The organism is Bartonella sp. MF74HXZ (assembly GCF_042194445.1).
GTDB classification, from domain to species: Bacteria; Pseudomonadota; Alphaproteobacteria; order Rhizobiales; family Rhizobiaceae; genus Bartonella; species Bartonella grahamii.
In genome coordinates this window covers 288357-338438 of the sequence record NZ_JBHIMW010000002.1, presented here as the reverse complement: position 1 = coordinate 338438, position 50082 = coordinate 288357, and the positions used below count along the sequence as shown (strand labels likewise).

The 50082-nt window shown below is 38.7% G+C and carries 44 protein-coding genes and 1 pseudogene (1 of these 45 cut by a window edge); 19 read left to right on the top strand and 26 right to left on the bottom strand.

Annotated elements, in window-relative coordinates; all coding sequences use genetic code 11:
- The 6 genes and pseudogenes from ACFIJ8_RS02760 to ACFIJ8_RS08545 all read left to right on the top strand — a co-directional run.
- Window positions 1-103, top strand: a 103-nt coding sequence (locus tag ACFIJ8_RS02760) for a TrwH protein (RefSeq protein ID WP_375638957.1), incomplete at its 5' end; no start/stop codon positions are given.
- Window positions 100-801 carry a virB8 family protein gene (locus tag ACFIJ8_RS02755; protein ID WP_273787619.1) on the top strand — a complete coding sequence of 234 codons (702 nt, stop codon included), beginning with the start codon at window positions 100-102 and terminating at the stop codon, window positions 799-801. The genes ACFIJ8_RS02760 and ACFIJ8_RS02755, both read left to right, overlap by 4 nt.
- Window positions 802-814: 13 nt before the next feature.
- Entirely contained in the window at window positions 815-1621 is an 807-nt protein-coding gene (gene virB9 / locus ACFIJ8_RS02750) for a P-type conjugative transfer protein VirB9 (protein WP_026500187.1), read from the top strand.
- Entirely contained in the window at window positions 1621-2778 is a 1158-nt protein-coding gene (gene virB10 / locus ACFIJ8_RS02745; protein ID WP_375638956.1) for a type IV secretion system protein VirB10, read from the top strand. Before virB9 ends, virB10 begins: the two co-directional genes overlap by 1 nt.
- Window positions 2753-3814 carry a P-type DNA transfer ATPase VirB11 gene (gene virB11 / locus ACFIJ8_RS02740; protein ID WP_375628127.1) on the top strand — a complete coding sequence of 354 codons (1062 nt, stop codon included), beginning with the start codon at window positions 2753-2755 and terminating at the stop codon, window positions 3812-3814. The genes virB10 and virB11 overlap by 26 nt, the downstream gene beginning before the upstream one ends.
- A 934-nt stretch (window positions 3815-4748) precedes the next feature.
- Window positions 4749-5737, top strand: a pseudogene (locus ACFIJ8_RS08545) (integrase).
- A 1359-nt stretch (window positions 5738-7096) separates the two neighbouring features.
- Here the strand turns inward: ACFIJ8_RS08545 and ACFIJ8_RS02735 are convergent.
- The 7 genes from ACFIJ8_RS02735 to rimM all read right to left on the bottom strand — a co-directional run bounded on the left by ACFIJ8_RS02735 (window position 7097) and on the right by rimM (window position 13214).
- Window positions 7097-7876 carry a succinate dehydrogenase iron-sulfur subunit gene (locus ACFIJ8_RS02735; protein ID WP_273787617.1) on the bottom strand — a complete coding sequence of 260 codons (780 nt, stop codon included), beginning with the start codon at window positions 7874-7876 and terminating at the stop codon, window positions 7097-7099.
- Window positions 7877-7891: 15 nt separating this feature from the next.
- Complete coding sequence (gene sdhA / locus ACFIJ8_RS02730) at window positions 7892-9736, bottom strand: succinate dehydrogenase flavoprotein subunit (RefSeq protein WP_026500184.1); 1845 nt, start codon at window positions 9734-9736, stop codon at window positions 7892-7894.
- Window positions 9737-9742: 6 nt separating this feature from the next.
- A complete protein-coding gene (gene sdhD, locus ACFIJ8_RS02725) occupies window positions 9743-10129 on the bottom strand; it encodes a succinate dehydrogenase, hydrophobic membrane anchor protein (RefSeq protein ID WP_015857036.1) in 387 nt (128 codons plus the stop codon).
- 18 nt (window positions 10130-10147) lie between these two features.
- The gene (gene sdhC, locus ACFIJ8_RS02720; RefSeq protein WP_015857037.1) at window positions 10148-10549 is read right to left on the bottom strand and encodes a succinate dehydrogenase, cytochrome b556 subunit; all 402 of its coding nucleotides are present in this window, start codon (window positions 10547-10549) and stop codon (window positions 10148-10150) included.
- Between the two features lie 474 nt (window positions 10550-11023).
- A complete protein-coding gene (rplS, locus tag ACFIJ8_RS02715) occupies window positions 11024-11464 on the bottom strand; it encodes a 50S ribosomal protein L19 (RefSeq protein ID WP_015857038.1) in 441 nt (146 codons plus the stop codon).
- A 209-nt stretch (window positions 11465-11673) separates the two neighbouring features.
- Window positions 11674-12372 carry a tRNA (guanosine(37)-N1)-methyltransferase TrmD gene (gene trmD / locus ACFIJ8_RS02710; RefSeq protein ID WP_375638951.1) on the bottom strand — a complete coding sequence of 233 codons (699 nt, stop codon included), beginning with the start codon at window positions 12370-12372 and terminating at the stop codon, window positions 11674-11676.
- Window positions 12373-12656: 284 nt separating this feature from the next.
- Entirely contained in the window at window positions 12657-13214 is a 558-nt protein-coding gene (rimM, locus tag ACFIJ8_RS02705; protein ID WP_375638950.1) for a ribosome maturation factor RimM, read from the bottom strand.
- A gap of 132 nt (window positions 13215-13346) precedes the next feature.
- On the opposite strand from rimM, the gene ACFIJ8_RS02700 reads away from it, so the two are divergent.
- Together ACFIJ8_RS02700 and ACFIJ8_RS02695 are read left to right on the top strand one after the other, a co-directional pair.
- The gene (locus ACFIJ8_RS02700; RefSeq protein WP_015857041.1) at window positions 13347-14168 is read left to right on the top strand and encodes a SapC family protein; all 822 of its coding nucleotides are present in this window, start codon (window positions 13347-13349) and stop codon (window positions 14166-14168) included.
- A 3-nt stretch (window positions 14169-14171) separates the two neighbouring features.
- On the top strand, window positions 14172-15140 hold the full coding sequence (locus ACFIJ8_RS02695) for a tyrosine recombinase XerC (RefSeq protein ID WP_375638949.1): 969 nt from the start codon (window positions 14172-14174) through the stop codon (window positions 15138-15140).
- A 20-nt stretch (window positions 15141-15160) separates the two neighbouring features.
- Here ACFIJ8_RS02695 and ACFIJ8_RS02690 read toward each other — a convergent pair whose 3' ends face one another.
- Window positions 15161-15433 carry a BolA family transcriptional regulator gene (locus tag ACFIJ8_RS02690; RefSeq protein WP_015857043.1) on the bottom strand — a complete coding sequence of 91 codons (273 nt, stop codon included), beginning with the start codon at window positions 15431-15433 and terminating at the stop codon, window positions 15161-15163.
- 125 nt (window positions 15434-15558) lie between these two features.
- Between ACFIJ8_RS02690 and ACFIJ8_RS02685 the strand changes: the two genes are divergently transcribed.
- The 3 genes from ACFIJ8_RS02685 (at window position 15559) to cobT (ending at window position 19271) form a co-directional block, all read left to right on the top strand.
- Window positions 15559-16179: a J domain-containing protein gene (locus ACFIJ8_RS02685; protein WP_375638948.1), complete on the top strand. Its 621-nt coding sequence runs from the start codon at window positions 15559-15561 to the stop codon at window positions 16177-16179.
- Between the two features lie 201 nt (window positions 16180-16380).
- Window positions 16381-17361, top strand: a complete 981-nt coding sequence (gene cobS, locus ACFIJ8_RS02680) for a cobaltochelatase subunit CobS (protein ID WP_273787614.1) — start codon at window positions 16381-16383, stop codon at window positions 17359-17361.
- 14 nt (window positions 17362-17375) lie between these two features.
- A complete protein-coding gene (gene cobT, locus ACFIJ8_RS02675) occupies window positions 17376-19271 on the top strand; it encodes a cobaltochelatase subunit CobT (protein WP_375638947.1) in 1896 nt (631 codons plus the stop codon).
- Window positions 19272-19322: 51 nt separating this feature from the next.
- On the opposite strand, the gene ACFIJ8_RS02670 is transcribed toward cobT, so the two are convergent.
- From ACFIJ8_RS02670 to rpmB, 7 genes are all read right to left on the bottom strand, one after another.
- Window positions 19323-19859 carry a HaeIII family restriction endonuclease gene (locus ACFIJ8_RS02670; RefSeq protein WP_375628116.1) on the bottom strand — a complete coding sequence of 179 codons (537 nt, stop codon included), beginning with the start codon at window positions 19857-19859 and terminating at the stop codon, window positions 19323-19325.
- Window positions 19828-20220: a HaeIII family restriction endonuclease gene (locus tag ACFIJ8_RS02665; RefSeq protein WP_375638946.1), complete on the bottom strand. Its 393-nt coding sequence runs from the start codon at window positions 20218-20220 to the stop codon at window positions 19828-19830. Before ACFIJ8_RS02665 ends, ACFIJ8_RS02670 begins: the two co-directional genes overlap by 32 nt.
- 8 nt (window positions 20221-20228) lie before the next feature.
- Window positions 20229-20606 (bottom strand): DNA adenine methylase, encoded by a 378-nt coding sequence (locus ACFIJ8_RS02660; protein ID WP_375628112.1) that lies wholly within the window; start codon window positions 20604-20606, stop codon window positions 20229-20231.
- A 201-nt stretch (window positions 20607-20807) separates the two neighbouring features.
- Window positions 20808-20987, bottom strand: a complete 180-nt coding sequence (locus ACFIJ8_RS02655) for a DNA adenine methylase (RefSeq protein ID WP_375638945.1) — start codon at window positions 20985-20987, stop codon at window positions 20808-20810.
- 133 nt (window positions 20988-21120) lie between these two features.
- On the bottom strand, window positions 21121-21288 hold the full coding sequence (locus tag ACFIJ8_RS02650) for a transposase (protein WP_372440006.1): 168 nt from the start codon (window positions 21286-21288) through the stop codon (window positions 21121-21123).
- A gap of 349 nt (window positions 21289-21637) precedes the next feature.
- Entirely contained in the window at window positions 21638-22321 is a 684-nt protein-coding gene (locus ACFIJ8_RS02645; protein WP_375638944.1) for a VUT family protein, read from the bottom strand.
- Between the two features lie 119 nt (window positions 22322-22440).
- A complete protein-coding gene (rpmB, locus tag ACFIJ8_RS02640) occupies window positions 22441-22758 on the bottom strand; it encodes a 50S ribosomal protein L28 (protein ID WP_273787609.1) in 318 nt (105 codons plus the stop codon).
- A 297-nt stretch (window positions 22759-23055) separates the two neighbouring features.
- Between rpmB and ACFIJ8_RS02635 the strand changes: the two genes are divergently transcribed.
- From ACFIJ8_RS02635 to ACFIJ8_RS02625, 3 genes are all read left to right on the top strand, one after another.
- Window positions 23056-23838: an SURF1 family protein gene (locus ACFIJ8_RS02635; protein WP_273787608.1), complete on the top strand. Its 783-nt coding sequence runs from the start codon at window positions 23056-23058 to the stop codon at window positions 23836-23838.
- A 720-nt stretch (window positions 23839-24558) separates the two neighbouring features.
- Window positions 24559-26178, top strand: a complete 1620-nt coding sequence (purH, locus tag ACFIJ8_RS02630) for a bifunctional phosphoribosylaminoimidazolecarboxamide formyltransferase/IMP cyclohydrolase (RefSeq protein ID WP_375638943.1) — start codon at window positions 24559-24561, stop codon at window positions 26176-26178.
- A 349-nt stretch (window positions 26179-26527) separates the two neighbouring features.
- On the top strand, window positions 26528-26680 hold the full coding sequence (locus ACFIJ8_RS02625) for a DUF1127 domain-containing protein (RefSeq protein WP_273787606.1): 153 nt from the start codon (window positions 26528-26530) through the stop codon (window positions 26678-26680).
- A gap of 916 nt (window positions 26681-27596) precedes the next feature.
- On the opposite strand, the gene ACFIJ8_RS02620 is transcribed toward ACFIJ8_RS02625, so the two are convergent.
- The 3 genes from ACFIJ8_RS02620 to htpX form a co-directional block, all read right to left on the bottom strand.
- A complete protein-coding gene (locus ACFIJ8_RS02620) occupies window positions 27597-29342 on the bottom strand; it encodes a heparinase II/III family protein (protein ID WP_273787605.1) in 1746 nt (581 codons plus the stop codon).
- A gap of 64 nt (window positions 29343-29406) precedes the next feature.
- Window positions 29407-30771 (bottom strand): RsmB/NOP family class I SAM-dependent RNA methyltransferase, encoded by a 1365-nt coding sequence (locus ACFIJ8_RS02615; protein WP_273787604.1) that lies wholly within the window; start codon window positions 30769-30771, stop codon window positions 29407-29409.
- Window positions 30772-30818: 47 nt separating this feature from the next.
- Window positions 30819-31865, bottom strand: coding sequence for a zinc metalloprotease HtpX (htpX, locus tag ACFIJ8_RS02610; RefSeq protein WP_273787603.1), 1047 nt, complete (start codon window positions 31863-31865; stop codon window positions 30819-30821).
- Between the two features lie 83 nt (window positions 31866-31948).
- Here htpX and ACFIJ8_RS02605 point away from each other — a divergent pair, with 83 nt between their 5' ends.
- A complete protein-coding gene (locus ACFIJ8_RS02605; RefSeq protein WP_375638942.1) occupies window positions 31949-32164 on the top strand; it encodes a DUF1674 domain-containing protein in 216 nt (71 codons plus the stop codon).
- A gap of 136 nt (window positions 32165-32300) precedes the next feature.
- On the opposite strand, the gene rpsP is transcribed toward ACFIJ8_RS02605, so the two are convergent.
- The 4 genes from rpsP to ACFIJ8_RS02585 form a co-directional block, all read right to left on the bottom strand.
- The gene (gene rpsP, locus ACFIJ8_RS02600; RefSeq protein WP_273787601.1) at window positions 32301-32675 is read right to left on the bottom strand and encodes a 30S ribosomal protein S16; all 375 of its coding nucleotides are present in this window, start codon (window positions 32673-32675) and stop codon (window positions 32301-32303) included.
- A gap of 16 nt (window positions 32676-32691) precedes the next feature.
- The gene (locus ACFIJ8_RS02595) at window positions 32692-33021 is read right to left on the bottom strand and encodes a chorismate mutase (protein ID WP_375638955.1); all 330 of its coding nucleotides are present in this window, start codon (window positions 33019-33021) and stop codon (window positions 32692-32694) included.
- A gap of 24 nt (window positions 33022-33045) precedes the next feature.
- A complete protein-coding gene (gene ffh / locus ACFIJ8_RS02590; RefSeq protein ID WP_375638954.1) occupies window positions 33046-34614 on the bottom strand; it encodes a signal recognition particle protein in 1569 nt (522 codons plus the stop codon).
- A gap of 230 nt (window positions 34615-34844) precedes the next feature.
- Window positions 34845-35501: a carbonic anhydrase gene (locus tag ACFIJ8_RS02585; protein ID WP_375638941.1), complete on the bottom strand. Its 657-nt coding sequence runs from the start codon at window positions 35499-35501 to the stop codon at window positions 34845-34847.
- Between the two features lie 269 nt (window positions 35502-35770).
- Here ACFIJ8_RS02585 and ACFIJ8_RS02580 point away from each other — a divergent pair, with 269 nt between their 5' ends.
- Window positions 35771-40480, top strand: coding sequence for an NAD-glutamate dehydrogenase (locus ACFIJ8_RS02580; protein ID WP_273787599.1), 4710 nt, complete (start codon window positions 35771-35773; stop codon window positions 40478-40480).
- Between the two features lie 1104 nt (window positions 40481-41584).
- On the opposite strand, the gene ACFIJ8_RS02575 is transcribed toward ACFIJ8_RS02580, so the two are convergent.
- From ACFIJ8_RS02575 to ACFIJ8_RS02560, 4 genes are all read right to left on the bottom strand, one after another.
- On the bottom strand, window positions 41585-42640 hold the full coding sequence (locus ACFIJ8_RS02575) for a DUF2125 domain-containing protein (protein WP_273787739.1): 1056 nt from the start codon (window positions 42638-42640) through the stop codon (window positions 41585-41587).
- A 422-nt stretch (window positions 42641-43062) separates the two neighbouring features.
- Window positions 43063-43809 carry a glutamine amidotransferase gene (locus ACFIJ8_RS02570; protein ID WP_375638940.1) on the bottom strand — a complete coding sequence of 249 codons (747 nt, stop codon included), beginning with the start codon at window positions 43807-43809 and terminating at the stop codon, window positions 43063-43065.
- Between the two features lie 145 nt (window positions 43810-43954).
- Window positions 43955-45514: a heme biosynthesis protein HemY gene (locus ACFIJ8_RS02565; protein WP_375638939.1), complete on the bottom strand. Its 1560-nt coding sequence runs from the start codon at window positions 45512-45514 to the stop codon at window positions 43955-43957.
- A gap of 11 nt (window positions 45515-45525) precedes the next feature.
- Window positions 45526-46710: a COG4223 family protein gene (locus ACFIJ8_RS02560; protein ID WP_273787596.1), complete on the bottom strand. Its 1185-nt coding sequence runs from the start codon at window positions 46708-46710 to the stop codon at window positions 45526-45528.
- Between the two features lie 385 nt (window positions 46711-47095).
- On the opposite strand from ACFIJ8_RS02560, the gene tsaD reads away from it, so the two are divergent.
- The 3 genes from tsaD to ACFIJ8_RS02545 form a co-directional block, all read left to right on the top strand.
- The gene (tsaD, locus tag ACFIJ8_RS02555) at window positions 47096-48190 is read left to right on the top strand and encodes a tRNA (adenosine(37)-N6)-threonylcarbamoyltransferase complex transferase subunit TsaD (RefSeq protein WP_015857065.1); all 1095 of its coding nucleotides are present in this window, start codon (window positions 47096-47098) and stop codon (window positions 48188-48190) included.
- A gap of 613 nt (window positions 48191-48803) precedes the next feature.
- Entirely contained in the window at window positions 48804-49238 is a 435-nt protein-coding gene (locus tag ACFIJ8_RS02550; protein WP_375638938.1) for an EVE domain-containing protein, read from the top strand.
- Between the two features lie 791 nt (window positions 49239-50029).
- Window positions 50030-50082 carry the 5' end (the start) of a response regulator transcription factor gene (locus ACFIJ8_RS02545; protein ID WP_375628095.1) on the top strand. Its footprint extends 628 nt past the window's final position, so 53 of the gene's 681 nt are visible here — the first part of the coding sequence; its start codon is at window positions 50030-50032; the stop codon falls past the right edge of the window.

Sequence of the window (50082 nt, the reverse complement as noted above, 5' to 3'; positions counted from 1 at the left end):
ATCAGCTTGTGCGTTAGCACCAAAGCTAAAACAGCCCAATGATAGGAACCGTGTACCTATTAATAAAACAATCCCTGCCGAAATCAAGCGAGGAGACAGATGAAAACAAAACAAGTAAAACCAGTGAAAGCCGAACAACTTAGCAGTTATTATGAAGAAAGCCGTGGCTTAGAACGTGATCTTATCAATGAATTTATAAAGTCGCGCAGAACGGCATGGCGTGTAGCAAGTACTGTTGGTCTTTTTGGCTTATTCGGTATGATATGTGGAGTCGTTGGATTTTCTCAACCAGCTCCAACTCCCTTAGTATTGCGCGTTGATAACACAACGGGTGCAGTTGATGTTATCTCAATCATGCGTGAACACGAAGAAAGCTATGGTGAAGTTGTAGATAGATATTGGCTAAACCAATATGTGCTTAACCGCGAAAATTACGACTACGATACCATTCAACTGAACTATGACACAACAGCACTTTTAAGTGCGGCATCTGTTCAACAAGAATATTATAAAATCTATGATGGAGAAAATGCACGGGACAAAGTGCTTTCCAATAAAGCACGTATCACAGTCAAAGTACGATCAATCCAGCTTAATGGACTCGGTCAAGCAACTGTACGTTTTACGACTCAGCAACTTGACAGCAGCGGTGCTACTACCGGACCAAAACAGCACCAGATTGCAACAATTGGTTACACCTATGTCGGTGCACCCATGAAATCATCTGATCGATTGCTTAACCCCCTTGGTTTTCAAATAACAAGTTACCGTTCTGACCCAGAAATACTGTTAAATGATTAAGGAATTGATTGTTATGAAAAAACTTGCGTTCGTTGTTCTATTGTCTTCGTTTTCTTCTCTTTATACGGTACCTGTGCAGGCGCTCAAAAGCCCATCAAATTCACAATATGATCACCGCATTCGCTATATAACATATAACGAAGCCGATGTGGTTCAAATTGAAACAGTTCTTGGTGTAGCAACACATATTATTCTTGAAGAAGGTGAACAGTATATCACTCATGCCTTTGGCGATTCAGAAGCCTATGCCTTTGCTCATAAAGGGCGGCATATTTTTATTAAACCAAAAGCAGAACTTGCCAATACCAATCTCATCGTTGTAACGGACAAACGGAGTTACAAATTCCGACTACAATTTCGAAATGACCGTGCAGGATCAACATATGAATTAGCTTTCCATTATCCCGATTCAAATGATGAAAAGTCAGAAGAAAACAACCGACGCCTTGCGATTGAACATGGTTTTCACCAAAGCGTCAAAGGCTATAATCTCAGTTATACTATGAGCGGTCACCAAGATATTGCTCCGATAAATGCTTGGGACAATGGGCGTATTACTTACTTCAAATTTCCCGCTAACATGGATATGCCATCGATTTATGTCGTAGATGCTGAAGGCAATGAAAGCTTAATACCACGCACCGTTATCGGCAGTTCTAATGATATTATCGCCGTTCATAAGGTCAATCCTAAATGGCTCATACGGCTTGGTAAACGCGCTCTAGCTGTTTTTAATGAAGCCTATGACCCCAATGGCGTACCAAACACAACAGGGACAGTATCTTCGGTGGTTTATCGTATCAATAAAGGAGGAAAATGATGTTTGACAATAAGGAAGGAGAGGGAAAAGGTACAAAACTGGACAACGTCGAGCAAAAACATATTGAAGGTACTTATGGAGGGTCGGAACTAGGTTCTGAACGTCGTCCGACAATTCCAGGTACCCGTGCATTGTTAGTGGTAGGACTTATTGTCATAGTAACGATACCGATTGCCTTGACTTGGAAAGCTTTTAAAATGCGTAATACCGTGGAAGTTGAGGAAGAAAAACCACAACAAATAGTACAGCAAATTATACCAAACTATGTCCCTCGGATTATAGAAGAGCCAAAGACTGTAGAAGAAGCAGAAAAATCAACGCAAATAGAAGATTCAAACCTAGATATTCCACCGGCCTTGAGTAAGCTTCTTCAAACAGCCATTCCTCCACATATGCTCCAAGATTCTGAAGAATTAGCACGCAAACGTATGCTCAGTTCTAGCCTTAACAACGGTGGTAGCGAAGGATCTACAGATACAAATAATAAAGCATCGAATAAAGATAGAGGTAGTGGCGTATTATTTGATAACCTTCAGCCCGTGCGTTTAGGTCAATCACATGCGATGCAACTTCGTAACCGTGACTTTTTGATTACGCAAGGAACGCAAATAGATTGCACGCTAGAAACAAAGATCATTACATCACAACCCGGAATGACGACATGTCATTTAACACGCGATATTTATTCCACAAGTGGTCGTGTTGTTTTGCTTGACCGTGGTTCTAGAGTCGTTGGTTTTTACCAAAGTGGCATACAACAAGGACAAACGCGTGTGTTTGTGCAATGGTCACGCATCGAAACGCCTTCTGGTGTTGTTGTCAATCTTGACTCACCTGGCACAGGTCCTCTGGGTGAAGCGGGTATTGGTGGCTGGGTTGACAGACGCTTTTGGGAGAGATTTGGTAGTGCAATTATGGTAAGCATTATCGGTGATTTAGGAGAATGGGTAAAAGGAAAAGTTAGTAAAATCAGTAAAGAAAATAAAGAGAACTCACAAAATAAAGGTGCTCAGAATCCTGAATCTATAGCAATCGATGTTCTTCAAAATTCCATCAATATCACACCAACACTTTACAAAAACCAAGGCGAACGAGTAAATATTTTTGTTGCTCGTGATCTGGATTTCAGCGATGTCTACAGTCTTGTCACACGTTAACCCGATACAGAAAGATCAAGCAGTTTTTCAACTTCTGCAACCGCTTGATTGTTTCTTAGAAGATCCCTCGATCACTGAATTATCGATTTGCCGCCCCTGCGAAGTATGGACGAAAAGCTTTAAGGGTTGGCAAGTACATAGCGTACCAGAATTAACAACCACTTTTTTGCAAACGCTCATTACAGCTATTATCGTTTATAACGGTATGGCTCCCAAAAGTATTAATTATGTGCTATTGCCTGGTGGACAACGTGGTACAATTATACAAACACCAGCTGTCGTTGATGGTGCTCTTTCCTTTGTAATTCGTAAACATTCTCTTATAGTTAAGACGTTAGAAGAACTCAAAGAAGAAGGTGCATTTGATGATTTCTCCGACGTAAGTTTTAACAAACCTTCGGAAAAAGAAGCAAATAACTTGTTATCGAAGCAGGACTTCACACGGTTGGAGCCATTTGAAGTTCAACTTTTGCAACATAAACGTGATGGGAAAATTCTTGAATTTTTACAAGAATGTGTCTCTCACAAACGCAACATTATTATTGCAGGCAAGACAGGATCTGGTAAAACAACATTTGCTCGCTCTTTAATTGAAAAGGTCCCTGTAGAAGAGCGTATCATCACAATTGAAGATGTTCATGAGCTTTTTCTACCCAATCATCCCAATCATGTACATATGATTTATGGTAACAATGTAGGCCGTGTTTCAGCTGAAGAATGCCTAGATGCGTGTATGCGTCAGTCGCCCGACCGAATTTTTCTCGCTGAATTGCGAGGTAATGAAGCATGGGAATATCTCAATTCACTCAACACTGGTCATCCCGGATCGATTACAACAACGCATGCCAACAGCGCTTTGCAGACATTTGAACGATGTGCCACCTTGATTAAAAGATCAGAAGTTGGCCGGCAACTCGAGTTAGAAATGATAAAAATCGTCCTCTATACAACAGTTGACGTAGTGTTGTTCTTTAGAGATAGAAAACTCTCTGAAGTCTTTTACGACCCGATTTTTGCCAAATCAAAAATCGCTTAAGGGGAACTTCCTCTCTCGGTAATATGATGCAAACAAAAATAGCCGTCACTAATTATTACGGCTATTTTTTAACTTTTCCTATTCTCTTTACTTCTCCAATGCATTTTCTACACTCTTCATGAATAAAAGAAGAAAAAAGTTAATAGACAAAAACTTTACGAGAAAACCAAATTATACATAAGGCTCTCTCTATTTTCTTACCTTTAATCATTTTTTCCATTTATCTTTTGATAAAGGTATGTTTGATGCAAAAAAAATAGCTATAAAATAAATATTTCAACAAAAGAAAAGAATAAATTTTGAATCGCCTATCAATGAAAGCTTTGTAAAATAGATACTTTCGATCATCACAAACAATTATCGTCATCAAGACCAAAACTTATCGTTTAAAAATTCTAAGTGCTATTTTCAAGTGATTAATAAATGTGTTTTTTAATCAAACAATCTCCAGATACGGAAAACCTCATACGAAATAAACTATCGCATCTATAAACCACTTTCTATTTGGTAATAAAAAGTATAGTGGCATATCAACGTCTTCTTCGGACGAAGAAAGATTCTTAACCTCCGGCTGTTCGTAAACAACCAAATTTCTCTTAAGCAAGCTTTGCTAACCATATTACGTGGCTTATGTCCCTATCCTAAAGACGATATCCATAGATTACACAAGGTAAGCTCTACTCTGAATATTCCTGCTCTCTTCTCTGCACCTCAAAAAACGAAAATTCCTAAAAGCACAGATTTAAAATCCCTCTTCTTAAGATACATCACATTGATTTATAAAGAGTATTCATTATTCTGCATGTTGAATAAAAGATCTTAGTACCGTAGGATTCTCTCATTACATGTCTCTTGCACATTCCAAATAAATAAAACCGTGTAGAATGAAACTGTATAAAAAAGCACTAAAAATGCCTCTTATAAACCGTCCCAAATGCCAAAAACTGTCGCAACATTGGGAGTTGGCAAAGTGTATAATGGCGCCCAGCTTGCTCTTTTATGAAGTGTAAAGATAGAAATGCTCTACAAATTTTATATTGTTCATCGGGACTTTACCCTTATACCCTCCACAAGCCCTGTCGCGAAATGAGCTTGGGAACTTTAAAGAGAGGGTTCTTTAAAACAAGCACGTAAATTGACAAGCCAAATGTATTTGGTTTGGGACGTTCTGTTTTGCATAAGGGTTGTGATCTTTTTAAAGAACGAGAGAAACAAAAGCGTGAAGCAATGCGTAATCTCTATTATTTAAAAGGCATTACTCTAGACGCTTTTGAAAGTCATAAAACTGAACTAAAAATGACAACCAAAATGCAAACTGGTTTGCACCTTTACAGCTTCATATTCCCCAAAAATTAGGAAGCTGTATACCGGTTTCAGAGATTACGCCAACAGAGAGATACGTAATACTCTTAACTCCCATCTGATAGGTAAAAGCTACAACAGCAAAAGCTCTTTTAGAGAAACAACGCCATAAAGTCATTAATAAACCGACAATGAATTGGAGAAATGTTCTAGATTTTTATCAAACACTCTGCAAAGCAACAATAATGATACAACTGGCTTTGCGTCTGCTTATTCTTACAGGTGCTCGTACCCATCTCCTGCATCAATTCGTGAAGATCAGATTGAAGGGGATATATGGACAATTCTTGGCTCGAAAATATGAACGGTCTGCGTGATACTACAGGAGATTTTCGCGTGCCCTTATGATCAGAAGCATTAAAAATTTTAAAACAAGCACGCTTGTTTTTTCGCAATGATTTCTTTTTTCTGTAACCGGTCGTGGTCCTTATTAATGTGAATTTCCTATCACAATATATAAGAGAGATTAGACTAAAAACCTGTCCACGTAGATTTCGCTCTCATTTACGTAATTGGCTAACAGACTCCACCCATCACACCTCAAAGGACGAAACCTCTTAACACGCAAACTAATCTGCAAACAATCCGCCCCCTCGCCTAGAAGATTTCAGACCACTTTAATTACCACATCCTAAATACGATAGTGTTTTATAGCACAACAGAATAAATACCAAAACAATGACTGATTATACCGTTAATACTTGGAAACCTCTTTTTCATGTTAAGAAATATCTTTTATGCTGAAAAATAAAAAACACTTTTACTGCTTAAACAACTTTCTTAAGCATACATACAAGAACAATGAAATACCCTAACATAATAAATAAGATCTAAACCTAGAAATCTCTATTTTTGATAGATAAAAACATATAACATCAAAACCTCCGAAACTCGTCAAAATACAACATATTTTCTTTGATGATTGAATTTATTCAACTCAAACGAACCTACAAACACCGCTTATTCCACATTCGCAACATGTGTTCTTAGAATTCTTACTATCGTTTTCTAAATTTTTAGAGAAACCTATAAATTTGCTATTTTTTCAAACGTCTTATCTGCTCTTTAATGAATTTAAATCTATGACGTTACAATAATTTTAAATTACTTCCCCCTTAACTGTATGATCTATCTCTACAATAAATAGGAATTTTAAGTTCTCCATTTTTTAAGAACTATAAATTTTGTTTTTTAATGCTATTAACAATCCAATCTTTAAAATAAAAAATATGACCTTTAAATATATAAATGATGTTATCAAAAATTCCTAATCCCTGAATATTCGCAATGTTTTCGATATTATAATAAACGTATCGTAAAATGACAAACTGTCATAATGATCACTTCTTTGTATTTCATATGAATAATTTACATGCGTTATAATATTTGCATCAGCATTTATTTTTTGTGCTCTATTTATACAGAGTTATCTTTTTATAAAAAATGATTAATTGAATCTGCATTAAAATGAAAATTTTGATACGAATTTAATAAAAATAAAAACACATGGCATATTGATTTTATTGTTTTTACACAGAACACTATTTAAAGTATAGTTTACCCGAAAGACTAATGCCTTTTTAAAGGCAATAATAACTATGGTAACCACCTCATAAAAGCCAATAAATTTTTAGAGATTAAACCTCAAGAAGCGCAAAAAACACGCACAATTTTCTGTTTTTCTTTTTACTGTTCGTTAATCGGTCAATTTTCAAAGTAATATCCAACTATGAGTTTTCTGCTCAGCCATTGCAAGGATTGCTTCTACAAGGATTGCTTAATTTTTAGAGATTACTTCGCTTTTAGAATGATTATAGCTACTGCACCCTCATAAGCAGCCGATCTTCTTTTAGAGATTTAATTGCTAAAAGGAGATACAATTTTTTACCTTGCGCTTCATTTTCATCAAGCAATAAATTTTCAAAGGCGGCGTTCAACCATGAGTTTTTTAATTTCAGCAATCGCTTTCGCTGGATTTAATCCCTTTGGACAAGTTTGCGCACAATTCATAATCGTATGGCAACGATAAAGACGGAAAGGATCTTCTAAATTATCAAGACGTTCACCACACATCTCATCACGTGAATCCGCAATCCAGCGATAAGCTTGAAGCAAAACAGCGGGGCCCAAATAACGATCACCGTTCCACCAATAACTTGGACATGAAGTCTGACAACACGCACACAAAATACACTCATAAAGGCCATCGATTTTTTGGCGATCGGAGTGACTTTGTAACCATTCTTTTGCTGGTTCAGGAGAAACTGTTTGCAACCAAGGCTCAATGACTCGGTGTTGCGCATAAAAGCGCTTCAAGTCAGGAACCAAATCTTTAACAACAGGCATGGAAGGCAAAGGATAGACTTTAATGGGGTGTTTTACATCATCCATCCCTTTGGTACAAGCCAATGTATTGGTTCCATCAATATTCATCGCACATGAACCACAGATGCCTTCACGGCAAGATCGACGAAGTGTCAAAGTTGGATCAATATGGTTTTTAATAAACAAAAGCCCATCAAGAATCATTGGACCACAAGCAGAACGATCTACGTAATAAGTATCCAGACGAGGATTATTCTCATCATCAGGCGACCAACGGTAAACATGAAATTCTATCAGCTTTGTCGCACCTTCAGGTTTAGGCCAAACCTTCCCCGGTTTGACTTGAGAGTTTTTGGGAAGCTTAATTTGTACCATAATTCGTGTCTCCCCTTAATAAACCCGTTTTTTAGGTGCAATGCGTTTTAAATCGATCCCACCATCAGCTTCAGATGTTAACGGGTCTACATGGACAGGTCGATATGATAACGTCACCTTACCCTCTTTTGACAAATGTGAAAGCGTATGTTTACGCCAGTTTTTATCATCACGCTCTGGATAATCTTCACGAGCATGAGCGCCACGGCTTTCTAGACGGGCTTGTGCAGAATGAACAGTCATGATTGCATTCGCCATGAGATTTTCAAGCTCTAACGTTTCAACCAAATCAGAATTCCATATCAGAGAACGATCTGTGACTTTGAGGTCAGACAATTCCCCCCAGATTTTATTCATCCGTTGACATCCTTGTTGCAAAGAATCTTCTGTACGAAATACAGCCGCATCTTCTTGCATCGTACGTTGCATTTTTTCACGCAATAGAGCTGTTGGTATCGCCCCTTGCGCAAAACGTAAACGATCAAAACGCGCTATAATTTCATCAACAGCTTCTTCATTGATGGGTGGAATTTCTGCATTCCGATCAATAACTTCACCCGCGCGAATGGCAGCAGCACGACCAAACACCACAAGATCAATTAATGAATTTGACCCTAAGCGATTAGCTCCATGAACAGAAGCACATCCTGCTTCTCCTACCGCCATCAGCCCTGGTTGAATACGATCAGGCGAATCAGCCGTTGGATTGAGAACTTCCCCATAGTAATTGGTAGGAATCCCACCCATATTATAATGAACCGTTGGCAAGATGGGGATAGGCTCTTTTGTTACATCCACACCTGCAAAAATCCGTGCTGATTCCGAAATTCCCGGTAAACGTTCGTGCAAGATTGCAGGATCAATATGATTGAGAACCAAATGAATATGGTCCTTCTTAGGTCCAACGCCACGTCCTTCACGAATTTCAAGTGTGATACAACGCGAAACCAAATCACGTGAAGCCAAATCCTTAAAGGAAGGTGCATAGCGCTCCATAAAGCGTTCACCTTCAGAATTGATTAAATAACCTCCTTCACCACGAGCTCCTTCTGTAATTAAGCAGCCAGAACCGTAAATCCCTGTAGGATGGAATTGCACAAATTCCATATCCTGAAGTGGCAATCCAGCGCGTGCGACCATTCCACCACCATCACCCGTACAGGTATGCGCCGATGTCGCGGAAAAATAAGCCCGTCCATAACCACCGGTTGCAAGAACAACCATTTTGGCAGAAAAACGATGTATTGTACCATCATCGAGATCCCATGCCACAACCCCCGTACAAACCCCATCAGTCATGATAAGATCGAGTGCAAAATATTCAATAAAAAATTGCGCATTATGCTTTAAGCTTTGTCCATAAAGCGTATGCAAAATGGCATGGCCTGTACGGTCAGCTGCTGCACAAGTACGCTGAACAGGTGGACCTTCACCAAATTGTGTCGTATGTCCACCAAAAGGACGTTGATAAATTTTGCCTTCTTGCGTCCGCGAAAAAGGAACGCCATAATGTTCTAATTCGTAGACAGCAGCAGGTGCATTACGCACCAAATACTCCATTGCATCGGTATCGCCCAACCAATCAGAACCTTTCACGGTATCATATAAATGCCACTGCCAATTGTCAGGTCCCATATTTGAAAGCGATGCAGCAATCCCCCCTTGTGCTGCAACCGTGTGTGAGCGAGTTGGAAAAACCTTCGTAATACAAGCTGTCTTTAATCCTTGTTCCGCCATACCAAGTGTTGCACGTAATCCTGCACCACCTGCCCCAACAACAACAACATCAAATTTATGATCTACAGTGCGATAAGGGGCGTTACCTGCTTTAGCGCCCAGAGATGATCCTGTACCCGCCATACTTGTTTAACCCCCTAATGCAATTTTCAAAAGAGAAAAAATAATGACACCACCTATGAGAAAACAAAATGAAATATTTAACGTCAAAAAGAATATCCGAAAACCTTCACGTGGAATATAATCTTCAATGACCACTTGCATACCAAGCTTCATATGATAAAGGACTGAAAAAGTCATTAATCCCATCAAAATAGCCACAACAGGATGTGCAAGCCGTGCACGCACAATGCTATAATCCTTGCCTACAAGCGAAAGAATAAGAACAATAAAAAATATCAAAAGCGGCAGATTGACAAGCCCAGTCAAACGCTGTAGCCAAAAATGCTCTGTTCCTTCATGAGCACTCCCACGCCCCCGTACTTTTCCAAGTTCCGTTCGAAAATCTTTTTTCATATCTCTTTTCACCCCCAGCTAAACAACGCTATATCCAATAATCCAAATTACAAAAGTAACAATAAGAGAGATAAACACTGTCGCCCAAGCAGTGACTGTTGCCTTTTCTTTTGCCAAAAGGCAAGGCATCATATCCCAAACAATGTGGCGAATACCACCAACCATGTGATGAACCCCTGCCAAAGTATAAAGAAACAAGATACACAATCCAAACCAAGAACTATAAATCTCGTGAACCGTTCTGAATGTCTCCTCCCCACAAGCAATAGCAATCAACCAAACAGCAAGAAAGACCATTCCAACATAAAGTGCCATACCCGTAACGCGATGCGCAATGGACATAGCCATAGTAATTGTCCAACGATAAATACTTATATGAGGGGAACGAGGGCGCTCTTTTATCCTAGTTGTCTCTGTCATAAAATATCCTGACCTGGTTTTTACTGCAACCGCAATGAACGAGAAAGTCCGCATAAAACGACTAAATATATTATCTCGTTTTTACTTGTTTGGCATCTCAAGATACCAATATTACAGGTCGGTTGTCTCAAATAACGGATTAAAGGTCACGCATAAAAAAAACCGATTACTCCACGGATATAATCCGCAAAACTCGCCTTAATCTAATACAATTTTATCTTCACGTCAAAGGTCTAACATCTTTTCTCAGATATAAATAGGCATTTTTTCAGATTAAACTTATCTTTTTGATTATCCACGATACATGCAATGATATCTAAATTCACCCGTTATTAAGAATAAAAAGAAGCAAAAATTGATAGATTAAACATTTTTATGTCCCCTCCAAGCCTTTTAAAAGACAAAACGAATCACAAAAGACACAAAAAAGCGGCATAAAAGCCGCTTTTGCATAAAGTTTAGCCGATATAATCTTTACTCAGCAACTTGCTTTTCAACATCTGTGCTTACAGCTGCTGCTTCTACTTTCGCAACAACCTTTTCAGCTTTTTTCCGATAATCTCTCTTTTCAGCGATACGTGCAGCTTTACCTCTCAAACCACGAAGATAATAGAGTTTTGCACGGCGCACTTTACCACGGCGCACCAGCTCAACACCTTCAACCAACGGAGAATAAACAGGAAACACCCGTTCCACCCCTTCACCATAAGAAATCTTGCGTACTGTAAAGGTCTCATTCAACCCACCGCCTGAACGCGCAATACAAACACCTTCGTAAGCCTGAACACGCGTCCGCGTACCTTCCGTCACACGCACCATGACACGGACTGTATCTCCTGGCTGAAAGGCTGGAAATTGGCGCTTTTCTTCAATTTTTGCACATTGTTCAGCTTCAAGTTGTGCGATAATATTCATTTCTTTTATCCTTCATGTTCTTTATCGAACAGTCAGAGCGCTCAACTCTTACCCAAAAAGCCTTTATTAAGAATAAGGAGCTCTTTAGGCTATGCCTTACACAGGAGCGAATACACCATTCCTTCATTTTAATTTTGGAACTACAGAAAACCTTTTATAAAAAACTCTCTAAAAAGAGAGCCATGCAATACACCACCTTATCATATGAATCAAGTTTTCTGATGATTTTTATCATAACGCGCATAAAGATCAGGGCGACGTTGACGTGTTAACAATTCGGCTTGACTTTGACGCCAATCTGCGATCGCTTTGTGATGACCTGAGAGCAACACAGGCGGAATACCCCGCCCTTCGAAAAGAGAAGGTCGTGTATATTGCGGATGTTCCAGTAAGCCATTTTCAAAACTTTCACACTTTGCAGAAGCTGCATTCCCCATCACTCCAGGCAGAAGACGTATAATAGCATCTAAGATAACCAATGCGGCTGTTTCACCCCCTGAAAGAATATAATCACCAATAGAGACTTCTTCTAATTCTCGTGCTTCTATGACTCGCTCATCAACCCCTTCAAAACGTCCACAAACTAACGTTACACCCGTATCACGAGCCAAGCTATGCGCAAAAGCTTGGTCAAAAGGGCGCCCACGTGGACTCATCAATAATCTTGGCGAATCCTGTGGACAAAAATCAAGAGCAGCCGCCAATACATCCGCCCGCATTACCATACCAGCCCCCCCACCAGCAGGTGTATCATCAACGCTATGGTGTTTGTCCAAAGCAAAATCCCTAATCTGTACCGTCTCCAGTGACCAAATTCCGCGCTCTAAAGCTTGCCCTGCTAAAGAATACCCTAAAAAACCAGGAAACATTTCAGGATAAAGGGTTAAAACGCGCGCCTGAAATTTCATTTTATTTCTCATCCTTATTTTCTTAAACAGACTCTTAATAGCAAAAATAGCACAAACAAGACCTTTAACGTTATAGCGTTAATCTGAATCTCCTTGATCTGCGCCATATTTAATACGATCTTTCTAAATACTTGCACTAAAAAAAGACTCTAAAAATTCAAGACTATCTCGAGATAAAGTGCTTACAATATCTGCTCAAAGGTGCATTTTTAATATTTCCACACTCTCCACTTTTTATTAACGAAATTCATCAGTTATTTTGACCTTCATCTTTATTTTTAGATTCAAGCTATTTCCTTTTTATCATTGTCTCCCCCATCACTTAAACCAGCTGCCATGGGATCAACAACAAGAAAACCAGAATCCATACAAATTTCTGGTACCGCCACCTTACTAAAGGGAATAAGAACTCTTTTATCCGTATTCAAACGTATTTCAAGCAAATCACCAGCCCCGAAATTAAAGAAACCACACACTTCCCCTACGACTTTTCCCCCACAGTCTTGAACACGCAAGCCTATTAAATCAACTTGATAAAACTCATCCTCATCCAGATCATCAATTAATTGATCACGCATTACATAAAGGCGAATACCTTTTAAAGATTCAGCAACATTACGATTTTCTACCCCTTTAAAACGTACAATCGCCTTATTTTTTTGTATGCGAAGAGTTACAATTTCATAAGAACGCCCCATATCATCATAAAGAGTGCTGTAGGACTTGAAACGCTGTGGCTCAGCACTTAGAATTTTAACAAAAACATCTCCTTTTATACCATGAGGCATACCAATAATGGCAAGATAGACTTTATTTTTAAGCTTTTCTTTATTATACTTCATGCGAAAATATTATCTCTCAAAAATGAACCCTTCAATCTTATAGTTTTCTATTCAATCTTGTTGCCATATGAGACAATCTTCTAAAAGACCTTTCTTGGTAACAAAAAACAAATTAATAAAGGAGAAAGTCTTATGGCAAATATTATGCTATTTTACAAAGATATCACACCAATCAACAAAGTTTCCCATAAAAATCTAAAATTTGCTCCTCCAAGTGATATGTCTTTTGCCAAGGATACTCACTGGGTTCCTTTAGCAAGTACTGAATATTTTCAAGCAGCACTAGACTATCCTATTTTATTTATGTGCGCCGAAGATGAACAAAAAAAACGGCACTACACATCCGCGGCTCTTGTCGGTCTTTCTAATGACGAAAATGACTATATCGCTTCTGATAAAAGTTGGAAAACCAATACTTATGTCCCTGCTTTTGTCCGTCGCTATCCTTTTGTTCTAGCACAAATTAGCAATGAAAAAGAACTTTCTGTTTGCTTTGATCAACAGTCAGGTATGTTTAATGAAGTTGCAGGAACAGAACTTTTTAATTCCGACGGCTCTATTTCTCCTTTTATGGAAGAACGTATTCGTTTTCTTGAAAGTTTTAAAATCGCTATGGAGAAAACCTCTGAGTTTATTGATGCTCTTGTGGAAATGGATCTTCTAAGCCAAAAATCCATCAATGTGAAAAACGATAAAGGACTCTCAGCGCAATTGGAACATTTTTGGGTTGTTGATGAAGAAAAATTGAATAAATTATCAGCAAGCCAACTTGCCAAACTTCATAAAAATGGCTTTTTAGGATTAATTTTTGCGCATTTGATGTCAACGCACAATCTCTTAAAAATACTCTCTCTCAAAGGTGAAAAGCAACTTATCAATCGTGAAGAGCAACCCCAAAACAAGAATGGTCATTCTAACGATGAAAAATCTAAAAAGAAAGAAACTCTCAACTAGATAATGCCTATCAAAAACGACAAGAGAAAAGATGAAAATATTCCTCTCATTCCAGCAGACCATGCAATTTTAAACGCAAGGAAAAATTGGTTAGAGTGTCTCGTCCAAACACGTCGTATGTCGGCACAAACAGTGCAAGCCTATGAACGTGATACGCGGCAATTTTTGTCTTTTCTCTGTCAACACTTAAGCCATACACCAACCCTTACAGATCTTGCTCATTTACGCATCAGTGACTTGCGTGCTTATCTTGCTTATCGGCGTACAAACAATGTAAGTACTCGCTCTTTAAGCCGCGGAGTGGCAGGCATACGTTCTTTTTTCAAGTACCTATCACGTGAAGGAATCGTCAATGTTCCCGCGGCTCAACTTATCCGAAGCCCCAAACACCCAAAATCACTCCCAAAACCTTTAGCGATCAAATCAGCACTTCACATAGTCAAACAAGAAAACCAGCTAGAAAATGAACCTTGGATTAGTGCTCGTAATGCGGCTGTCCTCATGCTTCTCTATGGCTGTGGAATGCGAATATCAGAAGCCTTAAGCCTCACACCAGAACAATTTTCTGATCCTGAAAAAACAAGTTTATTTATAACAGGAAAAGGCGGAAAAACACGCCTTGTTCCTCTCATCAAAATTGTTTACGAAGCTGTACAAAATTATCTCAAATGTTGCCCATATCCTTTAGTGAATAACCAACCCATATTTCGCGGAGCACGAGGCGGTCCCCTACAACCCGCCATTATTCAGAAAACTGTACGCAACTTACGAGCAAGCCTTGGTTTACCAGAAACTGCAACGCCTCACACACTGCGTCATTCTTTTGCCACCCATCTTTTATCACGGGGGGGAGATTTGCGCACAATTCAAGAACTTCTTGGGCACGCTAGTCTTTCCACCACACAAATCTATACCCATGTCGATACAGACCATTTGTTAAAAATTTATCAAAAGGCCCATCCCCGTTCCTAAAAAACGCCTCATTAAAAAAATTAAAGAGTTTCAACCTCAAGTGCCAAGGCATGGACACAAGTAGCTAACTCTTCTTGTAAAACTTTATAAATCGCGCGATGTATTTCTACGCGTGTCATATTAGAAAAAGAAGAAGATAAAATTTTCACTCGAAAATGTGTTTCTCCTTTACCATCAAAAGCATGTTCATTATGAGGATGCCCCTCATGAAGATGACTTTCATTAATCACTTCAAGCTTTTGCGGATGAAAAGCATCCTGAAGCTTTCTCTTGATTATTGTTTCTATAAACATTTTTCATTCCTCAAACAAAATGAACGTGCAAAAATACACCTTTTTCATAATAAAATAAGTGTGAAAACAAATTTTTCAAAAGTCAATTCTTGTAAAATTAATCAATTTTGCATAAACACAAGAGTATGACAATAACATCTAAATTATTCGATTCAATTCGCATAAGCTCAAATAAAAAACAAAAAGCTGAGCCAGAAGCGCAGCAGTGTCAGTGGGAAGGTTGTGAAAAAACAGGGTCCCATAAAGCACCAGCAGGTCGAAATCACGAAGGACAATATCTATATTTTTGTATTGAACACGTACGCGCCTATAATAAAAATTTTAATTACTTCTCTGGTCTTAGCAATAAAGATATCGCAAAATTTCAAAAGGATGCTCTCACAGGACATCGTCCGACATGGCCTACAGATCTGAGCAATGTTACATCGAAAAAAACAGCCGCTAATTATGCAAAGATTCGCTCTGGAACAGCTGCCTATCAAAATCGCATACGCGATCCCTTCACGCTTTTTACTGAGCGGCATTCAAGCAATAATTTCTCACGAAAATTAAAGCCCTTAGAAGCAAAAGCTTTTGATACACTGGGACTACAGGCAAACGCTTCAGCAGAAGACATCAAAATGAAATATAAAGAGTTGGTAAAAAAGCACCATCCTGATTCCAATGGTGGTAATCGTGCTTCGGAAGAGCGCTTTCGTGATGTTTTACATGCTTATAATTTGCTAAAAAAGTCTGGTTTGTGCTAAAAACATGTACTTGTATGAGCCCATTTTCATTTAGACCATCATTATTTGCGCAAGATATTATCTTTTTTTTGCAAAACATTATAGAATACGTAAAAATCTTCCTTCACATCTAAGGCTCTCATTATAGAGCATTGCATAAATGCTCTAACTCTTGTATCGTTTTCTAATGAATAAATAGCGTCCCTCCCTTCCAAAAACACAATGACAAATTTTACCGTTGAAAATTTACCCGATATTACACTTTGTGCTCGCGATCTATTTCATATTGAAACAGATATGGAAATCCCTGCTTTTAGCACAAAAAGTTCCCATGTTCCTGATATCGATCCTGATTATCTTTTTGATCAGCAAACAACTTTAGCGATTCTCGCAGGTTTTACCTTTAACCGTCGTGTAATGGTTTCTGGCTATCACGGTACAGGGAAATCAACGCATATTGAACAAGTTGCTGCACGTCTCAACTGGCCTTGTCTTCGCATTAATCTCGATAGTCATGTAAGTCGTATTGATCTTGTAGGAAAAGACGCTATCGTTTTAAAAGATGGCTTACAAATCACTGAATTTAAAGAAGGCATTTTACCATGGGCTTATCAAAATAATATTGCTCTTGTTTTCGACGAATATGACGCTGGGCGTCCCGATGTTATGTTTGTCATCCAACGCGTTCTTGAAACCTCTGGAAAACTAAGCTTACTTGATCAAAGCCGTGTCATCTCTCCACATCCAGCCTTTCGTCTTTTTGCAACAGCAAACACCATTGGTCTTGGTGATACAACCGGTCTCTATCATGGTACCCAACAGATCAATCAAGCTCAAATGGACCGCTGGTCTATTGTTACGATACTCAATTATTTACCCCATGATAAAGAGGTTAATATCATTTGTTCAAAGGTCAAATCTTTTCAAACGGCTGAGGGGAAAAAGACAATTTCACAAATGGTTCATGTTGCTGATATGGTACGCCAATCTTTTATCAATGGAGATCTTTCAACTGTCATGAGTCCACGTACCGTCATTACTTGGGCAGAAAATACAACAATTTTTCAAGATGTCGGCTTTGCCTTCCGATTAACCTTTCTCAATAAATGTGATGAACTCGAACGTGCCACTGTTGCAGAATTTTATCAACGCGCCTTTGGACAAGAACTTCCCGAATCACTCGTTCATGGTGTTTCGCCTTAAGGAATCTGTCACTCATGGCTACCGACATTGGCGACAACAAAAATCTGGCAAAAGACTCTTCCAACAACACTCTTAATGCTGAAGCTTTTAAAAAAGCACTTTCCACCTGTATGCGTGCAATTGCAGGCACAAACAACCTTGAAGTTTCCTTTAGTCATAACCGACCATCTTTAAGCGAAAGTTGTGCGCGTTTACCAGAATTACCTCAATACGCAACGAATAAAGACATCACCATTACCCGCGGATTAGGTGATTCCATGGCTCTACGCAAAGCATGGCATGATAACCGTATTCACATGCAATTTGCTCCACTAGAATCAGAAGCACGTGCTGTCTTTGATGCCCTCGAACAAACACGTGTTGAAGCAATTGGCACTTTAGCCATGGAGGGACTTGCAAAAAATCTTGATATCATGCTCGCCGATAAATACAAAAGAGCCCATTATCATAAAATTAGCAACCAAAGTGAAGCCCCCATCCAAGAAGCGATTGCACTTTTATTGCGTGAAAAAATAACAAAGCGCACAGCTCCAAAAGAAGCAGGTCCTGTCTTAGAATTGTGGCGTCAAGAACTCGAACAAAAAGCAGCAGCAGAACTCAATGAACTCCCACATCATATTTACAACCAACAAGCTTTTGCACAGATTGTTTGCCAAATGCTTGCTACACTCAAAATGACAGTGCAACAAGTTAAAGCTTCTAACAGTGAAAACAATAAAAAATTTAAAAACGAATGTGAACCTCAAGACCAAGCAGAAGAAGAGAGTAAAAACAAAAAACACGCTCAAAGTGAAGAACAAACCAGCACTGAACAAGAAAGTGAGGTGCAAGACGACGGAAAAACACAAGCGACACAATCAAACAACAATGATCAAGCTGACGGCGAGCAAAAAAATGGACCTTGGCAAGAAAAGCCGAGCAGAGCCAAACGCCTTTTTTCCGATTCGGAACAAATGGAAAGACTCGGTGATTATAAAATCTTCACTCGTCAATTTGATGAAATTTTGGAAGCAACAGATTTTTGTTCTGAAAACGAGTTAGATCACTTACGCCGTTATCTTGATAAGCAAATCAATCATCTTCAAAACATCGTTGGCCGTTTAGCAAACCGTCTCCAGCGCCGCTTGATGGCGCAACAAAATCGCAACTGGAACTTTGACCTTGAAGAAGGATATCTTGATACAGCACGGCTTCCACGTCTAATTATTGATCCTATGCAACCCCTTTCTTTTAAAATGGAAAGCAACACCCAATTTCGGGACACAGTTGTTTCACTCCTCATTGATAATTCGGGCTCAATGCGCGGACGCCCCATTAGCGTTGCCGCAAGTTGTGCTGATATTTTGGCACAAACTCTTGAACGTTGTGGTGTCAAAGTTGAAATTTTAGGTTTTACCACTAAAACTTGGAAAGGAGGAAAATCGCGCGAACAATGGCTTACCCAAAACAAACTTCATAATCCTGGACGCCTCAATGATTTATGCCATATCATCTATAAAAGTGCTGATACCCCATGGCGTCGCGCACGACGCAATTTAGGTTTAATGATGCAAGAAGGATTATTAAAAGAAAACATCGACGGAGAAGCTTTAATTTGGGCTCATCAACGCCTTTTATCACGGCGTGAACAACGTCGCATCCTCATGGTCATTTCTGATGGTGCTCCTGTTGACGATTCAACATTATCGGTCAATGCCAGCAATTATTTAGAAAAACACTTACGCGCAGTGATTCAAGAAATCCAAACACATTCCCCCATTGAACTCATTGCCATTGGAATTGGTCATGACGTCACACGTTATTATCAGCGTGCTGTAACAATTATGAATGCTGAAGAACTCGCTGACGCCATAACAAAACAATTAGAAATACTTTTTAGTGATAAAATGCCTCATATTCATAAGAAATAAACCTACCTTGAAACAGCCAACAGTTACATCTTAAAAAAATTATCTCTATCATTAAACCATTGGAATTTGATGACTAACAACCTGAGAAGATAATCCCACAAATTGAATATCGAACTTTAAGGAAGCTTCTACTTTACTGGATGCATTATGAATTCTAAAAGAAATGCTCCAACCATCTTCAAAAATTATAATGAGTTTGTTTTTACTTTCTGGTTTTATTGCAACTGATAAAATTTTGCTTGGAATTTTCCATTTACGACCATATCCCAGAGTGCCATTCAAATTAAAAGACTGAATAATAACCCGTTTTTGTTTAGATCTTGTATCTATCATAATCTTATAAAAATCATAAGAACCTATAACATACTGAAACAATAGCTTCACAAATTTATCTTGATAATCTAAACAAAGCCTTTGAAGTTCTTTAGAAAAAGCTTCTAGGATTGGAAGATAAACTCTGCTGTCTTTATCCTCTATATCTCTAAAGAACATCTTCTTATCTCTAAGCTCTGCTAAATAATCAAAAATAGGTCTAACTTCATTGAAATAAAGGCTGCTACACGGGGTAACCTGCCCATTCTTTACCAAAATCTATTTTACCAGAAAGGCGAGGATGTTTGATAGCGCTATGATTATGTTTTGCAGAAATACCAATGTGATTTTCAGGAACTTTTAAAATAATATCACAGACATCTCCTTTGATTCCAACAAAATCTTCCTGAAGAACAATAGTTTTCGTGTTTCTAATATTTTTATCATGTAACTGTAAGAAAACAGCTGCTTCAATAGAAGCGAGATTTAAAAGCCTTTTTTCAGTATCATTAAATAAATTATAAAAAGACTCCGCTATTTGAAAGGACGAGTTAAACTCTACAGAAGCTTTTGTTGCTTTTTTAAACCCCATGGCCAAAGCATATTCAAAGGCTTTTCCATTTTCTACCTGATTCATACAATTTCCTAAAGATCCTTACTCAAAATTACGAGTTCATTTGATTTTTTATTGTTTCCCATACCGTAAGTCCATTCAGGATTAAGTATTGTATGTCCTTTATAAAGTTCTCTAACTTCCACACAATCATTATAAGATAAAACCCATCCTTGACGCTTTCTCAAAAGTTCAGCAAGAGCTTGATGATCAAAAGAATTATGTTTATCGCCTTTGTGACCGTAAAGTTTTTGATTAATAAGATATGGAGGATCACAATAAAGAAAATCGTTAAAGTGTTTAGGAGTACTTTTTGAAAAATCTCTGTGTTCCACTGTGAAATTTTCAATCTTAAAATCTTTAAGTCGTTCAATAGAATGATAATTGAATCGAGGATGTCCTAAAGACATACCGCCAGAAAGTGTTGTTCCGAAAAAAAGAGCAATTAAGAGTAAGAAAAAACGGCAGCAATTTCTAATTGATTTTTAATATTCCCAAAAGTTTTGTGGAGATTATAAAACATTACGGGAGTCATATCTTCATATTCTCTCACTTTTTCTGCAAGAGCTGAAGCATCCCTCTAAAGCATCTGCCAAAAAACAACAAGCGGCTTAAAAAGCATCATAAGCATAAACTTTTGTTCCTCTTTTTGCTAAGGTTAATTCAATTGATCCCCCTCCTACAAAAGGAGAACATAAAGTTTTTTGCTTCCTTATATAGTTATTAATAATCATAGGAACAGCACGACTTTTCCCTCCCAGATAACGAAGAGATAATTTTACAACAGGCAACTCCCTAGTCTCTCTCTGTTTTTTCGAGGAAGTTAAGACCAAATTATCCAATAAAGCTTTGTATGATCTCTTTGATTTATCATTTTGTTCATATTATCAGCTCCAAGTATCACATTTTCTAACCTACAATTATCTAAAATAAATACTCGAAGCGTTTGCCAAATTCTACAGAGATCGCATTATAACAAATTGTAAATTCATTAACATATCTGCACAAACATTTGTTACTAAAATAATGATAAATACCAGTATAACCAAATTTTAAAACTGTCAAAAAGGACTTGATACCATTGGTATTTATTTTTCTATTTATATACTACCCAAATGTATATCGAAATATTTTTTCCTTTATAAGAACCAAGTTTCTTATAGCTCAAATAATCATAAGTAAGACATCACAATTCTTAACAAGACATTTTTTGGCCTTTATAAGAGCTTTATTACCTGTTTTTAATACTGATAAGATGCTCTTATCTCATACTGAATCAGTCAAAACTATCTCCTTACACATCATAAGCATAGATGATGTATGGATAAATACAACTTGAGAAAAGAAGCAAAATCCCTTTTTTGAATCCACTCAAATTCTGTTCTTAGAAGACATAACGCACAACCTTCTCTGCTTTAGCAAAACAAAAGGACAAAGATCATTATTTGTTACAAACAAAAGAAGAATCATCCTTTGAATGACTTTGATAAAGAGGAAGCTTTACAATATTAAGAATTGTTCCATAGGGAATCAACATAAACAGGCTCATAACAATTTTTACCGAAAAATCACCAAAAGCAAGCGAGAGCCAAACTGGCATGCCTATCCCTCCCAAAACAGTACTCTCCACCAGTGAACTATCAGCATAGTCTGTTATCTTATCAAGAACAGCAAAAGAGCTAGAAAAAGCAAGAGCAAAAAACAGCACTGTATCCAAAGCCGAACCAACCAACGCTGCTGCTAAAGGTGCTTTCCACCATGTTTTACGTCGCAAAGGAGTAAAAACAACAATATCAAGGAGTTGCCCAAATAAAAATGCAAAACTAGAAGCAAGTGCAAGCCGTGGTGTCGCCAATATCCAAGAAACAAAGATACCCGCAAAAAAACCAGCATAAACCACACGCCGCGCAGCAGATGGACCATAAAAACGATTGGTCAAATCATTAATCAGAAAAGCAAATGGATAGGTAAAAGCCCCATAAGTCAACAGCTCATTTAAATCAAACCAGTAGACAGGATATTGAACAAAAATATTAGAAGCAGTGACAGCAAGGCACATTGCTAAAATAGAAAAAACAATATACCTCTTCTTTTGCTGTTCTCGTAAAGGACTGCTTGAGGGCATTTTTTTAACCTATAATACGGAACCAATAAAATTAAACGATCAACCTGAAAAAAACTTAACTTCTAGAACAGAAAACCGGAATAAAAGCGCCAATAAATCAAAAAGAATGGCGCTAACAATTACGCTGCTTGTTCAGCCTTTTGCTCACCTTCTTGCTCAGCTTTTTTCTTAATGATTTGTCGTTTTAGCAAACGCGCACGTTGCGACAACTCTTTATCGTCTGCTTTGACTAAAAAACCATCAAGTCCACCACGATGCTCAACAGAACGCAACGCACTTGCTGAAATGCGCAAGCGATAACTTTGCTGCAACACTTCTGAAATCAATGTCACATTGCAAAGATTTGGTAAAAAACGACGCCGAGTCTTATTATTCGCATGGCTAACATTATTACCATACAGAACCGTCTTCCCTGTCAATTCACATGCACGAGACATAAACTTCACCCTTAAACTCTAAGAAACTTTCAAATCCCCATACCCAAAGGACACAATGAACGTAAAACACGCACAATGCAACCTTGAACGGGCATCATTGGGAAGTCTCTTTCTAATAGGGGGTCGACAACAAAAGGTCAAGTCTTTTATAAAACCTTTTTCATATCTTACTGGCTCATTCTTCATCTTTTTCCTCAATAAGGCGTGCAAATTCCACCAAAAAGCGTACAAAATGTTTTTTTTAAATACATACCATGTTAGAATAAAAACTTATTGTCCCGAAAGGAAGCATAAATCATGAGCAAAAAAGAGCCCCCCATGACAAAGCTTCAGGAAGATTCTTGCCGTTTTTCTTCTTTTTTGTTTGGAACTTTATGTATTTGTTTTTTTCTTCTCTTCAGTGCATTAGGTATATGGCAAGTACAACGGTTAAACTGGAAAACAAATCTCATCACCAGTGCCAATCAGCGCATTCATTTGCCCCCCATAAAAGCCCCCCCAAAAAATCAATGGTCAGATGTTACTTTTGAAAAAAATGAATATCAACCTGTTGTTACCACAGGAAAATTTTTAACAGATAAAAATATTTTAGTCACTGCTGCCGCTCAAAATACTACAGGCTATTGGGTTTTGACTCCTTTACAAACGGCTGATAATACACTGATCTTTATCAACCGTGGCTTTATCCCCATGGATGAACGTAACAATTTTCAAAACTCAGAGCAATCGCATACAAATGCCTCATCTCAGCAAAATTCGACCACAGACACAGAACAAACAACAATTATAGGTTTATTACGCATGAGTGAAAAAAATGGATTTTTCCCGCGTAAAAATAATCCGGACAAGAATTTATGGTATACGCGCGATCTCCCTGCTATGGCACAAAAACTTGGTCTGTCCACTGTTGCCCCCTATTTCATTGATGCCAGAAAAACATCTCCACAAGCAAACCTTCCCGTCGTTGGTCTTACGATTGTCCATTTTCGAAATAATCATCTCGTTTATGCAATCACGTGGTTTATTTTAGCTGCTGGTGTGTTAGGAGCTTTTCTTTTTCTGCTACGGCAAAAAAACTAAAAAAAGACCTCTTCCATCTCAAGTAACAAAAATTTTTAGAATCTTGGAAACTGATAAAGAGAACAGAATCTACTAACTTGCGCCTTTGTTAAATAAAGATCATAGGCATACAATGAATCTTTATACCATCCACAAAAGATTTACGCGACACTCTTCAAAAAACCATCATAAAACGAGGGATGATTCATTAAAAATGTAATGCCCAAAAATGTGAAACAATGCATTATCTCCACTCTTAAAAAAAATTCATTCTAAAAAAACATTGTCATAAACGCTTTTGAAAAACATACAGCCAAATTTAAAAATGATAGGAAAGATAGGCACTCATTTTTGCCTTTATAATTTTATATTCTTGCTTCATTAGATTGTTTCCCATCTCAGAGATTACTCCAATTGATATACGCAATACTTTCGCCTTCATCTAGTATAAAAGCTAATATAGCAGAGAACATACGGATGCATTTTTTGTTTCAAAACTGCTATGAAGATGAGATGTTGAGTTATAAGCAACAAAAAAACATTTAATGTCTCAATGAGACTTTATACCTATCACCACATCTCAAATGAGAGTGTTTTTACAGGATAATAAAAAAAGGTGAGTCACCCTATATTCTAAAAAGACAGTTTATCCTTTCAGTGTATTTTGCTAAAGGCTTATGCTATAAATCTATAAGCTTGTTTTACTAGAATTTTAACTCTTTCATTTTTAAGGCTTCTGTTATGGGTGTTATTGCCAAAAATTTTCCCATACCTGATCTTCATCGGGTTCGTCGTGTTCTCTTTTCTGTGTCTGATAAAACGGGTGTGGTTGCTTTTGCACAAGCCCTTCATACTACTTACAATGTTGAATTGATTTCAACAGGGGGAACAGCCAAAACCCTCATAGCGGCTGGTTTACCCGTAAAAGATGTTGCTGAAGTTACCGGATTTCCTGAGATAATGGATGGGCGTGTAAAAACACTCCATCCTTTGATTCATGGTGCTTTGTTAGGGGTAAGAGAAGATCCTAGCCATAGGGAAGCTATGGAAAAGAACAGCATTCATGGAATTGATCTTTTGGTGGTGAATCTTTATCCTTTTGAAGAGACGATTCTATCGGGAGCCGATGGGCAAACGATTCTTGAAAATATTGATATCGGTGGACCGGCGATGATTCGCGCCGCGGCAAAAAATTATGCTTATACTGGTGTTGTAACAACGATAAAAGATTATGATTCGATTCTAGCTGAATTAAAGCAGCATAATGGATGTTTAAGCTTATCTATGCGTCATCAGCTAGCAATGCGCGCTTATGCACACACCGCCGCTTATGATACGGCAATAGCATCGTGGTTTGCACGGGATTTAAAAATTGAAATTCCATCGTGGCAGAGTTTTTCTGGTCATCTTGAGAGTGTTATGCGCTATGGGGAAAATCCACATCAACAGGCAGCATTTTATCGCAATAATGAAAAACGTTTTGGTATTGCAACAGCAAAACTTTTACAAGGCAAAGCACTTTCTTATAACAATCTGAATGATACAGATGCAGCCTTTGAGCTTGTGGCAGAATTTGATCCGCAAAAAACCGCTGCTGTCGCTCTTATTAAACATGCCAATCCTTGTGGTGTTGCGGAAGGAGAAAATTTGAAAGAAGCTTATTTGAAAGCTCTTATGTGTGATAATGTATCGGCATTTGGTGGAATTGTTGCTTTAAATCAAACCCTTGATGAGGAATGTGCTGAAGAGATTGTTAAAATTTTCACAGAAGTGATTATTGCTCCTGATGCCACAATGGCGGCACGTGAAATTATTGCCAAGAAAAAAAATCTTCGTTTGCTCATTACAGGTGGAGTTCCTGATCCACGCTGTGGAGGACTTCTTGCGAAAACACTTGCAGGAGGCATTTTAGTGCAATCGCGTGATAACGTGGTGGTTGATGATCTTAAATTGCAAGTAGTGACAAAGCGGGCACCAACTCAAGATGAAATGCGTGATCTTCAATTTGCTTTTCGTGTAGCAAAACACGTTAAATCAAATGCTATTGTATACGCGAAAAATAGCGCAACAGTTGGAATTGGAGCCGGACAAATGAGCCGCATCGATTCAGCAAAAATTGCCGCAAGTAAAGCAGCAGAAAGTGCGCAAAGAGCAGGCTTAACAGAAACTCTCACAAAAGGATCGGTTGTTGCATCAGATGCATTTTTTCCTTTTGCAGATGGTTTATTAGCAGCAGCTGAAGCAGGAGCAACAGCAGTTATTCAACCAGGAGGCTCCATGCGTGATGAAGAAGTTATCACGGCTGCTGATGCGCAGGGTTTAGCGATGGTTTTCACAGGAACACGACACTTCCGCCATTAATAATTTTGCTGATTCTCTCTATTATATGAGACAAATGTTTCAAGGAACTGTTCATAATCATCGTATGACTATTGATAACTGTTGAAATGGAAGCAGTTATTCAATCCAAAGAATCTACTCGTGAAGAAGTTTATCACCACAGAAAATGCACATAATTTAATCATTATTTAGGGATAGGATATTGTCGTTGTTAATATTTTAATGGTTTCCCTTTCACATGAGCAAAATGTTAAAGGGGTATTATCTTGTATGTAGATGCATACCTGTTATGATATTATAACACAACTCTTTTTAGTAATATGCTCTATTCTTAAACCAAAGAGTGAAATGAAAAGTTTGAGTAGAGGATATGAATATTCTACGTTTTTATAGTAATTGGCGCCGTTATCGTCGAACCGTTAATGCATTAAGTTGTCTTTCAACATATGAACTCAGCGATCTTGGAATTTGTCGCGGTGATATTGATTCGATTGCACGACGTTATTCGCGTAAATCTTTATAAAAGTTGTTTGAAGCATTTGAGAGAGTGCTTTGCTATGAAAAAGCGCGCATTTTGTGGTTTGTTATTATGACTTCATTTTTAGTATAATAACAAAGAGTAGAAGGGTTGTCTTTCTCGGGCATTGCTATGTATTGTTTCTCGAACTCTCAGTGCTTCTATGATGTAAAACTTTTGATTTATAATGATAATTTAGCGTTATTCATATTGAATTAGAACCCCGAATACCGTAAGATTCTCCCATCAAAATCTATGTATGTTGAATCAACCAAAACCATTCGCTTGCACGTTACAAGCGGAGGATCCTGTGTGGATAAAAACTATTAAGAAAAGGCTAAAAATGCCTCTTATGAATCATCTCTAGTGCCAAGAGCTGTTCAAAACATTAGGCACTAATAAATAGTGTGATGGTGCTGAATTGCTCCTTGCGTAAAGATGAGGTGCTTCATGGATTTACCGTTATACCCATCACAGACATCGTCGCGAAACAGGCTTGGAAGTATTAAGGGATTTTTCTTTAATATAAGTCCGTGAATATGCAATAAATAGCGCTCTGTTTTTCGTGAGAAACGTAACCCTATTAATGCAACTCTCTCAGAGATAAATATTAATCCCAACAGCACACTTAAGAACTTATAGAAGATAAGCAACAGCTTTATTTTCTCTCCACATCTTTAAAGAATGAAGATCCTTAACCAGTACTCATCTGTCAACAATGGTCTATCAAAAACTCTTTTTTCGAGAGCCAATCCCTCTTAGCATCACCTCATGAGATTCTATGAGCAAACCTTGCCTAAAAACATCCAACCTATACTCTAATAAAATGCTTCATGTATAAAATTTATATGATCTTCAAATTTTGAGAATATTACCACAATAAACGATGATGTTTTGCGACACGAAGATAAAACGCAATATACTATGGGTTGGAATAATGTTCTGATTTTTTATCAAACGCTTTACGGATAAAACGCCAACGAACTTTTTCCTGAAATGCAGGACGAAAATATAAAACAATCTGTTGTGTCCGCTGTGGACCTGTTAATTCTGCAAAATCAATCGAATCTTCAAGACAAATATCTGCGTCAGGCGATACAAAATACCATACTTGTTCGCTCTTCACGTTCTCGTTCTTTACAGCTAAACACACACGTTTGCCATCATAGTTAACTTCAACTTGTGGATGAAGATGAAACCGAACAGCAACATGATCTTGTTCATTTTGCACACTCTTGTGTCTCTTTCCCCCTTTATTTGGCATAAAAAAGCGATCAAAACCTTCGATCATATCTCCATTTGTTGCCAAAATAAGACCACGCTCATGAATAAGATTAAAGGGTCGCACATAACCATTATGACTCGCAATAAAACCCGTCTTCTCTGAATCCTCTATACGGCGCACTTGAACATCCGTTGGTCCATCAAACAAAAATGGCGCGCCATTTTTCTTTTTCTGATAAAAAGCACCCACTGAACAATCATTAAGCGTAGCTGTTGAATGTGCTGCAGTAACACGCCCTAAATGTCGATAATCTTCCCGACCATCAGGATTAACACCAGTATTGATAATAAAACGGTGCCCTTGTGAAGACATTTCAAAAGACAAACATCCCGAACAAGCCTGCTGTGCTACAAAGCGGGGTGGAAACTTTCCTGTATCTGCAAGCACTGTTGTTTGATTGGCTTTTAAGCGCTGAAATCCTGAATAACGGGCATAACTAAAAGGATGCCCTCCTGTTTCATCAAGCTCCAAAAGGGACGATAACCGTTCCGACACAAGGGGACCAACCCCATTAAAATGAGCCAACGTTTGATCCTCATGGATAAAGAATCGTAAAGCTGGCAACATACGCTCAACAGAATCAATCAAAATACGTGGTGCTGTTTCATTGCTACGCATAAAAAGATGCCGTAACGACAATAAATCCGATAACAAATTCAGCAAAATAACAGGACTACGAGAAATATGCCCACCATCAACTAGGATTTGACGGGAAAGCTCTTTTATAAGTGTGGTTTGTACCTTTTTTTTCACTGCCACAGAAACAGGCAAAGCAAGAGATGCGAACGTCAAAGCCGCTGCTGCTTGTAAACGTCGGTCATCATGCTCCATACTGCAAATTGTTACGCGCAAATAACGAAATTGCAAACCAAGCGCACGTAAAAAGCGTTTTTCAAACCGCTCACTTGCTCCTTCTAACAACATTTTCGAGTGACAAATCCATGAAATCAAGCGCCGCGCCACAACAGGACCACTCCAAGCAAGCCCTTTTACCTTCTTGCCAGCATGGTCAAACCAATCTTCTAAAAGAGAACGTGCGTGTGCAGAAGCTAAATCACTTCCTGCTGCCTCCATATGGCGCAACCAATGAAAATCATGTAGAGCTGCTTCCCATTCTAGCGTTGGTGGAACCAATGCAAATGGCGAAACAGCACCAGAATGAACAATGTGACCAGCAAAAGCAAAACGACCATGATAAAATTCATGCGCCATCATAGGATCAGCCACATGCAAATCCATGGGATGCGCTAAAATTTTATGAGGACGAAACCCTGAAAACCGCCAACGAAACAATGGTCCAACCCATAAACGCCGCATAACATTCTGTATCGTATCGATACAGGCTGCCACTTTTACCTGAGGAGCTTTTACCGCAACCGCCAAAATTTCATCTCCATTTATGCTGATTCAAATACAATTTCGACCATTTTTGTAAATGAAGAGTTAATTAAGCAATTTTTCGTAAGCGTGCAGCAAAAAAACCATCCATTCCTAAAAATGCGGTTTTCTCAGCATCAAAATTTTTATGACAAAAATCCGCAGGCGTTGTACGTAACATCCCCCCACAAAGCAAATGTGCCAGTGCTCCCATTTCCTCTGGATAAATAGGTTCTAAAACAATGTCATTGCGTGTCGATAAAATTTTTTCAATAAGATCTTCACCTTCTTCTCTTGCCAATGAACAATTGGAAAAAATAATCCGTCCCCCCACCTTTACCAAGGAAATTGCTGCGACAAGTAAATCATTTTGCAACGCCGCTAACTTGACAATATCATCCCTCGATTTCGTCCATAAAATATCTGGATGACGACGGATCGTTCCAGTAGAAGAACAAGGAGCATCGAGAAGAACCGCATCAAAAAGCTGTGTGGGATGGAAATTTCTCACATCGCCCTGCCAAATGTGAACTGAAAAATGAAGCCGTTCCATATTTTCTTTTAAACGCTTTACGCGGTTAGCAGAAAGCTCAATTGCTGTCACCTGCGCTCCTTGTAAAGCCAATTGTGCTGTTTTTCCCCCAGGGCTCGCACAAAGGTCAGCAACTCGTTTACCCCGAAGTGTTCCTAATAAACAAGCAGGCAACGCTGCAGCAAAATCTTGAACCCACCAAGTTCCTTCACTATAGCCTGGTAAATCAGAAACAGAACACTCCAGACGATTCAATCGAACAGAACCATTGGGCAACACCACACCGCCAAGCCTTTCAGCCCATCCAACACTATCAGATTTCACTGTCAAATCAAAAGGGGGTTCCACACTTTGAATTGCTATAATTTGATGCGCCTTTTCTGTTCCATAAGCTGACATTAAAAGCTGTCCAAACCACGCTGGCACACCTTCAATGGAAGGAATTTGTTGGCGTAAAGACACCGCCTCACGTGCAATATTGCGTAAAAGAGCATTCACCACCCCTGAAAAACGGCGCATTCGAGGGTCAAGTTTCGCCACACGCACAGCTAAATCAATAGCCGCATGATCTGGAATATCAAGATAAAGAATTTGTGCAACACTGATATGCAAAAGATGCTGGAGTGAAAGTGCTTGTGAAGGCAAAGGACGCGCTAAAAGGCGTGAGAGAGCTGCCGTAATCTGCCCTCGATGACGCAATGAAGCTGTTAAAATAGCCCGACATAACAAACGATCTCGTTGTGAAAGCTTTAAATATTGTGGATGTCCGTGTTCATTATCCGTCAAACCAGACAAAGGCGTGTGCTTATCAACTACCGCCCCCAAAAGACGCACACACACCTGCCGAACAGCTAATCCTGGAACATTTTTTTCAGACACATGCCCCGCTTTTTTGTGTTTCAAAACACCACCTTTATATCACTGTTTCCTTAAAAACTCCCTCAATAACTCTATGAACGAGATCTTTTTGAATTTTCATAACGAAGCCAAGAAGGACGTTTTGTAACACGCTGAAAAGAACTGTTTTCTTGCTCACCTAATGCATGAGCCTGACCACTATGAAAATCTCCATAGTTCATCCCGTTGCTTTTTTCATGTATAGTGTCTTCTTTATTCCATCCCACACTTTTGGCAAGAGCCCCTTTCATCTCTTCTGCTTGCTGATAAAGAGCAGCAATACGATTTGCAGTTGCTGGATGTGTAGAAAAAAGACTATCCGCTCCCTCACCACTCAAAGGATTAATAATAAACAGATGCGCAGTTGCTGGATTATGCTCTGCTTCTTCATTATATACTCCACGTCCCCCATCAGCAATCTTACGCAATGCCGAAGCCAACCATAAAGGATTACCACATATTTCAGCCCCTCTCCGATCCGCAGCATATTCACGCGTACGACTAATCGCCATTTGCACCAGCATCGCTGCAAAAGGTGCCACAAGCAGTGCAATAAATCCTCCAATTGCCCCAGCGCCATGAGAATCTTCTGAAGAGTTACGCGGTCCTCCCATAAAGAAAGCAAAATTACCAAGCATTGAAATTGCCCCAGCAATCGTTGCTGTTAGAGTCATTGTTAAGGTATCACGATGCTCAATGTGTGCGAGCTCATGCGCCATAACGCCGGCAATTTCCTCTGAGCTCAACCGCTCTAACAATCCAGTACTTGCAGCAACAGCAGCATTTTGCGGATTACGTCCCGTCGCAAAAGCATTTGGCTGTGCATTCTCAATAACATAAACCTTTGGTTGAGGAAGAGAAGCCCTTTGCGCTAAATCGCTTACAATCTTATAATAAACTGGTGCTGAATGCTGATCAACTTCACGCGCCCCGTACATGCGTAAAACGATTTTATCCGAATTCCAATAAGAAAAAAAGTTTAAACCACTTGCCATCAAAAGAGCAATGACCATGCCACCGCCCCCTCCAACAAGATAACCAACTCCCATAAAGAGAGCAGTTAAAAAAGCCAAAAGCATGGCTGTACGCATTATATTCATTACTCAAAAAACTCCATGATAAAAGTCAATCAATATTATATGATGGTGTTTTCTTTCTGCTTCTTCAATGGAATAGGTGTAAAATGAATAAAAAAGATGAGAATACAAGCAAAAAAAATACAACTGTCGTTAAACAGCAATCTCTTTCTCCCGCAGCACAACGCGCCCTTAAAGAAGCTGAAGAAAGGCGAAAAAGCGCAGCAAAAAAAGAACAACCTTTAGAAAACGGCGGACGCGGCGGAAAAGACCCTTCCCGCTATGGAGACTGGGAAATTAAAGGCCGCGCTATTGACTTTTAAAACCATTGATTTTTAAAAAACCAGCGCTGTTTAAACAAGCAGCTTTTTAAAGAAAATCCGTTTTTGATAGACAAAAACGGATAATATTTATTTTTCTAAAGCTTTTAAAGACACGTTGATTAAACAATCATGCTTCTCATGCTGAAGCAGATTCTGCTTCAGCCGCTGCCGCTGCTTCTTCTGCCGCTTGCTTTGCTGCTGCTATACGTTCTTGTGCTTTTTTACCCGGTTCACCTTTATGTGGATTATTACGGGTTGGACGCTTTTTCAAACCAGCTGCATCTAAAAACCGTAAAACGCGATCTGTTGGTTGTGCCCCTTGCCCAAGCCAATATTGAATACGTTCTTCATTAAGTTTTACCCTCGGTCCATCTTTAGGCAACATTGGATCCCATGCACCAACACGTTCAAGAAACCGCCCATCGCGCGGACTACGAACATCTGCAACGACGATATGATAGTAAGGACGTTTTTTTGAACCTCCACGGGACAAACGAATTTTCAATGCCATATTTTATCTCCTATTGTCAGCTCTGGCTTTCGTTTAAATTAACTTTTTTTATTTTTTGCTCTTCAGCAATAACTTCATGATGACGCACAACTTCTTTAATAATAAATTTTAAAAATCTTTCAGCAAAATCAGGATCAAGATGACTATCTATAGCCAATTGCCGCAAACGCTCTACCTGATATTGCTCACGCAGAGGATCTACTTTAGGCAAATCATAACGCGCTTTTAAGCGCCCAACAGCTTTCGTACAACGAAAACGCTCTGCTAAGATATGAATCAAAGTTGCATCAAAATTATCAATAGATGCTCGTAAATGTGCCAATTCGTTTAATACTGTTTCCTGCATCATATTCCTTTCCCTCTTTACATCTTATTTTTTCTTAGGATGCTGAGGAAATTTTCCCCTATCAGCAATGTCATTGGAAAGACCAGGAAATGTAGGTCCACGCTTGGGAAGTCCGGGCAAGAGCTTCCCTCCATTACCATTTTCAATTTGCTTTTGAAGTGTTGAGAATTGCTTTGGATCCAATCCCGACAAATCAGGCATAGCTGGAGAATTCCCCCCAAAATTTCCCATACCACCAAAACCCATTTTGGAACCAAGTCCTCCCAACATTTTTCCCATAAAACCACTTTTTCCTTTACCACCCATAGCTTTCATCATATCAGCCATTTGGCGATACATTTTCAAAAGTTTATTAATATCAGCTGCCGTTGTACCAGATCCCTTAGCAATTCGTTGTTTGCGGCTATGTTTTAAAAGCTCTGGATTCGCCCGCTCTTGCGGTGTCATAGATGAAATAATGGCCAATTGACGATCAAACAAACGATCATCAAGCCCCGCAGCCGCAATCTGCTCTTTGACCTTCCCCATTCCTGGCAACATGCCCATAATACCGCCCATTCCACCCAGTTTTTTCATTTTCTGCAACTGTTCTGCAAGATCATTTAGATCAAATTTTCCGGCTTGCATTTTTTTTGCAAAAGCAGCAGCTTTCTCATGATCCATTGTTTCAGCAGCTTTTTCAACCAAAGAAACAATATCCCCCATTCCGAGAATACGATCAGCAATACGGCTGGGATGAAACTCTTCTAAAGCATCTATTTTTTCACCAGTTCCAATTGCTTTAATTGGTTTACCTGTAACCGCACGCATAGAAAGAGCAGCACCACCACGCCCATCACTATCCATACGTGTTAAAATAATCCCTGTAATCCCTACACGCTCATCAAAAGAACGAGCAAGATGAACGGCATCTTGCCCTGTCAAACTATCAGCCACCAACATAATTTCATGAGGAAGGGAACATGCTTTAATTTCAGCCAATTCGAGCATCAAAGCTTCATCAATATGATTACGTCCTGCTGTGTCAAGAAGAAGCACGTCATAACCACCCAATTTAGCAGCCTGCACGGCACGTGATGCAATATCAACGGGCAGCTGTCCCGCAATAATAGGCAAGCTTGCAAGTTTCGCCTGTTCTCCCAATTGGCGCAACTGCTCCTGTGCAGCGGGACGACGTGTATCTAATGACGCCATAAGAACTTTTTTATTGTGCTTATCAGTGAACCGTTTCGCAAGCTTTGCTGTTGTAGTTGTTTTTCCGGAACCTTGCAAACCAATCATCATGATAACAACTGGAGCTGGTGCATTTAAATCACTCAGAACGCTTTCATTTCCAAGAATATGAACCAATTCATCATGAACAATTTTAACCACCATCTGGCCTGGTTTAATTGATTTAACGATTTCGGCCCCAACGGCTTTTTCCCGAACCCTATCGGTAAAAGAGCGTACAACATCAAGAGCAACATCAGCTTCCAATAAAGCGCGACGAATTTCACGCAGCGCCTCTACAACATCCTGATCCGATAAAGCGCCACGTCCCGTCAAATGAGACAGGATAGAACCAAGTCGCTCTTGCAAGGATTCAAACATCATTTACCTCATTGTTGCATAACAAACAAACCAAAATAGCATCCGAGAACGCATCGCGCCGTCGGATGTTGACCTCTGAGATCTCTTTATACCCTTAAACTGGGGTCTCAGTCGGTGGCTCCAAGTTAATTTTGTCACTGAAAGCTTGCTCCTTCAAACAATAAAACCCCAGCTTTGTCAAGTTTTATCATAAAATGTCTTTTTATACGAAGAAATAAAAACAGCAAATACTATACTTCAAAACTTTCAACTTCAACACGCATAAAACAACCTGTTTCCTGTTCCATACTCCATAATTTCCCGCTAGAGATATCAAACCAAACCCCGTGTAATGTCAAAAAACCTTGATCTTTGCGAAGCTTTATCCACGGAAACGTCTCTAAATTTCTCAACGAATGGCGAATAGAAAGCTGCTCTAATGCCGTCTGTTTTTCTGGCCAAGACAGCGACTTATTATTCAAAACGATTTCTGCTGCTGGTGCTAAGAGACTTATCCATTGACCAATAAAATCATTTGATGATAGAGATTTACATGTCTCTTTAAGAGCAGTACGAATGCCTCCACAATGGGCATGACCAAAAACGACAATATGTTTCACCTCGAGCAATTGCACAGCATATTCAAGAGCTGCTGATGTTGCGTGATATTGATCATCAGGAGAAAAAGGAGGAACCACATTTGCCACGTTGCGCAAAGTGAAGATTTCCCCTGGCTTAGCATCAAAAATCATTTCTGGCACTGCACGCGAATCACAACAAGCAATGACCAAAACTTCAGGTTTCTGCCCTTCAATCGCCAATTGCTGATAATGTGCTATTTTATATAAAAAATGATTGTTTATAAAACTTTGGTAACCACTTAAAAGTCTTGCTGGTAAACGCGCCATTCTCTCTTTACTTCTGCTTCTTTTTTTACTTTACATTTTGTATATTTAAAAAAACAAACTATTAACATACAAAAATACTAAAAATGCCCTTTCTCTGACGCAAAATATTTCTTTAAAGTACAAACTATTACTAAAAAATAGCAAAAACAAACTCATTCTTTCCAAATAAAGAGCTGTTTTCTTCAGGAAGAAGGTGTTACAGTATACAAAAATATGATGGTCTGCTTTTAAAAAGAGAAGGCCCCTAAGAGCAAAAAGGGAGAGTGGATGTGTTGCAACCAAAAAAAACAGAGACAAAAAACACCCAAGATAAAATAGAACAAATCCTTTTTGCTCAAACCGATGAAGAAGATATTGTTTATTACGAAAATAAAGAACTTCAAAAAGCCGCAGCCGTCGCAGTAAAAGCTTTTAATCTCCATCAGACGGGAAAAAATACTATCTACTTTGAACAAAATTTGACCCGTAATAACAAGCCTATAACCGCTATCACGCTTGTCAATGATAACAAACCCTTCCTTCTCGATTCTATTTTAAATGTTTTCAATCAACACAAAAACCATATCTATTTGATTGCGCACCCTATTCTTGATTGTGCTTCTGGAAAACGCATCAGTCTGATGCAAATTCACATCGAGTCATTAAACAAACAGCAAATACAAAAACTTGAAAATGAACTCACCTTAGTTCTTGAACAGGTTAATGCTGCTGTACAAGACTGGAAGCCTATGCTTGAAGAAGTTAAAAAGCATATTCATGCCTACCAAATAAGTCTTCCCCCGCACTACAAACAAGAAGGCGAAAAAGCTATTGAATTTCTTCACTGGCTAATGGACGATAATTTCATTTTCCTTGGTATGCGCACCTACAACTTCATCAAAGACCAAAAACCCCTAAAATCCTTTACAGCGAGTAATATTGAACTTGGTATACTCACGGATGCTTCTATTCATATTGTTGACGATGAAAGTATGAAAGAACCTCCTCAAGAAGTTTTATCCTTCATGGAAAGCGATAATCTGTTTATCGTGACAAAAGCTAACAGCCGCTCCAAAATTCACCGTTCTGTCTGGCTCGATTATATTGGTCTTAAAATTTTTGATAAAGAAAAACAACTCTGTGGAGAATTACGCATTGTAGGGCTTTTTACCTCCTCAGCTTATACACGTTCTATTTTGCAAATTCCTTTCTTAAAAGAAAAAGCCCAAACTATTATTCAACGTCTTGGACACAATCACGCCGATTATTCAGGAAAAGCACTTATCAGTGCTTTAGAAACCTATCCAAGAGATGAAATGTTTCGCTCTGATGTTGATACATTGACAGAAAACACCAAACTTATTCTACAATTAGATGAGCGCCCACGTTTACGGGTTCTTGCCCACACTGATTCTTTTGGGCGCTTTGTTTCTATACTTGTCTACGTACCGCGTGACCAATATAGCAGCAGCCTGCGTGAAAAAGTTGGCGAACATTTTGTTGAGCTCTATAAAGGCGACTTTTTTGAATCTTATCCGCTATTTTTGGAAAGCACCCTTATACGTGTCTATTATATCATCCATCGCAAAGGAAACGAAACTGTTCCCCTTCACGAGCGCTCCACACTTGAACAACATGTACGTTCGATTGCACGAAGTTGGGAAGACAGCGTTCAAGCCATCGCTCTTGCCCAGAAAACAACAGAGCAACAAACACGTCTAGCCAGCGAATTTCCCAACAGTTATCGTGATTTATTTTCAGCTGAAGACGCTATTAACGATGCCGGACATATTTTAAATCTTCATGATGAGAAGCCCCTTTTCGTGAACTTTTATCACGCACAAAACAAAGAAAAACGTACCATTTCTCTTCGGCTTTTTCACCGCCATGAAGCTCTTGCCCTTTCCAAACGTGTACCACTCCTTGAAAACATGGGGTTTCGCGTTATTGCCGAACAAACCCTTGAATTACCAGATGGCTATGGGCACTCTGTGTATCTTCATGATATGCAGCTGGAAAGCACTTTCCAGCTCTGTATCAATTTTGAAAAAAACGGTCAAAAACACGCCGAAACCTTTGAGGCCATTTGGGCACAAAATGCTGATAATGACGCTTTTAACGCGCTCACCCAAACAGCTGAACTTGATTGGTATGAAATTGTTATTTTGCGCCATTATGGGCGCTATCTCCAGCAAGCTGGTATTCCTTATTCGCAAGATCGCGTTGCCCAAACTTTAAATGCTTATCCTGACATTACCCAAGATCTTTATGCTTTATTTCATTTAAAATTTCACCAAAGCCATACAGAAAAAGAACGGGAAAAAAGCCAACAGGTTATTCAAAAGCGTATTGGAGAAAAATTACGGAAAGTATCTGGTTTAGATGATGATCTCATCTTACGCCGTTATTGCAACCTTATCGATGCAAGTTTACGAACGAATGCCTTTACGCCTCTTGACGATGGAAGTCCTCGACGTATTTTAGCCACCAAATTAAATCCGCGCCAAATTGAGGGTTTGCCTGAACCACGCCCTTACCGAGAAATTTTTGTTTATGGACCGGAAGTTGAAGGGGTGCATTTGCGTTTTGGACCTATCGCTCGTGGCGGAATTCGTTGGTCTGACCGTGCATTAGATTATCGCACCGAAGTCCTCAGCTTAGTCAAAGCCCAACAAGTTAAAAATGCGGTTATCGTTCCTGCAGGTGCAAAAGGTGGTTTCTATCCCCATCGGCTTCCCCAAACAAATGACCGTGCTCTCATCGTAGAAGCAGCACGACAAGCTTATACAGACTTTATCACAGCTTTGCTCTCCATCACAGACAATCTGATTAACGGCAAAATCAGTTCTCCCCCCAATGTCATCTGTCATGATGACCCTGACCCCTATTTTGTTGTCGCAGCAGACAAAGGAACAGCAACTTTTTCTGATACCGCCAACGCCATCAGCCAAGCAAATCACTTTTGGCTCGATGATGCTTTTGCCTCTGGAGGCTCAGCAGGTTACGACCACAAAGCCATTGGTATTACAGCCAAAGGTGCATGGGAAGCTGTCAAAAGACATTTTAGAGAAACATTTGATCAGGATATTCAAACAACGCCCTTCACCTGTGTCGGTGTTGGAGACATGTCTGGCGATGTCTTTGGTAATGGAATGCTGCTTTCCAAACAAACAAAATTGATTGCCGCTTTTGATCACCGCGATATCTTTATTGATCCAGATCCAAGCATAGACGAAAGCTATGCAGAGCGTATGCGCCTTTTTAAACTTCCTCGCTCCAGCTGGCAAGATTACGATCAAAGCAAATTATCAAAGGGCGGTGGTATCTTCTCACGAAAAGAAAAAACCATTACTCTCTCACCTGAAGCAGCACAAGCCATTGGTTTTGAAAAACAAACAGGTACACCCTTTGAAATTATCTCTGCTCTTCTCAAAGCCCCTGTTGATCTTTTATGGTTCGGCGGCATTGGTACTTATATCCGCGCTGCAACAGAAAATGATGCCCAAGTAGGTGATCGTGCAAATGATGCGATACGCATTACCGGAGAGCAAGTGCGTGCAAAAATTATTGGCGAAGGGGCTAATCTTGGTGTTACACAACGTGGACGGATTGAATATGTCTTAAATGGTGGTCGATGCAATACGGATGCCATTGACAATTCTGCTGGTGTGAATTGTTCTGATATTGAGGTCAATCTCAAAATTGTTCTTGCATCAGCACTACGCGCCAAAACATTAACCCGCGAAGAACGCAATAAGCTCTTGAAAAAAATGACACCTCAAGTCGAGCAACTCGTCTTGCGCAACAATTATCTACAACCCCTTGCTCTTTCTTTGGCGGAAAATCAAAGCACTACTGATTTGCCCTATCAAATACGCTTTATGCACGATTTGGAACAAAAAAAGCTTCTAGATCGTAGAGTTGAAATACTCCCTGATGAGCAAATTTTACGACAAAGAACAACCCAAGGCAAAGGTCTTCTCCGTCCAGAACTCGCTGTTATTTTTGCGTATGCTAAATTAACCTTAAAAGAAGAAATTGCTAATAGCCCCATTGTTGATGATCACTATTTCAATACAACCTTGCTGAACTATTTTCCAACACAAATTCAAGAAAATTTTAAGAAGGAAGTCATTAACCATCAATTGCGTCGTAATATTATAGCAACACTGATTGCCAACGATATTGTAAATCGTGGAGGCCCCACTTTTGTTAATAGACTACACGATGCAACAGAACAAAAAGCTGAAAATATTATTCGCGTTTTCATTGCCATTCGCGATGGTTTTGAAATTCCTCAATTGTCTGAGCAAATTGATAAGCTTGATAATAAAATACCCGGTCTTGTCCAAAACAAATTCTACGCAGCAATGACCCCAATGCTCTTTGAAACAACCAGTTGGGGTTTACACAACATAGATCTCTCACGTCCATTAGAAGAAATTGTAAAAACAATAAAGCAAGCCCGTAGCGTTATTGAAAAAGAGCTTATGCATTCTCACGACAACGATATTAAGCAAAAAATTGAAGAAAAAGCATTGCACTACAGCGAAGATGGAGCACCAAAAGCATTAGCGAAACAATTAGCTCTCTTAGAAGCTGCTTCAACAATCTGTGATATTTCTTTAATTGCAAAAAAAAGCAACAGTGATCTTATTAAAACCGCAGAGATCTATTTTTCACTTGCGCAAATCATTCGTATAAACCGCATTAACGAAGCAAGTCGTATAATTCCTGTAGTAGATTATTATGATAGTATGGCTTTAAGCCAAGCCAAAGAAAATGTTTCTGAAAGCTTACGGCAAATCGTTATGAAAATCCTCAAAAATTATGGAAAGAAAAAAGATCCTTTTGACACTTGGAAAAAAACAGAAGAAGATCATATCCACAAAATTACAAACCACATTAGTGCCCTTATTGAAAATGATCTCAATATTTCTCGTTTTACTTTTGCAGCAGGATTGATTTCTCAACTGCAAAATACTGGCTTTCAAACCTAAAGCAAATACAAAACGACCCATTCAATCTCCCGTTCTATCCATCCATGACTAATCAGTAAGGAAAGAACGGAAGCGCTATCCCGCATTTTTAGACAAAGCACTTAAAATAAAAAATAAATTCAAATTTTACTGTCAAACATCCTTCAACATAAAAATATAATATATTGATTTACAATCATAATTTTATTATTTTTATGTTGAAGGAGAAGCTGATATTCTAAGTTTGTCTCATTTCAAATCTGTTTATATTCAATCAATTAAACGTATTTCCCCTTGCATATTGCAAATGGGAAAATCGTATAGATAAAAAACATTAAAGAAAGAACTAAATGCCCCTCATAACCACCTCAAATGCCAAAAGCTGTAGAAACATTAGGAGTGGGAAAATATAAATATGATGGTGCCCCCCTTAGCTTCTTACTCCATAAACGAAAAGATGGTGGTGCTTAATGGCTTTATCATTATACCATTCATAGGCAACATCGTGAAATAGGAAACACTGAGAAATATTTTTTTAACAAATGCGTAAATGTGCAATACAAATATATTCTGTTTTACGTGAAAGATATATCGCTTCATAAAAAACATCAGAAACAAAAGGATATGCAATCCATTATTTAAAAGATATGACTGTAACTGCTTTTGAAATGCGTAAAATCGAATAAAAAATGACAGTAAAAACGGACGTCCATTCTCCTCTTTACAACTTCATATTCTCATCCAACTAGGCTGTTTTACCTATTTCAAAGGTCACTCTAAACAGACATATGCAATATGCTCAAAACTCCATACATAAAGAAAAAAGGTTCCTAACACAGCACCACACTACCTGTATAAAAAGGCAATTCAGCATACTTTAAAATGCCACTTTTTCCACACAAACACTGTTGCTATATGTAGTTTGACATAAGATTTTGTACTAAGTGAAAAAAGGTGGGATTAGTTAGGAGTAAGTGGTAATTTTTTATTTTTACAGCTATTTTTTACCATTAAATACGCATTTTGTTAAAATAGATTTTGACACTCTAAAATTGCAAAAAAGTGTGAAAATCAGAAAAAATCGAAATTTGGTGGTAAAAATGAAAAAAGGCTTGGGTACAAAACCTAAAGTGGAGCGAGACGACCAAGTTTTAAAAAACCTAATTTTACCCACCCATTGTTAATGAGCAAGGGGAGAACGGGAGCGCCATCGGCATTTTTAGGCAGTGCACCCAAAATAAAAAATAACGCTTGAAGATTATTGTCCTGCGCGGGAAATAAGCGCTGCAAAGTGTTAAGAAGCTTCATGGGCTGAATATGGACAAGTTCGAATTCTGCTGTCAAATATCCTTCTTCATCAAAAGAAAAAGGTCCACTAATACGTAACCCACCACCTGTATGAAAAGTCAATTCACCTTGCTTTAAAAGCCCACTTTTTCCATACAGTCGCTGTTGCCAATTTTTTCCTTCATCTTCAGACAAAAAAGAGATGTCATTTAAAATCACTTTCAAGTTACCATCAATTTTTGGGACATCAACAAAAGAAGATGTAAAAACTAGAGAAACATCAAAACCGTCAAAAGTTATATTTCCCAATAAATCATTATTTTCATGTTTCAGATCAAAGCGCAAAAATTCTGCCGTTATTTTTTGAGGCGTATCTTTTGTCTCTACCGACTGAGTAATCATGTCATGCGTATTTTGCAAAGATGCTTGATCTTCTACATTTTCCTGTGTCGTTTTTTTATCTGTTGTTTGTGCTCCTAATGCTTCTTGAGGCTTTTGATCTTCAAGGGAAGAGGAAAGAGGTGAAATTTCAAGCCCTTCAGCTATAAACTTCAATGTTTTACCCGTTTTCCAATAAGGTTCTGTTTCAATAACCAAATTGCGCCAACGCGATACTATGGAAGTTTGTCCGGAAAAAACAATTGATGCAGGAGAATGAACATTAAACTCGACCAAATGAGGTGCATAAATTGGTGCACCAGCTGTCAAACGCCCCGTCGATACAGAAACCCCATGTAAAGGCCAAGAAAATTGAAAATTGTCGCAAACAACACCGATACGTAAAGGATAACCATCCTTGCGCACATTCTCACATACCGCCGCCATGTTATAGGAAGACGCTTTTGCAAATATATCAGAAACTTGCTCTTCTATTTTACGTGAAAAAAAAACCAGAGTGCGCTATAAATAAATATCAGAGCAAGACAAACGAGCCCACAAATTAAATAGCTCAAAGAAAATCTCTTTTGTGATGACGGTATTTGAAAGGATTTAGACAACATTAAAACTTTCTTTATCTCTTAACTTCCTCCCCACCCTAAAAAGGACAAAGATTCTTAACCACAGTCAGTTTATAAACAATCCAACTTCTTAATCGACCGGATTTTATCTACTGATCACTTCAAGGAGTTCCTATACATCGTTCTAAAGTACAGTATCTCATAAGTCCACCCACCAAGATCTTTTTAAGAAAATCCATTACACTTTCTAACAAAAAATACCTCATGTGTAAAGTTTTACATGAGTTTTCTATCTCTGCCTTAAACGATACTGTTTTACAGCACAACAAGAACGATAATAAATAGTGTTTCTAACACTCACACAAATGCGGTCGGTACACAAAAAATCTGTCGTAATGCACCTTCAAACCATTGGCTTAAAGCTTGATCATAAATTAAACGACCTTTCAAATGTGCACAAGCAGGTTGAGCACCTTTTTCAGTCAATTTATGTGCCGAACGCACGACCAAACGCCGCATCATAGCACGTGTAAACTCAGCATGAAATTGCAAACCCCATGCATTGTTTCCATAACGAAAAGCTTGTGTAGGATATGTATGCCCTGTTGCCAAAAGCATTGCCTCTTTCGGTAAATCATAAATACCTTCCTCATGGAAATGGTAGACCATTTCTGGCCAATTCATCAATTCCTTCCCTTGAGGGGTTGCTTCTAGTGGATACCAACCGACTTCAACAGTCCCATCACTTCTTGTACCAACGCGCCCCCCTAGATTTCGCGCTAACATTTGTGCTCCAAGACAAATACCCAAAAAAGGCTTATTTTCCTTTAGTGATAACGAAATCCAATCAATTTCCTCACCAATATAGGCTTCGCTGTCATTCACACTCATCGGCCCCCCTAAAATAACAACACCGGCATAATGCTCTAATGTATCAGGGAGTTTTTGTCCAAAAATAGGACGATAAATATCAAGAACAAAACCATTTTGTTGTAAAAATTTTCCTAAACGACCAGTATAGGTAGACCGCCGATGAATAACAACAGCAATCCTTGGTTTGTTATTTTTTTGTTTTTTATCAAGACATCTCTGATTTAAAAACATTTTTTAACCAATCACCTCTGCAACTAAGCAAAACTTCATTTTTAAAGCATAAGAGAATAATTTTATTGTACAAGACTAACGATGTTTTTTCTTCTAGGTTAATTATTTCTTCTGAGAAAACACTCATATATCACATTGGCGCAATTTAAAATAAACGAAATTTTTTCCTCGATAAAGATGTTTCTTCTTCTGTTTTCACCCCTGGATCATCAACATTTAAGTGAGTTTGACTGAACATTTTTACATCTTGTTCTTTTATATCTTGTTTCTCCACCTGCACATTATGCAAAAGAGAATCGTCTATAGGTGTTAATTTTTCAAGCTTCTTATCTTCAACACCATCACTTTTTCCCGTAACATACTCTTTGTCTTGCTTTTTCGGCACAATATTGTCCGCCTCTAATGTGAGAGAAGGCATACAGGGAGGGGACTTCCATTCAAAACCGCCCAAACGTCCACTGATTGGAGAAACCGCTGACCAAGAAGAAAAAATTGACCCATCACACATCCATACTGGATCACGTTCAGCACGAAGTGCTAAAGAAAGCCATTGACGCACAGCACCTTGATTGTTTCCCTGTGCCTCTTCAATATCTGCCAACAATAAATAAACACTTTCCCGTGGATGATACTGTAATGCTTTTTTTGCCTGCTCTCTCGCTAATGCTGTTTCACCAGCATCTAAAGCTGCTTTAGCAATAAGGAAAGCCGATTCAAATGCATCTTTATTATAAGAAGCAAGCGTCTTAGCCCTTTTCAATCGCCCAATGGCTCCTTCTTCTCTTTCGAGATAAAGGGACGCCAAATCAGGATGAGGATCCTTTTGCCAAGCCGCTATAATCATTTTATCCGCTTTACGCGTTTCATTTAACTTATAAAGAATATCAGCAGCAATAACTATTATTGGAACAAAATCAGGCGCCAATTTATGGGCTTTCAAAATGGCTTCACGTGCTTGTACAGGATGTGTATCAAACAAAGAAAGTGCCTGCCCACTTAATAGTAAAACCTGTATATGCTGCCGCTCTGGAGTCGCGCGAACAGAACGCGGGAGAGCTTTTTGCGCTCTTTCAAAAATAGTAAGTGCCTTATCCCATTTACCCTCAGTACTTAACCGATCAAGCACCGCCTGATGCGCCCATAAAAGTGCTGGCGATAAAGTCAGTGCCTCTTCGGCATATTGTTGCGCTGCCTCATAAGCTTTACTCTTCATCGCTTCACGAAACAAACCATAAAGTCCAACCAATTTTGTCGAATCTTCCTTTCTCATCTCCTCATAAAGACCGATAGCGCGAACAGAATTATTTTGTAAAGACAAGGTTCGCGCTTGTAAGAGTTTTACCAATGGCTCTTGTTTTCCTGCAAGATATTTAGCAACCTGTGCTTCCATTTTTTGCGCAACCATACTATCACCAGCAAAAGTTGCAAGAATCCCCTTTGAAAGAGCTTCATAACCGCGCTTTTTATGGCGTTTATACAAATAATTGGAAAGAGCACTCGGTAAGGAAAAAAAGAAAGACAATAACCACCATAAAAGCATCAGCGTTACAAAAAGCAAAATAAGCACACTTAACACTGTAAGCAATGAAGCAGAAAATCTGAAATGCAAAAATGTAAGAACAAAAATACCATTGTGATTAGCAACCCACGCGAAAGCTAAACCGAGGATACAAACAACAAAAGTATAAATAAAAACACGTATCATCTTGGGCCTATTTACATCTTTGTTGCCTTAAAAGATCCTTGTTGCACAGACAATAACAATTGCTGCAACAACTGTTGAATAGCAATATGTCTTTCAAGCTGCTTAACAAAATCCATTGAAACATCTTTTGCACTTTGTGGCAATGATTGCCATTCGCTCAAAGCCTTTTCGTAATCACCAGCTTGAATAGCAACTTCCATGCGTGCCGCAATAGCCCCCAGCGTCGTCCCTTCAACATTGCCAATCGGTCGCGAAACAATAAGCCCTTTTATCCACGCTAAAATTCGGTCAAAAAAACCAGCATCTGACGCAACAATATTTTGCGTACCAACAATTGCATCGGCAACATGAGAAAAATCAACAGAAAGTTGTGCTGAACTTGGAAGACCCACAGTAGCTGTTTTTTGCAACACATCAAGTCCATCAATTGAAGGCGATAATTGCTGTAACAGCTTTAATTCATTATTATAAGATCCACCACGCTCTATAGCATTTTTTAATGAACTAATTGCTGTAAAGAGTGCGGTATCTATTTCTCTTTTCTCACTATTTTTAACAGCAGTTTCTTCCTGTATAGCTTCTAACTGTTGTTTTAACGCAGCAAGATCATTTGCATTGCTCTGCCCAACAGACAAAGCCGTCTCTATCTCTTTCGACTCTCTAACAAAAGTTTGTACAGTTTCTTCAAGAGCTTTTACTTTTTCCTCTAAAATCGCAAAAGCTTTTTTGCTTTCTTCTTTCGATAGTTCATCGTTTTTCGTTGTTTTAAACTGTTGTGCTGAGAAAGAAGAAAACTCTGTTTTTAACGCATCGATTTCTTGAAGTACCCGCCTCAATTGTTCCTTTGTGTCTTCACCTTGACTTTTTGCGGCTTCAGCAATCTGCAAAGCTTTTTCCCCCCCAACAGAATTTGCCACAAAAGGAGAAGGAAAAAGACCAGCCCATTGAAGCCCCATAAAAATTCCCAAAGCAATGAATCCCCCCAAAATCCCAGAAAGGGACAAGAAAAGCCAAGTTGTACTAGAGCTACTTTTATCCTGACCTTGCATATTCTGTTTTTCTCGCGCATGAGACTCTACAGAATCGTGGATTTTTTCCTCTGAATCATGGGGAACAGCTTCATGTTCAATAACTGGTTTCTTACGGCGCGTACCAGCATAATGTGGTTTAACTTTTGGTTTTGAAGAATCGACCATCTCTGTCACTTTTTGTGCACACTTTTTTTAATGATAAAATAATAAAATGAAAAAAGTTTTAAAAATGAAGCTTTTCTCAAATATCTTCGTTTGTTTTACATTCTTTTTATAAAGAGTATAACTTTATAGAAATTTTCCGAATATCATTTTGCTCAATAATATTTACAATTATAGACTTTAATAGACAAGTTTTAAAAAACACATTTGCATTTTATACTCAAAAATACAGCTTTATTTTTTAATCAACAATATCATGAAATTCAAAGAAAATGCCAAAACACATATTTTTTCATAGAAAAATCAATTCTAAGAGAAATACTTTGCATCTTTTTCTGTTCATGGTACGCACGCAGAAAAGAAGCTTCAATATAAGGTTTTGTTTAAAATGCGTCTGCTGGGAATAGAAACAAGTTGTGATGAAACGGCAGCGGCTGTCATTGAATATAACAATGAATCAAACAGCCGAATTCTTTCCAATGTTGTTTGGAGCCAAATTGATCACCATGCACCTTACGGCGGTGTTGTTCCTGAAATTGCTGCTCGTGCCCATGTTGAAGTTCTTGATCATTTAATTCTGCAAGCACTAACAGAAGCAAACACAAAATTAAAAGATATTGATGGCATTGCAGCCACCAGTGGACCAGGTTTGATAGGAGGATTGTTGGTAGGCGTTATGAGCGCAAAAGCTCTCTCTCTTGCCACTGGCAAACCATTTATTGCGGTAAATCACTTAGAGGGACATGCTTTAACAGCTGTGTTAACGCACAACGTTAGCTTTCCTTATTTATTACTTTTAGTTTCAGGGGGTCATACACAAACAATCATTGTTCATGGAGTAGGCAACTACCAACGTTTAGGAACCACCATTGATGATGCATTAGGAGAGGCCTTTGATAAAACTGCAAAACTTTTAGGTCTTCCTTATCCTGGTGGACCAGCACTTGAAAAAGCAGCTTTATTTGGTGATAAAAATCGCATCCCCCTTCCACGCCCTTTAAAAGGTGAAAAACGGTTAGATTTTTCTTTTTCAGGACTCAAAACTGCTGTTCGACAAGCCGCAACAGCCATAGCTCCTCTTACGGAAAATGATATTGCTGACATTGCCGCAAGTTTTCAAGCCGCCGTGACCGATACAGTACATGATCGTATTCACCTAGCCCTACAACACTTTACCCACCAATATCCTCTCTCTCATGATCAAGGAAAGCGTTCTCCTGCTTTGGTTGTCGCAGGCGGTGTTGCTGCAAACCAAGCCATTCGTTCTACGTTGCAAGAACTTGCCTATCAACATGGTTTTGAATTTATAGCTCCTCCTCTTTCCTTGTGTACCGATAATGCTGCAATGATTGCTTTTGCCGGTGCACAAAAACTCGCACGAGGAGAAACAAGCTCTCTTGACATTGCACCCCGCTCACGCTGGCCATTAGATGAAAAAGCCACGCCCTTGATCGGGATGGGACGCCGTGGAACAAAAGCATAATAAAACTGACACCCCCCCCACACACATTTTAAAGAACGAAGATTTCTACTCAATCCGGTCTGTAAATAGTCCGAATTCCCTATCGAGCGGAATCCACCTGCTTCCCACTCACACAATTCACTTAACCCAAAGCTCGACAAGCAAACCTAAATATTCACCACACATTCTAAAAAATTTCATGTTTCAAAAAACTGCCTTATATCATTACACTTCAAATGACGGTATTTTACGGCATAATAAGATCTACTCTCTCCCACGAAGTATAGATATGAAAGCCATTCTTTGACCTCATCATCTTTGATCATCTATTCGTTTCGTTGCCATTGTGATCTTGAAGCTTTTTAGAATCAATTTTCTTAATTTTCTCCAACAAACTCTTATAGTGACCGCATTTCAAACCATAGCTGAAAAGATAAGCAAAGAGCAAAATACCCTTATACAACATGAAATATCAATGGATCGCGTTTCTCTGCTACACGTTATTTTGAAACAAGAAAAAACAGATAATTCCCGTTCTTTACCCCATTTTAAAAATCATCGTTGATGGTGTTACAAAGATGCTTATAAAAATGCACATGATGAATGCATAACAGTCTATGAAAAAGGAGAACTCATGGCTTATTGGCTTTTTAAATCTGAACCCCATAAATGGTCATGGGAGATGCAAAAGAAAAAAGGAGCTGATGGCGAACAATGGGATGGTGTCCGCAATTATCAAGCCCGTAATAATATGCGCGCCATGAAATATGGCGATAAAGGTTTTTTTTATCACTCAAATAAAGGTTTAGAAATTGTAGGCATTATAGAAATATGTGCTGAAGCACACCCTGATTCTACAAGCTCTGATCCACGCTGGGAATGTGTGGATATCCGTGCACTTTGTGACATGCCAACACCTGTTTCATTAAAACAAATTAAAGCCAATCCCAAACTAGCAAATATGGTACTGGTTAAAGCCAGCCGCTTATCAGTACAACCCGTGACAGAAGATGAATGGAAAGAAGTTTGTTTGATGGGGAACCTTAAGAGGGAAATGCTTGTATCTTAAAACAATAATTTTTATTCATTAACTCATATAAAAAATGCTTCATAGCATTGCACAAAAAATCTCTTTATGATGCATCTTTTCGGCATTGCTAAATGCAAAGCTTACTCAACGATTATAATAAGCAACACCACGAACATCACACACAAAAACCCCTCGCACACAAATGCAACGAAAAAACAAAACTGAACGTGGATAAAAAACAATAAAAATGACCGTGAAATTCTCCTAAACAGTGCATATGTGTTAGGTGTTGCACAGTTCTCTTCAGGCTTAAACAACGCATCATATTGAGTGTTCATTGTTTTACATGTTGGATGGGAGCCCCTCATACCGCAGGATTCTCTCATTCCCAACCTATTTATATTGAATCAATCAAAATCTATTTTTTTGCACATTACAAGCAGAAAAAGTCCCGTATAGATAAAAAACGTGAAAGAAAGGACTAAAAATTCCTCTTATGAAGAGTCTCAAGTGCCAAGAACTGTCCGCAACACCCACGAATTGGCAAAGTGTATAATAGTGCCGGCTTTGTTTCTCCATAAACGTAAAGATGATAACACTTAATAGCTAAAACACGTTCTAAAGCATAAAAAAACACCTCCAACCAATACGTCAAATACTCTGCAGACGGAAATACCTTCTTTCCAGCAAGCAATCATAGAAATTATAAAAGTGTATTTTAGAGACGCTCTTTTTTAACTTTCCTCTTTTAATTTTTCTTGCATGAAATCTCATTTTTCACGAAACTACTCTTTACCAATCAGTGCATCAACATGCCTATAAGGAAAAACATGAACCACTATACTCTTTTAATTGTTGAAGACGACGATCTACGCCCCGTTTT

Bases quoted from the DNA above. Each gene is read 5' to 3' on its own strand.
- ACFIJ8_RS02560 (WP_273787596.1), bottom strand. From the start codon at position 46,710: ATGGTCGATTCTTCAAAACCAAAAGTTAAACCACATTATGCTGGTACG.
- rimM (WP_375638950.1), bottom strand. From the start codon at position 13,214: ATGAAGTATAATAAAGAAAAGCTTAAAAATAAAGTCTATCTTGCCATT.
- virB10 (WP_375638956.1), top strand. From the start codon at position 1,621: ATGTTTGACAATAAGGAAGGAGAGGGAAAAGGTACAAAACTGGACAAC.
- ACFIJ8_RS02695 (WP_375638949.1), top strand. From the start codon at position 14,172: ATGCCTATCAAAAACGACAAGAGAAAAGATGAAAATATTCCTCTCATT.
- ACFIJ8_RS02665 (WP_375638946.1), bottom strand. From the start codon at position 20,220: ATGAATCAGGTAGAAAATGGAAAAGCCTTTGAATATGCTTTGGCCATG.
- rpmB (WP_273787609.1), bottom strand. From the start codon at position 22,758: ATGTCTCGTGCATGTGAATTGACAGGGAAGACGGTTCTGTATGGTAAT.
- cobS (WP_273787614.1), top strand. From the start codon at position 16,381: ATGACAAATTTTACCGTTGAAAATTTACCCGATATTACACTTTGTGCT.
- sdhA (WP_026500184.1), bottom strand. From the start codon at position 9,736: ATGGCGGGTACAGGATCATCTCTGGGCGCTAAAGCAGGTAACGCCCCT.
- sdhD (WP_015857036.1), bottom strand. From the start codon at position 10,129: ATGAAAAAAGATTTTCGAACGGAACTTGGAAAAGTACGGGGGCGTGGG.
- ACFIJ8_RS02660 (WP_375628112.1), bottom strand. From the start codon at position 20,606: ATGTCTTTAGGACATCCTCGATTCAATTATCATTCTATTGAACGACTT.
- ACFIJ8_RS02625 (WP_273787606.1), top strand. From the start codon at position 26,528: ATGAATATTCTACGTTTTTATAGTAATTGGCGCCGTTATCGTCGAACC.
- ACFIJ8_RS02645 (WP_375638944.1), bottom strand. From the start codon at position 22,321: ATGCCCTCAAGCAGTCCTTTACGAGAACAGCAAAAGAAGAGGTATATT.
- ACFIJ8_RS02595 (WP_375638955.1), bottom strand. From the start codon at position 33,021: ATGCAGGAAACAGTATTAAACGAATTGGCACATTTACGAGCATCTATT.
- ACFIJ8_RS02635 (WP_273787608.1), top strand. From the start codon at position 23,056: ATGAGCAAAAAAGAGCCCCCCATGACAAAGCTTCAGGAAGATTCTTGC.
- ACFIJ8_RS02550 (WP_375638938.1), top strand. From the start codon at position 48,804: ATGGCTTATTGGCTTTTTAAATCTGAACCCCATAAATGGTCATGGGAG.
- htpX (WP_273787603.1), bottom strand. From the start codon at position 31,865: ATGAATATAATGCGTACAGCCATGCTTTTGGCTTTTTTAACTGCTCTC.
- tsaD (WP_015857065.1), top strand. From the start codon at position 47,096: ATGCGTCTGCTGGGAATAGAAACAAGTTGTGATGAAACGGCAGCGGCT.
- ACFIJ8_RS02735 (WP_273787617.1), bottom strand. From the start codon at position 7,876: ATGGTACAAATTAAGCTTCCCAAAAACTCTCAAGTCAAACCGGGGAAG.
- rplS (WP_015857038.1), bottom strand. From the start codon at position 11,464: ATGAATATTATCGCACAACTTGAAGCTGAACAATGTGCAAAAATTGAA.
- ACFIJ8_RS02585 (WP_375638941.1), bottom strand. From the start codon at position 35,501: ATGGCGCGTTTACCAGCAAGACTTTTAAGTGGTTACCAAAGTTTTATA.
- trmD (WP_375638951.1), bottom strand. From the start codon at position 12,372: ATGAAATTTCAGGCGCGCGTTTTAACCCTTTATCCTGAAATGTTTCCT.
- ACFIJ8_RS02685 (WP_375638948.1), top strand. From the start codon at position 15,559: ATGACAATAACATCTAAATTATTCGATTCAATTCGCATAAGCTCAAAT.
- virB11 (WP_375628127.1), top strand. From the start codon at position 2,753: ATGTCTACAGTCTTGTCACACGTTAACCCGATACAGAAAGATCAAGCA.
- purH (WP_375638943.1), top strand. From the start codon at position 24,559: ATGGGTGTTATTGCCAAAAATTTTCCCATACCTGATCTTCATCGGGTT.
- cobT (WP_375638947.1), top strand. From the start codon at position 17,376: ATGGCTACCGACATTGGCGACAACAAAAATCTGGCAAAAGACTCTTCC.
- ffh (WP_375638954.1), bottom strand. From the start codon at position 34,614: ATGTTTGAATCCTTGCAAGAGCGACTTGGTTCTATCCTGTCTCATTTG.
- ACFIJ8_RS02700 (WP_015857041.1), top strand. From the start codon at position 13,347: ATGGCAAATATTATGCTATTTTACAAAGATATCACACCAATCAACAAA.
- ACFIJ8_RS02755 (WP_273787619.1), top strand. From the start codon at position 100: ATGAAAACAAAACAAGTAAAACCAGTGAAAGCCGAACAACTTAGCAGT.
- ACFIJ8_RS02570 (WP_375638940.1), bottom strand. From the start codon at position 43,809: ATGTTTTTAAATCAGAGATGTCTTGATAAAAAACAAAAAAATAACAAA.
- sdhC (WP_015857037.1), bottom strand. From the start codon at position 10,549: ATGACAGAGACAACTAGGATAAAAGAGCGCCCTCGTTCCCCTCATATA.
- ACFIJ8_RS02690 (WP_015857043.1), bottom strand. From the start codon at position 15,433: ATGTTTATAGAAACAATAATCAAGAGAAAGCTTCAGGATGCTTTTCAT.
- ACFIJ8_RS02605 (WP_375638942.1), top strand. From the start codon at position 31,949: ATGAATAAAAAAGATGAGAATACAAGCAAAAAAAATACAACTGTCGTT.
- virB9 (WP_026500187.1), top strand. From the start codon at position 815: ATGAAAAAACTTGCGTTCGTTGTTCTATTGTCTTCGTTTTCTTCTCTT.
- rpsP (WP_273787601.1), bottom strand. From the start codon at position 32,675: ATGGCATTGAAAATTCGTTTGTCCCGTGGAGGTTCAAAAAAACGTCCT.
- ACFIJ8_RS02565 (WP_375638939.1), bottom strand. From the start codon at position 45,514: ATGATACGTGTTTTTATTTATACTTTTGTTGTTTGTATCCTCGGTTTA.